The sequence below is a fragment of the Microbacterium sp. BH-3-3-3 genome (assembly GCF_007679045.1).
GTDB lineage: Bacteria > Actinomycetota > Actinomycetes > Actinomycetales > Microbacteriaceae > Microbacterium > Microbacterium algihabitans.
The window spans coordinates 1,402,554-1,460,224 of record NZ_VEFS01000001.1; the positions used below are offsets into that span (position 1 = coordinate 1,402,554).

The following is a 57,671-nucleotide window of genomic DNA, read 5'->3' on the forward strand; positions in this document are numbered from 1 at the left end:
GATCGTCGCCGACGACCGCGCGATCGCGCCGCGCGTGCAGAGCATCGAGCGCCTCGACGACGTCGACCTGCACGAGGTCAACGTGCCCCCGCTGCGCTCGGTGCTCGCCGACGCCGACGCCTAGACCGCGTTCACTCGAACGGATGCCGTGGCCCGAGGGTCGCGGCATCCGTCGTTCCGTCCGGCCGTCCCGCCCGCGTCGGCGTCGGGCTTCTGGCGCGGTCCCCCCGCGTGCGCTGCATTCCAGGCACGGTCCTTGCGTGTGCGTCGGGTTCCAGGCGCGGGCCTCGCGTATGCGTCAAAGCCGCATTCATTTGTCAATGACGCATCCGTTTCGCGTCGATCTCGTGCGGTCTCGTCGAACGAATGCGTCCTGAGCGCACGCACGCTCGCCCGCGCAACCCGATGCAACCTCCTGCGGCGTACCGTCGGCGCATCGCCGCCCGAAGCCGACGCGGCGACTCATGACCGTCGAAGGAGACACGCATGACCATCGTCGAAGAAGGCGTCTCGAGCGTCTACGCCGCTCCCGGAACCCGCGGGGCCGTCGCCGAGTATCGCTCGCGGTACGGGCACTACATCGGCGGCGAATGGGTCGAACCCCACTCTGGTGAGTACTTCGAGAACATCACCCCCGTCACCGGCAAGCCGTTCTGCGAGGTCGCCCGCGGCGACGCGCACGACATCGACCGCGCGGTCGAGGCCGGGTGGAAGGCGTTCGCGTCGTGGAAGAAGACCACTCCCGCTGAGCGCAGCGTCATCCTGAACAAGATCGCCGACCGCATCGAAGTGAACCTGGAGAAGATCGCCGTCGCCGAGACGTGGGAGAACGGCAAGCCGGTGCGCGAGACGCTCGCCGCCGACATTCCGCTCACGGTCGACCACTTCCGCTACTTCGCGGGCGTGCTGCGGGCGCAGGAGGGCTCGCTCAGCCAGCTCGACGAGAACACGGTGGCGTACCACTTCAACGAGCCGCTCGGTGTGGTGGGTCAGATCATCCCGTGGAACTTCCCGATCCTCATGGCCGCGTGGAAGCTGGCGCCGGCGCTCGCCGCGGGCAACTGCGTCGTGATCAAGCCGGCCGAGCAGACGCCGGCATCGCTGCTCTTCCTGTTCGACATCATCGGCGACCTGCTCCCCGCGGGCGTGGTGAACATCGTCAACGGCTTCGGCATCGAGGCGGGTGCGCCGCTCGCGCAGCACAAGCGGATCCGCAAGATCGCCTTCACGGGCGAGACCACGACCGGCCGCCTGATCATGCAGTACGCCTCGCAGAACCTCATCCCCGTGACGCTCGAGCTCGGTGGCAAGAGCCCCAACGTCTTCTTCGAAGACGTCGCTCTGCACACCGACGACGCCTACTACGACAAGACGCTCGAGGGCTTCACGATGTTCGCGCTGAACCAGGGCGAGGTCTGCACGTGCCCCTCGCGCTCGCTGATCCAGCGCTCGATCTACGACCAGTTCCTCGGCGATGGCCTCGAGCGCGTGAAGAAGGTGCGCCAGGGCAATCCGCTCGACCCCGAGACGATGATCGGCGCGCAGGCCTCGAACGACCAGCTCGAGAAGATCCTGTCGTACATCGACATCGGCAAGCAGGGTGGGGCGAAGCTGCTCACGGGCGGTGAGCGCGTCGACCTCGGCGGCGACCTCTCGGGCGGCTACTACGTCGCCCCGACAGTGTTCGAGGGCACGAACGACATGCGCATCTTCCAGGAGGAGATCTTCGGGCCCGTGCTGTCGGTCACGTCGTTCGACGACTTCGACGATGCCATCTCGATCGCGAACGACACGCTCTACGGGCTGGGCGCGGGCGTCTGGGCACGCAGCGGCGACACCGCTTACCGCGCCGGACGCGCGATCGAGGCGGGCCGCGTCTGGACGAACACGTACCACCAGTACCCCGCGCACGCGGCGTTCGGTGGATACAAGCAGTCGGGCATCGGTCGCGAGAACCACCTCAAGATGCTCGACCACTACCAGCAGACGAAGAACCTGCTCGTGTCGTACGCCGACGGGGCGATGGGCTTCTTCTGAGTCGCAGCGGCGCCGGGGCTTTCCCGGCGCCGCGTCGCCATGTCCCACTTTTGGTCGCCTGAGCACCCCTCAGACGACCGAAGGTGGGACATCGTTCGAAAGGAACGGGACATGGCCGAGTTCTCTCGCGTCGATGTGACGGATGCCGCCGCCGCGCTGCTGCGCGAGCTGACGGTCAAGCACGGGCCGCTGATGTTCCACCAGTCCGGCGGCTGCTGCGATGGCAGCTCCCCCATGTGTTACCCCGTGGGCATGTTCATCACCGGGCCCAGCGACGTGCACCTGGGTGACATCGATGCCGGACTGGATGACCCCATTCAGGTCTACATGTCGGAGTCGCAGTTCGAGTACTGGAAGTTCACGCACCTGACGATCGACGTCGTCCCGGGCCGCGGCGCGGGTTTCTCGGTCGAGGGGCCGACGGGCATGCGCTTCCTCATCCGTTCCCGGATGCTGACGGAGGCGGAGGCGGAGGCGTTCGGGGTGGGTGCTGCGTCTGCGTGAGCGACGCGCGCTACTGACGGAGGGGGAGGCGGTGGCCTCCAGTTGAGCGCCTAGACGGCAAACTGAACAGCGATGACGCGATCGCGGCGGGTGGCCAAGTTACTTACCCTCCCGTTGCAAAAGTCAGTCGAGAGACGGTCGGAATCTTCGACCAATCGAGAGTTTTGTTGTAGTCTGCTGAGACTGTTCTTCAAAGCCGCAATCTCGGCTTCCGCAAAGGGGCGCTGCGTGGCGGTTGCAATCACAGAGTTGACTGATCTCGACAATCTTCGAGAGCGATTAAACTACATTGCTGCGGGGGGCGCAGGGAAGATCGTCCCAGTTCTCGGCTCCGGCATGAGCAATGGTTCCGTGCCGGGTACCGCGGCAATGACGGATCTGTTCCTAGCCGAGTTGAACGAAAACATGCGTCAAGGGCTTGCCTCAAGGTGGTCCGGAGGCACCCCACCCTATGAGAGGTATCAAAACTCGGCGGAGGCTGTCGGGCGCCAGCGTGGCGACAAGGCTTTAACGCGCATTATCCGCAGAGCAGTACTTAGTGCGCGAATCGATGATACGGAGGCCGCAGCCGAGCTCTCTTCCTCTGAGCTGCGTCAGATAACGCGAGATGATCGCTGGAAGCTCACGGCAGCTCACCAAGGATTTGCCGAATTCTATTCCCGGATCCCGCCCGATGTCCGTGGACCCATAATTACCACGAACTTTGACCCCCTTATCGAGGTGGCGCTCCGAGCGCATGGTGTCACCGCCGACCCTGTGCCCGTGACTTTCGACGACCCGCCAAATCTGTCGACGATCGCGAATATGAGCACCACGCCCGTCATCCATATGCACGGGTATTTTGCGGAGGACTGGAGCGTCAACTCGCTATCACAGCTCCGAGCCTCTCGTATACAGCTCGAAAGTCTTCTGAGCACCATATTTTCGGGTGCGACCGTCCTCGTCATCGGATACGGCGGCTGGGAGGACGCTTTCATGCGCGTCCTGGAACTCCACGCACGCCAGCAAACCTTGCTCAATGCAGAGATAATTTGGTGCGCGCATTCTCCGAATGTCCGTGAGACGCTATCCAATCCAATTTTGGGGCGCTTGTCGGAAGGCCCTGGATTTCAACTCTACTCCGACATCGATGGCGCTACCTTATTTGACTCCCCCGTTGGTGTGAGGGTCGCCCCGCCGTCGCTCAGCGTCCCTCGCGGGTGGACGCCGCTTCCTGTTCACCTCGACAGGCTTCGTGACCCAGAAGAGTTCAGCGCAGGTGCTTCGCCGTCTTGGTCTGACGCGCTGCCGGGACGATGGCCGCTCCTTAGCGGAGCGAGGGAGCTTCTCGATGAGGTTTCGGAAGCGATGGCGCGGGACACCTCCGAAGCTCTCGGTGTTGCGGCTATCGGACCGCTGGGCGAGGGCAAATCTATGGCCTCGCGCCAGGTTGCTATGCATGTGGCGGAACAAGAGAATGACTGGACTGTCTTATGGAGAGAGTCGAGTGCACCGCCTCTAACAGCGGATTGGCTTCAAGAGGAGCGCGGGCAGCTCGGAAACGTACTGTTCTGCGTTGACGAGGCGGATCTTGCAGGCGCAGATTTGCACCTACTTCGCTCCTACAGTGGCCCAGGTCGTACAGTGCTATTAATGGCCACTCAGGATCGCCTCTGGTGGAGCATGGCCGCGTCTCTTCGCAGTAAAGTTTCGACGGTCATATTCGACGGTCTGGTTGAGCGGGATGCAGAGGATCTGGCTGCGCGCTGGCGAGACCTTGGGACACTGCCGCGCAAGACTACTGCCCTTGGGTCACGGGCCGAGGCCGGCGTTGACGAAGTCGCGAAAGCGTTGCGGGATGTGAGCGCAGACACTAGAGGCAGCTCACGATCAACTTTGTTCGGAGCAATTCTTTCGGTGCGCGAGGCCAGCTCGCTGCGCGAGCGGGTTGGCGACTTGATGGCCAGATTGACGCGAACGCCGGTTCGTTCCGACTCGAGCTTGTCATTGGCTGACGTCTACGGGCTAATCTGCGCAATGCAGTTCTTCGTCGATCCGGAAAACTCCGGGTCGAAAGGTGCTACGCGGAACCTGATATCAGCGCTCGTCAACGGTGAAGAATCGATGGTGAACGTTGCAGTACTGGATGCCTTAGGTCGAGAGGCAAACATTACTTTTGCGGGGCGACACGTCTTTGCGAGGCACCCGCTCATCGCCGAGGCGGTCGTAACCTGGTTGAGTGGACAGGGTCGGCTGGGGGCTGTCTGCGAACTGGGCGCCGAAGCTGGTGCGCGAATGAAGATCGACGGTGCCGATTACCTCGACTATGCGGACGCCTATTTACTCGCACGGAGTATACAAAGCGCGAGGACGTCAATTCCATCTCAGTCCAGTGATATTGCCCTGAAGGCGGCGCTAGGGGCCATCAGGGGCGCCCAAAACTTACTCGAGCCTCGTATAAATTACCTGAGCATCGCTCGAAAGGCTGATCCGGAATTGGCCTACAGGTACGCTCATGCAGTCGTGCTGAAAATGTCTGAGATGAGTGACTTCCGGTCGAACTCCAGAGTCTTTCTCAACGAACTCGCACTAATTGAGTTGGCTCAAAACCAGCCACTACGGGCCCTGGGGGTCGCAGGACTGATACTGCATAACGGCACGGGGTTCGCGCCAGACCGTAAGAAGATGGAGTACGGACTCGCGACCATGGCGCGTTGCTATGGGTTGCTCGTTAAACGGAATCCCACCGTGTACTCCGAAGGAGCAGAGCTCGTCGCGAGCCTCTCACAGCAGCTCATGGAAACGAAAGACTTCTTGGCCTTCGTGAGCCCGGTGCTTTCGAAGGCGACGGTAGCTGCGTCGGAGATTCGCAAACTGCCCGTAGGCGTTGAGCTGGATAAGCTCGCTCGAATCGTAACGGAGATTAGTTTCTCAAGCGTGAAAGAGCTGCGTTTACCCTTTCAAACAGACGGTCGATCCGTCGTCGGCAGGTTTCCTCTGTTCGGGAGGTTGGATTACAGCGATTTGAAGGTCTTCTCTTCTCGAACTTGAGATATGTGGCACACGATGGGGTAGTGGCGAGTCCCACCCTGCTAGAGCCACCCACGCTCCACAGCCACCCGCACGGCATCCGCCCGATTCCGGCCGCCGGTCTTGCCGATCGCGCTCGAGAGATGATTCTTGACCGTGCCCTCCGACAGGTGCACGGTTCGGGCTATGTCGGCGATCGAGCCGCCGTCGCGCGCAGCGGCCAGCACGTCGGTCTCTCGCTCCGTCAGCGGCGAGTCCCCCTGCGCCAGTGACTCCGCGGCGAGGGCAGGGTCGACCACGCGGAACCCGGCGGAGACCCGCCGCACGGCATCAGCCAGCTCCGCCGCCGGCGTGTCCTTGACGACGAAGCCCGAGGCGCCGGCCTGCATCGCCCGCGCCAGGTAACCGGGGCGTCCGAAGGTGGTAACGATGAGGGCACGGCATCCGGGAACTTCCGCACGCAACTTCGCGGCCGCGGCGATCCCGTCGATGCCGGGCATCTCGATGTCGAGCAGGGCGACGGTGGCCTCCGACGTGCGCGCTGCCTCGACCACCTCGTCTCCGCGCCCGACCTGGGCGACGACCTCGATGTCGGGCTCGAGTCCGAGCAGGGCGGCGAGGGCGCCGCGCACGAGGGCCTGATCGTCGGCGATGAGCAGTCGGATCACCACGCCACCTTCACTTTGAAGCCGCCCAGGTCGCTGCGACCGATGGTCAATCGCGCTCCCGAGGTCTCGACGCGTTCGCGGAGTCCCGTGAGTCCTGAGCCGGTGGATGCCGTGGACGCCGGGCCGCACCCGTCGTCGGCGACCTCGATCGAGCGGTTGTCGAGTCGCACGCGGCAGGCGCTCGCGCCGGAGTGGCGCACCACGTTGGTGACGGCCTCCCGCACGACCCACCCGGCGAGTTCTCGGCGATCGGCGGGCACCTGGTCGGTGGAGCCGGGGAGGTCGGCGGAGACGCCGGCGCTCTCGAGCGCCGCGCGGGCCGCGGCCAGCTCGCCGCTGATGCTCACGCCGCGATACCCGTGCACGGTCGCGCGCACGTCGGCCAGCGCCCCGCGGGAGAGGCCTTCGATCTGGGCGATCTCGTCGCGGGCGGCCGGGGAGCCGGCATCCATCAGTCGTCCTGCCAATTCGGCCTTGACGGTGATCACCGTGAGCGAGTGTCCGAGGATGTCGTGCACATCGCGGGCGACGCGGCCGCGCTCTCGTTCGGCGGCGAGTTCGGCGATCTGCTCCTGAGCCGCGCGCAGGCGCTCGAGGGTCGAGATGTTCTCGACGAAGCTGAACATCATGATCGAGATCGACAGGATGATCGCCGAATTCACGACGTTCGAGAACGCGTCGGCCCCCATCGCGTCGCCGACGATGAACGACACGGCGCTAAGGGCCGGGACGAAGAGCCAGGTGGTCCTCCGGCCCATCGCCGAGACGGCGAACGCGACGCCGACAAAGGTCCACATCCAGCGGATGTCGGTGCCGAGCCAGGGCAGCAGCGTGAGGCTCAGCGCGAAGAGCACCACCGTCGGCAGCAGCCTGCGGATGCGCGACGGGGTGACGCGGGCGTAGGGAACGGTCGCCATGAACACGGCGGCGAACACGATGATGATCGCGGTGCCGACCAGGTGACCCGTCACGCTCGGGCCCTGCCACAGCTCGACCAGCACCGGATAGGTCCAGATCAACGAGATCGACGCGCCGATGAACCAGCCACGGCGGAACGGACGGCGGCCCGGAACGCGGGTGCGCTCCGGGCCGGTCGTCGTGCTCACGTCGTTCACCCTAGGCGTGTCAGCCGCGACGCGTGTCGCGACGGAAGAAGAAGACGGTGCCGGCGATGAACACCGCGAGCCAGACCACCGCGTTGACGAGGGCGCCGAGGTCGAAACCGTCGCCGGTGAGGGGCGAGCGGGCGAGTTCGCCGATGCCGTAGACCGGCGTCAGCTTGCCGATCACCTGGAGGAAGTCGGGCATCGACGACAGGGGGAAGAACAGCCCGCCCAGGAACGACAGCAGCACCACCGCGAGGCTCGTGATCTGCGCCGCGTTCTCGCCCGGCACCATGTAGCCGACCATCAGGCCGAGGGTGGTGAAGACGGCGCCCGCGAGCACCCAGGCCGCCAGGCCCGTGACGATCCACTGCACCGGGGCGAGCTGTACGCCGGCTCCGGCGGCGACGGCGTAGGTCGCGATGACCGCGATCAGGCCGAACATCATGCCCGCGAGCATCTTGACCACGACGTTCGAGATCGGGTTGAGGGGGGTGAGCCGCAGCTGTCGCGACCAGCCCTGTGCGCGCTCGACCGCGACCGAGGCCCCGGTCTGGGTCGCCGACATCATGGTTCCGTACATCGCCATCGAGACCATGATGTACGCGGCCACCGACACTCCCCCGGATGCCAGGGGCGTATCCGTCAGCGGCACATCGAGCGTCTGGAACCCGACGATGAAGAACATCAGCACGGGGAACGCGACGGTGAACAGGATGCTGCGCGGATTGCGTAGCTTGCGCACCAGTTCGATGCGCAGGTAGGTCAGTGTGAACCCGCCCATGGCGGGCAGCGGGCGGTCGAGGGCGATGGCGGTCATCGGAGTGCTCCCGTCGGGACGAGGTCGGATGCCGAGGGCTCGGCGGTGAGCGTCAGGAACACGCTCTCGAGGTTCTGGGCGGTGATCTCGAGATCCCGCGCCGTTGTGGAGGTGAGAAGGTGACGCGCGAGGGCGTCGGAATCTCGCGTGTGCACGGTGATGCGCTCGCCGGCGGCCTCGACCGAGTCGACGCCCGGGACAGCCGCGAGGGCCGTGAGGTCGGCATCCGGGAGCGTCACCTGAACGACCCGCCCCGAGACGAGGTTCTTGATCTCGGTGGTGCTGCCGTCGGCCACGATCTGCCCGCCGCGCATCAGCACGATGCGGTCGGCGTACTCGTCGGCCTCGTCGAGGTAGTGGGTGGCGAACATCACGGTGCGTCCGCGCGCGGCATCCGCTCGAATGGCGCTCCAGAACGAGCGGCGTGCCTCGACGTCCATACCGGTGGTCGGTTCGTCGAGGATCAGCAGCGCCGGGTCGCTCACGAGCGCCATCGCGAAGCGCAGTCGCTGCTGCTCGCCGCCCGAGCACAGACCCACCTTGCGGCGGGCGAGGTTCAGGATGCCGGCACGCTCGAGGGCCTCGTCGACGGGGCGTTTCTCGGCGAAGAGGCTCGCCGTCAGCTCGACCGTTTCGCGCACGGTCAGGTCTTTGAGCAGCCCGCCCGACTGGAGAACGGCCGAGACGAGGCCGCGGGCGACGGCTCCGCGAGCGGTGTGGCCGAACACCTCGATGCTGCCGGCGTCGGGGTTCGTCAGGCCCAGGATCATGTCGATCGTGGTGGTCTTGCCCGCGCCGTTCGGGCCGAGGAAGGCCACGATCTCGCCCGGTCGGACGGTGAGGTCGACGCCGCGGACGGCGTGGACGGAGCCGAAGCTCTTGACGACGCCCCGCGCGTCGATCGCGGCGGGGGTGGGGGTGGAGGAGGTCATGTGTTCATGCTGGCCGTGGGGCCGGGAGGGCACATCAGCCGGCCGTCACCATTCAGGGGTGACGTTCGTCATGGGTCTCTCGGGTGAACTTGGCCAATCGACGGGTGAATATGCCCTGGACCGGGCTTTTCCCTGTGGATAACTCGCTCGGGGTCGCCGCGATTCTCAGTACCTTCCCCGCATGCGTGCATTCACCGTGATCCCCGACGAGCTCCGCCGCACCGCCCTGATCTTCGACAACGTCATCCGGCCCGCCGAATCTCAGTTCCGGATGCCGTGGACCCGCACCCTCGGTCACGAGGCGCTCTGCGAGGCCGTCGACGACTTCGCAGGAGCCTTGGCCGGCGGCTGGACCGAGGCGGTCGCGAGCGTCGACGACGTGGCATCCGGTCTGCGAGAAGTGGCGGCGATGTACGAACGCGTGGACGATGACGCTGACGTCACGCTCAAGGCGTTGCAGGCGCTGCTGTGACCGCTCTGGGGCACTCGTCACACGCGACCGGGCTTGTTCCGGGATCGGTGGAGGCCGCGTACGAGGTCGCGCATCTCGCCGCCGAGCGAGAACGCGTCGCGTCCGATCTGGTGGACCGACTGCTGCGCATGCGCGAGATCGACGGATGGACCGGGCAGGCGGCCGAGGCGTACGCGAATCGCGTGGCATCGGTTGCGCGACGCTGGTCCGAGATCGGCGACGGACTCTCCGCGGTCATCGGCCCGCTGCAGACGTACGCCCGGGCGTTGAGTTCGGCGCAGGGGCTGGCCGCGCAGGCGATCGAGGCGTGGGCTTTCGCGTCGACGCTGCCTGAGACGCCGGGGACGCCCGCCGGGTTCTCGTCGTTCTCGCGGGGGTGGCCCGTGCTGGTGTCGGATCCCCGCCACCGCGGGCCGGCTCCGACGACCGCCGGCGAGGCGCGAGCGCGGGCCGAGGCGATGGTGGCTGACGCGTGCGCCGACGTGAAAGCGGCGGGCGATGTCGCGACAGCCGCCGTGCGGCGTGCGATCAAGGCCGTGCGCGCCCGCGGGGAGGCATGGGCGAGGGTCGGTGAGGGTCTCGGAGTCGCAGCGCTTCCTCCCGGACGCGTGCTCGCGATGATGCGCACCCTCGACCCGGAGATGCTCGCCGCGCTGCTCGGTGCGCGACCCGACCTGTTGGAACGCCTGGCGCAGAGCAACCCGGCTGATGTCGCACCGTGGTGGCGCGGCCTGAGCTCGGCGCAGCAGGATGCACTGATCGCCTGCGCCCCCGGGATCATCGGCAACCTCGGCGGCGTCGCCTACGCCGCGCGCGACCGCGCGAACCGCATCGTGCTCGCCCAGGCGCTCGAAGAGGCGCGGAACAGCCCGTGGGACCAGTCGGAGCAGGTGGCGGCGCTGGAGGCGCTGGATCGCGCCGCGACCGGGAACACGCTCGCCTCGCTGGTGTTGGACCGGCCGCCGTTGGCGCAGGTGGCGGTGGGGGATCTGGACCGGGCGAGTCACGTGAGTGTGATCGTGCCGGGGATGGGGACGACGGTTGGGAATGACATCGAAAGCTACGTGAGGTTCGCTGGCGCGTTCGCGGCTGATCAAGCGCAACTTGCCCACGCAGATCCAGCCAGCATCGGGGTTGTGGCATGGATCGGGTATCACCCCCCGATGCCGGATAGCAACGCGTTAGAGGTGGCAGGCGACGCCAGGGCTGAGGTCGGTGCGGCGGCACTCGCGTATGACCTGCAGGCGCTGCGTGCTGGTGCGGCGACAAATCTCTCCGTTCTTGCACACTCCTATGGCACGGACGTCGCGACGCTCGCACTGAAATCCGCGGATGCCGACCACCTCGTATTGCTTGGTTCCGCTGGCATTGCGAGCCAGGTGGGTAATGCTTCGGACTTGAATGTGCCAGAGGGCCAAGTATTTGCTTCGCAAGCACGGCTAGACGGGTGGGCCCCACTGGGACAGAGCCTCTCGCAGCGCGTCGACCCGACGTCGCCAGAGTTTGGCGCCCGGGTTTTCTCTTCCGAGGCTGCCGAAGTTGATGGGCGGGAGCTTCTCGCAGTCGGGAAACACGGTCCAATTGGTACCGAGTCATTCCACGACGCTAGTTATCTCACGAGCAATACCACGGCAATGTATAACGCCGCGCTGGCGACTATGGGGGACGATGCACGTCTCGTTATGGGTGGCACTCCGGAAGACAGAATCGTCAAGAACGGCGAGAAGTGGGAGGGTGGTTCATTTTGATCACGAACAGATGGGTGGCACTCGCCGCCATCGCGTGCGCTGCCTGCGTGACACTCTGCGGGTGCGTATTTGACGAGCATGCGGACGAGGATCCCCTGACGCCCGACGCAGTATCGGGCATGGGGGGACGCCTGTACTCGGCCGTGCAGGAAGTGGTGGGCTCAGAGGGCTGGTCGTCTAACAAGCAATGGTTCTCTTGCGGTCTGAACGACGGAGTAGCCGAGGTGCAGCTTCGGTTGGAATCTCAGCTTGACGCGGCTCTTGATGATTCGCCGGAGGATCTTGCGACACATGTCCAGGAAAAGTGGTCGACCCTTGGCGTTGAAGGGACTCTGACCGTCAACGCAGATCTGGAGCCAACACGTTTCATCGTCTCCGACCCGCCCTTTCTTACCGGAACGCATGAGGATGGCGCGATCACTGACCTCTGGATCGGCGAAGGCATAGCGGATTTCGGTTACGTCAGTCCATGCGTTCCCGGCGATATCTTCAAGCTGCAGCCGTCATCGACCGCACCGAGCGTCACGCCACCTTCGTCGCCCTGATCGTGTAGCTCAGCGGCATCACCGACGGCTGCTCGGTCAGCGCGAACTCACCGTTCGGGCGCTCCGTCATGCGGCCGGGCAGAGCCTCCCACGGCACGCTGTCGTGCTCGACGAGCGCGTCGAGACGCAGGCCGCGCTCCAGCAGGGCCGTGACGATCTCACCGAGGCCGTGGTTCCACTCGTACGTCTTCGTCGACGTCAGCGGAGCCGACACCGCGACGTAGGTGCTGTCGTCATCCCACTCCAGGGGTGCCGTCTGCTCGAAGTACGGGAACGCGAGGGTCAGCCCGGGCAGGTCCTCGTTCATCGCCCACAGCACGGGATGCCCCTCGCGGATGTGAAGCGTCCCGCCGGGCGCGAGCAGCTCGGTGACCACCCCGGCCCATTCCGTGATCGACGGGAGCCAGCACAGCGCGCCGATTCCTGTGTAGACGAGGTCGAACTCGCCGCGCGGGAGCACCTCCGCCGCGCGCCGAACATCCGATCTGACGAAATCGACCTGCACCCCGGCTTCGTCGGCGAGGCGTCGCGCCTCTGCGACGGCGTTCTCCGAGAAGTCGAGTCCCGTCACCCGCGCGCCCAGCCGGGCGAGCGAAAGGGTGTCGGTGCCGATGTGGCACTGCAGGTGCACCGCCCGCTTGCCCGCAATGTCGCCCAGCAGCGGCAGATCGAACCGCACGACGTCCGACAACGCCGCGGAATCCTCCACATAGCGCTGTACGCCGTACCCCGAACCGTCTCGCGCGGCGTGCAGAGTCGCGCGCTCGTCCCAGTTGGCGCGGTTGGCATCGATGTAGTCCGAGGTCATGGCATCCCTTTCCGGCATCCGAGCCTAGGGGGCGGATGCCGGCGGCCCCGGTGTCGTCAGGTGACGCGCGGTGGGACCGATGTCGGAGGTGCGGGTTAGCCTGGCGGCATGTCGGGCAAGGTCTATGTCATCCACGAGAACCCCCAATGGATCCCGCCGTTCGCGGCGGCGTTCGAAGCCGAGGGCGTGCCGTTCCAGGAGTGGATGCTGACCGACGGCTCGATCGACCTGGCCGTCGAGCCGCCCGAGGGCATCTTCTGGTCGCGGCTGAGCGCCTCAGCCCACACCCGCGACCACGCCTACAGCAAAGAATTTGGCCGCGCCGTGCTGCGCTGGCTCGCGTCGTGGGGTCGCACGGTGATCAACGGGGCCGACGTGCTCGAACTCGAGGTCAGCAAGGTCGCGCAGCACGCGGCTCTGCGGCACGCGGGCATTGAGGTTCCGCGCACGGTCGCCGTGTTCGGCGTCGACGACCTCGCGGCGAAGGCCGAGGAGTTCGGCGCCCCCTTCATCAGCAAGCACAACCAAGGCGGCAAGGGCCTCGGGGTACGGCGCTGGGACACCGTCGACGAGTTCGCCGCCTGGGTGAAGAGTCCCGACTTCGAGCCCTCCCCCGATGGCATCACGCTGTTGCAGGAGTTGCTCGTCGCCAAGACGCCCTTCATCACGCGGTCCGAGTTCGTCGCCGGCGACTTCGTGTACGCCGTGCGGGTCGACACCAGTGCCGGCAGCTTCGAGCTCTGCCCCGCCGAAGCCTGCGCCGTTCCGGGGGCGGACGGGGTCGAGCCCGAACCCCTGTTCCGCCTGCGTGACGACGTCGATTCGGCGCTCATCGACCGGTACCTCGCGTTCCTCGCGGCCGAGGGGGTCGGCATCGCGGGTATCGAGTTCATCGAGACCCGCGACGGGCGCACCGTCACGTACGACGTCAACACGAACACCAACTACAACCCCGACGTCGAAGCCACCGCACCGCGCTCCGGACCCCGCGAGATCGCCCGCTGGCTCGGCACGCTGCTCCCCCAAGAAGCGGTGGGTCTGCGTGGCTGAGCCCGCTCCCCCGCACTTCGACTGGCAGGGCTTCGGCTTCGCCACGCGCCAGGTCCATGCGGGCGAGATCGAAGACCTCACCCACGGCTCGCGCATCACCCCGGTGCACCTGTCTGCCGCGTACCGATTCGATTCGTTCCAAGAGGCGACCGATCGGTTCGCCGGCGCAGATCTGGGTCACCTGTACTCCCGCAACGCGAACCCCACCAATCAGGTTGCCGAGGCTCGGTTGGCCTCCCTCGAGGGTGGATCGGGAGCGATCGTCGTCGGATCGGGTCAGGCGGCGATCACGATCGCGCTTCTCGGACTCGCCGCCAGCGGTGAGCACATCGTCTCGACCGCCAGCATCTACAGCGGCACGCGGGTGCTGTTCGACCGCACCTTCGCCCGCATGGGCGTCACCGTCGAGTACGTCTGGGATCCGGCGGACGAGGCGGAGTGGGACGCCCTCATCCGCCCCGAGACGAAGGCGATCTTCACCGAGACGCTCCCGAACCCCAAGAACGACGTCGTCGACATCGACGTCGTCGCTCGCGTGGCGCGACGGCACGGCATCCCGCTCGTCGTCGACAACACCATCGCGACGCCGTTCTTGATCCGACCGATCGAGCACGGAGCCGACATCGTCGTGCACTCGGCGACGAAGTTCCTCTCGGGACACGGCGCGAACCTCGCGGGTGCGGTGGTCGACGGCGGGACGTTCGACTGGATGGCATCCGATCGCTCCTATCCCGCGATCACCGACACGCCGATCTCGGGACACTCCTCGTTCGTCGAGGCGTTCGGCCCGCGCGCGTTCGAGCTGTCGCTGCGGTTCGGCATCGCGAACGACACCGGCCCCGCCCTGTCACCGCTCAACGGATTCCTGCTGCTGCAAGGCATGGAGACGCTGTCGGTGCGCATGCGCCAGCACCTCGCTACGGCGCGCACGATCGCCGAGTGGCTCGAGCAGCACGCCGCGGTCGAGAGCGTCGACTACGCGGGTCTGCCGTCGCACCCGCAGCACGCGCTCGCCGTCCGCGACTACGACGGGCTGTCGGGCTCCGTCTTCTCGTTCACCGTGCGCGGAGGTCGCCCCGCCGCGGAGCGTTTCTTCGACGCTCTGCGTCTGTTCAGCCGCATGACCAACATCGGCGACACGCGGTCGATGGCCCTGCACCCCGCGACGACGACCCACCTCGGCTTCACGCAAGACACACGCGACCGCCTCGGCATCGGCGACGGCCTCATCCGGCTGTCGATCGGCCTCGAAGACGCCGAAGACCTCATCGCCGACCTCGATCAGGCCCTCCGCGCCGCGTCCTAGCGCTCCCGTCCCGGCGGTTTCCCGGCGCTTTGGTCCCACGCTCCGGCGCCCACGGGACCCGCCGTCGGTGCAGGCCCGGGTTCCTGGCATCCGGAGCCTTCGAACCCACCTCGGTGTCCAAAACAGCCGGACGGTTTTCGCTTCCGTCCGGGTGTTTTGGACACTCAGCACCGGAGAGCGGCGCCCCGAGCCCCAGCCCGGACGCGCCCCCACTCAACGGGGGGTACGCCCCGCGGCGCGAAGCGCGGTCAGGCGTCGCGCTGGGCCTCCAGGCGGCGCACGCGCGGGATCACCTCGGCGGCGAACCGCTGCAACTCGGGCAGGTGCGGCGAGAACTGCAGCAGCAGGGTCGAGACGCCGACGTTCGCGAAGGCGACGATGCGTTCTGCCACCTGGTCGGGGGTTCCGACGAGGTCGGGGCGGAGGCCGCGGTTCGACACCGAGTACTCCTTGAGGTCGATCTGGGTGTCGAGCTTCGACTTGCTCACGAAGTCCTGGTACGAACCGTAGGCCGCTCCCCCGCGCACGTCGGTGATGCGGTCGATCTCGGCCTGAGCCTCTTCTTCGGTGTCGCGGACGACGGCGTAGGCGGCCATGCCGAACGCTTCGAACGGCGTCGCCCCGGCTTCGGCGCGGCGCCGGCGCATGTCGGCGACCTTCGTCCCGAGCTCCTCGAGTGTGCCGCCGTGCGTCAGGTACGCGTCGGCGAAGCGCGTGATCGCGTTGCGCCCGGCCTCGCTCTCGCCACCGGCGTACAGGCGCGGCAGCACCTGGGGCTTGGGCTCCAGATAGGTGCCCTCGGTGCGGTAGTACTCCCCCTCGTACGCGAACGGCGTCTCGGACCACAGGCCGCGCAGCACCTCGACCCACTCGATCGTGCGCGCGTACCGGTCGTCGTGGGCGCTGAAGAGGCCGTCGTACTGCTTGGCCTCCTCGGCCCACCACGCCGAGACGACGTTGAGGGTGAAGCGCCCTCCGCTGATCTCGTCGATGGTCGCCGCCTGCTTGGCGGTGTGGAACGGGTTGTGGAAGCCCGGGCGCACGGCCGCGAGCAGCTCGAGCTTCGAGGTGACGGCGGCGAGCCCCGCCGTCACCGCCCACGCGTCGAGCGACGGCGCCTCGACGCCCTTGATGTCGTTCAGGTTCAGCTCGGGGATGAGCGTGAGGTCGAAGCCGCCTTCTTCCGCAGCGCGAGCGATCGCGGCGATATGGGCGAACGACACGGGCGTCTGCTCGTCGTCGACGTTGCGCAGCCATCCGCCGAAGATGGGGGTCCAGTAGCCGAAACGCACGCGCTGGGGGGAGGTCATGGCTCCATCCTCACCCGCCTCATGTCGGCCGGCGTCACGGGACGAAACGGTCCGTCACATGTCGTTGACCGATGCTCGACGCGGTGGGAGGTTGGCCGGATTCCGATCCGCGAGGAGGATTCCATGACCGATTCCACCCCCACCCACGAGCCGCTGAAGTTCGCCTACTGGGTGCCGAACGTCAGCGGTGGGCTCGTGATCAGTTCGATCGAGCAGCGCACCGACTGGGACTACGACTACAACGTGAAGCTCGCCCGCACGGCCGAGCGCGTCGGGTTCGAATACGCCTTGAGCCAGGTGCGGTACGCCTCCAGCTACGGCGCCGCGCAGCAGCACGAGTCCACCTCGATCAGCCTCGCGCTGCTGCTGGCCACCGAGAAGCTGAAGGTCATCGCCGCCATCCATCCCGGCATCTGGCATCCGGCCGTCCTGGCGAAGTTCATCAACACGGCGGACCAGTTCTCGCACGGGCGCGCGGCGGTCAACGTCGTCAGCGGCTGGTTCAAAGACGAGTACACCGACCTGGGTCTCGAATGGCTCGAGCACGACGATCGCTACGAGCGTGCGGCGGAGTTCATCCAGGTGCTGCGGGGCCTGTGGACGCAGGAGAAGTTCTCTTTCCACGGGAAGTACTACGACATCACCGACTTCACGCTGCGCCCCTTCCCGTACGAGGTGCCGGGGCGAGCCCACCCCGACATCTTCCAGGGCGGCAACTCCACGGCCGCGCGCTTCAACGGCGGCGCGTTCTCGGACTGGTGCTTCTCGAACGGCAAGGACTTCGACGGCTTCACCGAGCAGTACGACGACGTGACGCGCATCGCGGCCGAGCACGGTCGGCGCACGCGATTCGGCCTCAACGGGTTCGTCATCCAGCGCGACAGCCGCGCTGAGGCGGAGGCCCAGTTGCGCGAGATCATCGCCCACGCCGACTCGGGCGCCGTCGAGGGGTTCCGCAAGAGCGTGCAGGAGGCGGGCAACGCGACGTCCGACAAGAAGGGGATGTGGGCCGACTCGTCGCTCGAGGATCTCGTGCAGTACAACGACGGGTTCCGCACGCAGCTCTTCGGCGACGCGCAGCAAATCGCCGAGCGCATCATCGAGTACAAGAAGCGCGGCGTCGACCTGTTCCTGCTCGGCTTCCTGCACTTCCAGGAGGAGCTGGAGCACTTCGGTGAGACGGTGATCCCGATCGTGCGCGAGCTCGAGGCGGATCTCGCGCGCACGGGTGATCCGATCGGGGTGGCGGCCGGCTGAGCATCCCGTCACAGGTTCCCGAGAGAGGCCTCCAGCTCGACGACACGGGCCTAGCCTGGTGTGCGCGGGTGTATTCCACTCCGCGCATACAGCGATATCGGGCCGCGTGGCCCCGAAGGGACTCGGTTCGATGAGCGGCGCACGCCTCGGATTCTTCACACGGGTGCTGGATGCCGGTACCGACGGTGACCGATACGGCAAGGCGCTCGCACAGGTCCGTGCCGCCGACGAGCACGGTTTCGCATCCCTCTGGGTCGCTCAGCATCACTTCGACCGTGACGAGGGAGGCCTGCCGTCGCCGTTCCCGTTCCTGGCCGCGGCGGCCGTGCAGACTGAACGGATCGCGCTGGGAACGGGCATCGTGACCCTTCCGATCGGCGACCCCGTGCGCGTGGCGGAGGACGCCGCCTTCGTCGACGCCCTGAGCGGCGGTCGCGTACAGCTCGGCATCGGCACGGGCGGCACGCCCTCGTCGTTCGCGGCCTTCGAGCGGTCCTCCGACGATCGCCGGGCGATCCACGCCGCGCACCTCGACGTCCTGCGTGACGCCTTCGCTGGGCGCGGCATTCGGAACACCGATCTGCGCCTGAACCCCGCGGCGCCGCACCTCGGCGGTCGGCTGTGGCAGGCGACATTCTCCATCGACGGCGGTCGACGAGCCGGATCCGCCGGTGACGGACTGCTCCTCTCGCGCACGCAGCCTCGCGACGACGGTCAAGATCTGCATGAGGTGCAGGTGCCGATCGTCGAGGCGTACCTCGCCGCGCTCCCCCGCGGTGTCGCTCCGCGCATCCTCGCGTCGCGCACCGCGGTGGTCGTCGACGCCGACCGCCTCGATGAGGTGTGGGCGAGGGCGGATGCCGGAATCCGACGTCTCGCGCGTACATTCCTTCAGCGGAATGCGGACGGCGACCTGCGGGAACTCGCGGCTCTGACCAACACTCACCTCGGGACGGTCGATGAGGTGGTCGCGTCGCTCCGAACGGATCGCACCCTCGAGCTCGCGACCGACGTCGCCTTCCAGGTGCACTCGATCGACCCGGCCCACGAGGTGACTCTGCGGTCGATCGACCTCTTGGCGAGCGAGGTCGCCCCTCAGCTCGGCTTGCGTACGGGCGCCGCGGCTGCCGAGGAACTCCGCTCGCTCGGCGCCGAGGTCTGACGCCGCGTCACCACACCCCGTCGAGCATCGCCTTTGACCGCCGCGTTTGCTCGCGCAGCGCGTCGGCAAGGGCGGCGACGGCGGGGATGCGCATCGAGTCGGCGCGCACGATCATCCAGTACGGCAACCGCTCGGTCATCGTCTCGGGCAGGAGGCGCTCGAGATCGTCGTGACGGTCGGCGACGAAGCACGGGAGCATGCCGATACCGGCCCCGGCGCGCGTCGCCTCGACCTGCACGAGGACGTTCGTCGAGGTGACGCCGTCGCGCATGCGCGGCACGACGCGTCGGGGAAGGTCGAGGGCTTCGACCTGCAGCATCGCGTCGACGAAGTAGACGAGCCCGTGCGTCTGCAGCTCATCGAGGTCGCGCGGGTGGCCGTGCCGGTCGAGGTACGAGCGCGAGGCGTACATGCCGAGGGCGTACGACCCGAGCTCGACGGTCGTGCCGCGCGAGGTCTGCGGCTGGCCGACGACCACTTCGAGATCGAGACCGGGGCGGTGCAGGGCTGCGCGCCGTTGGGCCGCGACCACCTCGACGACGAGATCCGGATGCCGCTCGCGCAGGCCCGCGATGGCGGGGGCGGCGATGTAGGCGCTGAACCCGTCGGTGGCCGACATGCGCACGACACCCGATACCGGATCGGGCTCCGCTCCCCCGGCGGCGAGCTGCGACATCGCCGCCTCGATGCGCCCGGCGGTCTCGGCGGCGTGTGCTCCGAGCGTCGTGAGCTCCCACCCGCGGCCCGACTGGGCCACGAGCCTGCCGCCCAGGGCCTCCTCGAGGGCGGCGATGCGCCGAGCGACGGTCGTGTGGTCGACCCCGCGCAGCTGGGCGGCGGCGGTGTACCGGCCTGTGCGGGCCACGGCCAGCAGCATCAGCAAGTCGTCGGCGCGTACGTTCCCGGCATCCATGTGTGCAATTCTGCACAGCGGGAGAGCGGTACTGGGCATTGTCGCGCGCAGCAGACCACCTCAGACTGAGGCGCGGTCGTCATCGTCGACACCGAAGGAGCATCATGCAACCCCCCACCACCGCGCCGCGCAGCAGCGACGCCCCCACCTCGAGCCGCATCCGCCATGTCGTCGCCGCCTCCATGGCCGGCACCGTCGTCGAGTGGTACGAGTTCTTCCTCTACGCCACCGCCGCGAGCCTCGTCTTCGGCACGTTCTTCTTCCCGTCGTCGGGCTCACCGCTCGACGGAATCATCGCCGCCTTCGTCACCTACGCGGTCGGGTTCATCGCGCGCCCGCTCGGCGGCATCGTGTTCGGCCAGATCGGCGACCGCTTCGGTCGCAAGCCCACGCTGCAGGCGACGATCATCATCGTCGGCGTCGCGACCTTCCTGATGGGCTGCCTGCCCGGCTTCGCGAGCGTCGGCTACTGGGCTCCCGCGATGCTCGTCGCCCTGCGCTTCATCCAGGGCTTCGCGGTGGGCGGGGAGTGGGGCGGCGCCGTGCTGCTCGTGGCCGAGCAGAGCCCCGACCGCCGTCGCGCCTTCTGGTCGAGCTGGCCGCAGGCCGCCGTCCCGGTGGGCAACCTGCTGGCCACGCTCGTGCTGCTGATCACCTCGTTCGTGCTGAGCCCCGCCGCGTTCCTCGACTGGGGCTGGCGCATCGCCTTCTGGCTGTCGGCCGTGATCGTGCTGGTCGGCTTCTGGATCCGCCGCCACGTCGAAGAGGCCCCGATCTTCCTCGAGGCCAAGGCGCAGGTCGAGAAGGAGAAGGCCACCTCGTTCGGTGTCGTCGAGGTGCTGCGTCGCTACCCGAAGGGCGTCGTGCAGGCGATGGGCGTGCGCTTCGCCGAGAACATCGTCTACTACATCGTCGTCAGCTTCTCGATCGTCTACCTGAAGATCGTGCACTCGTACGACACCAGCCAGTTGCTGCTCGCTCTGCTGATCGCCCACATCGTGCACTTCGCCGTGATCCCGCCGCTCGGACGCCTGTCCGACCGCATCGGACGCCGCCCGGTGTACCTCGCGGGCGCGATCCTCAGCGCGACGTGGGCGTTCTTCGCCTTCCCGATGTTCGACACGCTCAACCCTGTGATGATCGTGCTCGCGGTGACGATCGGCCTGGTCTTCCACGCCGGCATGTACGCCCCGCAGCCCGCCGTCATGGCCGAGCTGTTCCCGACCCGCATGCGCTACTCGGGCGTCTCGCTCGGCGCGCAGGTCACGGCGATCCTGGCTGGCTCGCTCGCCCCGATCCTCGCCACCCAGTGGTTGCGCGACTTCGGCTCGTGGCTGCCGATCGCGCTCTACATCGTCGTGGCGTGCATCGTCACCTCGATCGCTGTGCTGTCGTTGAAGGAGACGCGCGGCATCTCGCTGCGCGACATCGACGCCGCCGACGCCGCGCGCACGGCGGCAGGCCCCGCGACGACGGGGGCGAAGGGAGTCCGATGAGCACGGATCTGACCGGCCGCCGCGCCCTCGTCACCGGGGGAGCAAGCGGGATCGGCGAAGCCATCGTCCGCGCCTTCGCCGGCGCAGGGGCCCACGTCACCGTCGCCGATGTCAACGGCGAGCAGGCGGCGCGCGTGGCGGCCGAGGTCGGGGGAGAGGCCTGGGCCGTCGACCTCTCGGATACGGCGGCCCTGCGCGAGCTGCGCCTCGACGTCGACATCCTTGTCAACAACGCCGGCATCCAGCACGTCAGCCCCATCGAGGAGTTCGATCCCGAGCGCTTCTCGTTCATGCTGCGGCTCATGCTCGAGGCGCCGTTCCTGCTGATCCGCGCGGCCCTGCCGGGCATGTACGAGCGCGGGTTCGGGCGGGTGCTGAACATGTCGAGCGTGCACGGCATCCGCGCCTCGGAGTACAAGTCGGCGTACGTCACGGCCAAGCACGGCCTCGAGGGGCTGTCGAAGACCACGGCCCTCGAGGGCGGCCCACGCGGAGTGACGAGCGTGTGCATCGACCCCGGCTACGTGCGCTCGCCGCTGGTCGAGAAGCAGATCGTCGACCAGGCCCGCACCCACGGCATCGCCGAGGAGCAGGTGCTCGAGACGATCCTGCTGAAGGATGCCGCGATCAAGCGGCTCGTAGAGCCCGCGGAGGTCGCCTCGCTCGCGCTCTGGCTCGCCGGTCCCGACGCCGCGATGGTCACCGGCTCGAGCTACCTCATGGACGGCGGCTGGTCGGCGCACTGACGGGGGCGGGCCTCGCGGGGGCCGCTCTCGTCGTCATCGCCCACGGCAGGACGATTTACGACACACAGCGGGTGAATGCCGGAAGGGATCCGGTGAGATGAGGGTCCCAGCGGGGTCTCCGGCGGGTTTCGGTCTCGTAAATATGCGCGGGAGTGCTTTACGGTGGACACCTCCCCGGTCAAGGATGTCCGAGGGACTACGGCGCTTGTCGCAGTCGACTCTTCACAGCAGAGGTAATTCATGACACTGCACACCAGTGGGCGCGGCCGTTTCGGCCTCGTCATCGGCGCCGCCCTCGGCGCCTCGGCCCTTCTTCTCGCGGGTTGCTCCGGCGGCGGCGACAACGCCTCGTCGGGTGACGGTGGCGGATCGACCGACCCCCTGATCGTCGGCACGACCGACAAGATCACCTCGATCGACCCCGCGGGTTCGTACGACAACGGCTCGTTCGCCGTCATGACGCAGGTCTACCCGTTCCTCATGAGCAGCCAGTACGGCACGTCGGAGGTCACCCCCGACATCGCCGAGTCGGCCGACTTCACCTCGCCGACCGAGTACACGGTCAAGCTCAAGTCGGGCCTGAAGTTCGCGAACGGCCACGACCTCACGTCGTCCGACGTGAAGTTCTCGTTCGACCGCCAGGTCGCGATCAACGACCCGAACGGCCCCGCGTCGCTGCTGGGCAACCTCGACAGCGTCGCCGCTCCCGACGACACCACCGTCGTCTTCACGCTCAAGAACGGCAACGACCAGGTCTGGCCGCAGATCCTGTCGAGCCCGGCCGCTCCGATCGTCGACGAAGAGGTCTTCTCGGCGGATGCCGTGACCCCCGACGACACGATCGTCGAAGGCAAGGCGTTCGCCGGCCAGTACATGATCGACTCGTACAAGGTCAACGAGCTCATCTCGTACAAGGTCAACGACACCTACCAGGGCTCGCTGCCCAAGGCCGCCAACGGCGGAATCTCGGCGAAGTACTACGCCGACTCCTCGAACCTCAAGCTCGACGTGCAGTCGGGTGCGATCGACGTGGCCTACCGCAGCCTGAGCGCGACCGACGTCGCCGACCTGCAGAAGGACGACGCCGTCAAGGTCATCGACGGCCCCGGCGGCGAGATCCGCTACATCGTCTTCAACTTCGACACCATGCCGTACGGCGCGAAGACCCCCGACGCCGACCCGGCCAAGTCGCTCGCGATCCGTCAGGCCGCGGCCGACCTCGTCGACCGTCAGGCCATCGCCACCGACGTGTACAAAGACACCTACTCGCCCCTGTACTCGTACGTCCCGCAGGGTCTCGCGGGCGCCAACGAGGCGCTCAAGGACATGTACGGCGACGGCAGCGGCATGCCCGACGCGGCCAAGGCCAAGGCGACCCTCGAGGCCGCCGGTCTCTCGACTCCCGTCACGCTGAACCTGCAGTACAACGGCGACCACTACGGCCCCTCGTCGGGTGACGAGTACGCCGCGGTCAAGGCGCAGCTCGAGAAGGACGGCCTGTTCACGGTCAACCTCGCTCAGACCGAGTGGGTGCAGTACACGAAGGACCGCAAGGCCGACGCGTACCCCGCGTACCAGCTCGGCTGGTTCCCCGACTACTCGGATGCCGACAACTACCTCACCCCGTTCTTCTCGAAGGACAACTTCCTGCTGAACCACTACGACAACGCCGACGTGCAGAAGCTGCTCGTCGACCAGGCGACGCAGACCGACAAGACCACGCGGGAGCAGGAGATCGGCGAGATCCAGGACAAGGTGGCCGCCGACCTGTCGACCCTGCCGCTGCTCCAGGGCAAGCAGGTGGCGATCGTGGGCTCGAGCGTGGACGGTGCCGTTCTCGACGGCTCGTTCAAGTTCCGCTACGCGCCGCTGCACAAGTAAGACCGACACGGCGTCTCGTCGCGTTCCGTTCGTCCGACGACCGGGGGTCACGTACCCTCGGTCGTCGGGCGAGAGCGGAGCGACGAGGCGCCGTTTCCCCATCGAGTGAGGTCTCTTTCCGTATGGTCACCGCCGTCGACGCCGCCGACATCGCCAAACCCGTCGCCCCCAAGGGGGGAGGACTCTGGCGCTACATCCTTGTCCGCCTCCTGCTGATCATCCCGACGGTCTTCATCCTCGTCACCGTGGTGTTCGTGCTCATGCGCATCACCGGTGACCCGATCACCGCCGCCCTCGGCGGACGCCTCCCACCCGATCAGCTCGAGGCGCGCATCGCCGCCGCCGGCTACGACCGCCCGCTGATCGTGCAGTACTTCGAGTACATCGGCGGCATCCTGCGCGGTGACTTCGGCACCACGCTCACCGACAACCGTCCGGTGATCGAGATCCTGCTGCAGTACGGCTCCGCCACCCTCGAGCTCGCGATCTACGCGCTCATCGTGGCGCTGCTCATCGGCATCCCGTTCGGTCTGATCGCCGCCTACAAGCGCGACCGCTGGCAGGACGCGGTGCTGCGCATCGGCGCGATCCTCGGCTACGCGACCCCGATCTTCTTCGTCGGCCTTCTTCTGAAGCTCGTCTTCTCGGTGTGGCTGGGCGTTCTGCCGGTCGCGGGCCGGGCGGGCACGCGCACCGAGCTGAAGCTGCAGACGCTCGACAACCCCAGCGGCATCTACCTGATCGACGCCATCCGCCTCGGCGACGGCAACGCGATCAGCGACGTGCTGATCCACGCGATCCTGCCCGGGGTGGCCCTCGGCATCCTGACCGCGGGCATCTTCCTGCGCCTCGTGCGCACCAACGTCATCGGCACGCTCGGCGCGCAGTACGTCACCTCGGCGCGCTCGCGCGGCGTGGGGGAGTACCGCCTCGTCACCAAGCACGCGTACCGCCCGGCGCTCATCCCGATCATCACGGTCATCGGTCTGCAGATCGCCCTGCTGCTGTCGGGTGCGGTGCTGACCGAGACCACCTTCGAGTGGAAGGGCCTCGGCTTCATGCTCAGCGAGTACCTCAAGGCCCGCGACTTCGTGGCCGTGCAGGGCATCGTCGTGATCATCGCCGTGCTGGTGGCCTTCACCAACTTCCTCGTCGACGTCATCGCGGCGATCATCGACCCGCGAGTGAGGTACTGACATGTCGGATGCCACGACCCCCACGACCCCCGATGCCGTGACGGTGCGCAAGGTTCCCCTGCGCGACCGCCTGCCGGTCATCTCGCACCTGCGCCGCAGCGTCGGTCTGCAGCGCACCATGCTGGTGCTCGGTCTTGTGATCACCTCGGTGTTCCTGCTGACGGCGGTGTTCGCTCCGCTGCTCGCGCCCTACGGCTTCGCGCAGCAGGAGGCCGACGGCGTGAAGTTCGGCACCCAGCAGGCGCCGAGCGCGATGAACCTGCTCGGCACGACCGTCGGCGGCTACGACGTGCTCTCGCGCGTGATCTGGGGCGGCCAGACGGCGCTGCTCGTGATCGTGTGCGCGATCGCGTTCTCGATCTTCCTCGGCATCTTCCTCGGCTTGGTCGGCGGCTACTTCGGTGGCTGGCTCGACCGCGTGCTCGTGGTGCTGTGCGACGCGATCTACGCTTTCCCGTCGTTGCTGCTTGCCATCGTGATGTCGATCGCGATCACCCGCGGCCAGTCGACGCTGTGGGGCGGAATCCTCGCCACCGCGATCTCGATCACCGTGGTGTTCGTGCCGCAGTACTTCCGCGTGATCCGCGCCGAGGTGGTGCGGGTGAAGGCCGAGCCGTTCGTCGAGTCGGCCCGCGTGATCGGCGTTCCCACCGGCCGCATCCTGCTGCGTCACGTGCTGCGCAACTCGACGCGCTCGCTGCCGGTGGTCGTCACCCTCAACGCCTCCGAGGCGCTGCTGACCCTGGCCGGCCTCGGCTTCCTCGGCTTCGGCATCGAGGCCACCGCCGCCGCCGAGTGGGGCTACGACCTCAACCGCTCGGTGAGCGATGTCACCAGTGGCATCTGGTGGACGGCGATCCCGCCGGGCGTCGCGATCGTGCTGGCGGTGCTCGGCATCACCCTCGTGGGCGAGAGCCTCAACGACTTGAGCGACCCGCGTCTGCGTACGCGCCGCCGCGCGGGCCGGGCACCCGCGCCCGTCACCGCCATCGACCCGTCGACGGCTCCCGCCGAGGCCTCGGCCACCGCGTCCCCCGCCGGGCCCCCGGCATCCGCCCCCTCCGACGGGAGCCCCTCATGACCGGCACCACCGAAGCCGTCGCCCGCATCGACGACCTGCGCGTCGCCTTCGCCACCGACGGCGAGCCGGTCGCCGCGATCAACGGGATCTCGCTCGAGGCGCACGCCGGCGAGGTGCTCGCGATCGTCGGCGAGTCGGGCTCGGGCAAGACCGTGACCGCCAACACCCTGCTCGGGCTGCTGCCCGAGACCGCCACGCTCTCGGGTGCGGTCATCGTGCGCGGGCGCGACGGCGAACAGACCGACATCGTGCACGCGACCTCGGCGCAGCTGCGCGAGATGCGCGGGCGCGACGCGGCGATGGTGTTCCAGGAGCCCTCAACCGCCCTCAACCCCGTGTACACCGTGGGGTGGCAGATCGCGGAGGGTCTGCGGGCGCACGAGAAGATGTCGAACGCGGATGCCAAGTCCAAGGCGATCGACATCCTCCGGCGCGTCGGCATCCCCGACCCCGAGAAGCGCGTCGACGACTACCCGCACCAGTTCTCGGGCGGTCAGAAGCAGCGCGTCGTCATCGCGATGGCGCTTGTGCTGAACGCCGGGCTGATCATCGCCGACGAGCCGACCACGGCGCTCGATGTCACGGTGCAGGCCGAGATCCTCGACCTGCTGCGCACGTGCCGCGACGAGTTCGGCGCCACGATCGTGCTCATCACGCACAACATGGGCGTCGTCGCTGACCTCGCCGATCGCGTGATCGTGATGTACCGCGGCGACATCGTCGAGCAGGCGCCCGTGCGCGAGCTGTTCGCCGCCCCGCGCGAAGAGTACACGCGCGAACTGCTCGCCGCGGTGCCGCACGTGGGTCGCGGCAAGAGCTCGCAGCAGTCGCTCGCGGATGCCGCGCCCACCTCGCCGCCGGCGGGGAGCCTCGTCGTGGCCGAGAAGGTCGAGATCGGGTATCCCGGACGCTTCGGCTCGCCGGGCGTCGTCGCGGTGAAGGGCGTGGACTTCTGGATCGGACCCGGCGAAGTGCTGGGTCTGGTGGGGGAGTCGGGCTCGGGCAAGACCACGATCGGCCGCGCGATGGTCGGACTCACCTCGGTCGTCGGCGGATCGCTCAAGGTGCTCGGCACCGAGATGAACGGCGCCAAGCCGCGCACCCTCGCCAGGACGCGGCCCGACATCGGGTTCGTTTTCCAGGACCCGGCGACGAGCTTCAACCCGCTCCTTACGATCGCGGAGTGCATCGCCGAGCCGCTGATCGTGTACAAGCGCGCCTCGGGAGCCCGGGCCGCGCGCCAGCGTGTGAACGAGCTGCTCGATGCGGTGCAGCTGCCGACCGCGTTCGGCGACCGGTACCCGCACGAGCTGTCAGGCGGCCAGCGTCAGCGCGCCTCGCTCGCGCGCGCCCTCGCACTCGACCCGAAGCTGCTCATCGCCGACGAGCCGACCTCTGCGCTCGACGTGTCGGTGCAGGCGCGGGTGCTGCAGTTGTTCGCACAGCTGCAGGCGGAGTTCGGCTTCGCGTGCCTGTTCATCAGCCACGACCTCGCCGTCGTCGACGAGGTGGCCGACCGCGTGGTCGTGCTGCAGCAGGGCGTGATCCGCGAGCAGGGGACGACCGTGCAGGTGCTCACCGAGCCGCGCGACGACTACACGAAGCGCCTGCTGGTGTCGCTGCCCGTGCCCGACCCCGTCGAGCAGGAGGCGCGCCGCGAGCTGTGGCGCACCACCCGCGGAGTCTGACGGCTGACGACCTCGGGGCCCTCACGCGCGCAGCGTGGGGGCCCCGCGTCGTGTGGGCGCGCGTTGCGCAGGGTCGGTGATTCGCGCATTCTCAGCGCGATGCGGCGAATCGTGGCTGAGGTTGTGCGGATCGCGGAGTGTGCGCGGAGCGGCGATCGCGCGGCGCGTTGCGCAGGGTCAGTGATTCGCGCATTCTCAGCGCGATGCGGCGGATCCTGGCTGAGGTTGTGCGGATCGCGGAGTGTGCGCGGCGCGGCGAGCGCGCGGCGCGTTGCGCAGGGTCAGTGATTCGCGCATTCTCAGTGCGATGCGGCGGATCCTGGCTGAGGTTGTGCAGATCGCGGAGTGTGCGCGGAGCGGCGATCGCGCGGCGCGTTGCGCAGGGTCAGTGATTCGCACATTCTCGGTGCGATGCGGCGGATCCTGGCTGAGGTTGTGCCGATCGCGGAGTTTGCGCGGCACCCGCCGACAGAGCCCCGCCGCGTCAGCGCCCGAACACCGTCGTGAGGATCCACCAGCCGACGACGGCGACGCCCACCACGACCGTCCACACCGGGAACCCGCGCTTGAGTCGCCGACCCTGCGCGGCCACGCCCGCCGGGGGCGGGGTGAGCAACGGCACGCTCGGGGCGGGGGCTCCGGATGCCGCGGTGCCGGCGTTCCTGCTCGCGGCGACCTCTGCGGCGAGACGGTCGTCGCGCCACCGCGCCCACTGCGCGAACTTCTCGTCGATCGCGTCGATCGTCGTGAACAGCCACTGCCAGGTGGCCGGATCGAGCGTCGACAGGTCGCGCTTGGCGTAGAGGAACAGCCAGTCGTCGATGATCTCGACATCCAGCGCTGCGGCGTTGTCGACGAAGCGCGCCATCACGTCGGGAGTGAAGAGGTACAGCGCGTCGCGCTCGTAGCCCTCGGGGCAGTACAGCGCGAAGTGCTGGTCGAAATCGCCCTCGAGGCTGAGCCGCTGGTCGCGCCCGAAGGTGACCGGCAGGTTCGAGCCGAACAGGCCGTTGTTGCCCACGGCATCCAGCACGATGTGGGGGAGCGGCGTCTCGAGCTTGAGCGCGACGTAGCCCCAGCGGTGCGTCTGCCTGCTCTTGCCCGACCCCGTCTCGTACGTGTAGTTCGCGACCTCGATGAAGCGCGGAGACGTGCTCCGCAGCAGGTCGGAGTTCTTGCGATCGCCGCCGAGGCTGAAGATCATGCCCGGCAGCTGCGGCTTCGCGAACCCCGGCTCCCACGTCATGCCGTTGGCCCGCGCGAAGCGGTCGAGGCGGAATCGGCGCACACCCGCGCCGCCGACGCCGCGGATCAGCCCCAGGACGATCACCACGATGACCGCGGCGAACACGAGCAGGGGAGCGGCGGCCACCAGGCTCAGTGAGTTCCTGCCGACGACGGAAGAGATGACGCCCACGAACACCGGGCCGATGATGAAGAAAAAGACCACGCCGACCACCGCGAAAACGATGATGCCGGCCACGTTGCTGCTGAGCTTGCCCTGCTGCCGCAGCTCTTTCGTGAACGCGCGTACCTGGGCGCGGTCGACGGGCTCGGTCAGCGGCGCGGTGTCGAGCCGGGTCTGTGCGTTCATGTCGTGCCCCCTCGTTCGACCGTAGCGGTGGTGTCCGACATCGTCGGGGCGGCGCCCGGGGTCATCGCGCGACCATCAGCAGCAGCAGCGGAGCCACGGCGAGCACCAGTCCGCCGAGCCCGAACACCCCCAGCACGATCGCCACGACGATCCAGGGGTTCGCGCGCCGCAGCCGTCGACCGGGCACGGCGACCCCCGCGGGCGGGCGGGCGAGCAGGGCGGCCTGCGCGGCGGCGACCGTCGGCGCACCCGCGGCCGGCGGGGCTCCACCGGGGCCGGCAGCGGCCGGAACCGACGCGGGAGGCAGGGCCACCGGCATCCGGTCGTCTCTCCATCGACCCCACTGGTCGAGCTTGTCGAGCAGCACCGAGATCACCGAGAACACCCAGGCCCAGCGCGCCGGGTCGATCGTCGACAGCTCGTCGCGGGAGTAGAGGAACAGCCAGTCGTCGACGATCTCGGCGTCGAGCACCGACGCACTGTCGATGAAGCGCGCCATGACGTCGGGGGTGAAGAGGTAGAGGGCGTCGCGTTCGTAGCCGCGCGGGCAGTACAACGTGAAGTGCTTGTCGAAGTCGCCCTCGAGGCTCAGGCGCTGGCCACGACCCCACGAGGCGGGCAGGTTCGAGCCGAACATGCCGTTGTTCGCCGTGGCATCGAGCACGATGTGGGGGAGCGGCACGTCGAGTTTGATCGCGATGTAGCTCCAGCGCACGGTCGTCGTGTTCTTGCCGTCGCTCACCGTGTAGGCGTGGTTTCCGACCTCGACGAAGCGCGGGCGGCGCCCGCGGACGATGTCGGATGCCGTGCGGGAGCTGCCGATGCCGAAGATCACGCCCGGGAGCGGAGGGTTCTGCACGGCCGGCACGTACTCCATGCCCACGTCGCGCGCGAACCCCGCGAGGCGCCACCGGCGGTCCTCGACGATGCGCTGCCCGCGCAGGCCCACCAGCAGGGCGGCGATCAGTCCGCCGACGCCGATCAGAAGCGGCAGGGCGAAGAGCAGGCCCACCACGAGGGTCCCCTCGCGCAGCCACGTCGACAGCACGATGAGCAGCACCACCAGCGCGATGCCGATCCCGCCGAGGAAGACGAACGCGAACACCCAGCCGACGATCGTCGCGGTGGTGTTGCCGGGCAGACGGCCCTCGTCGCGCAGCCGTTTCGTGAACGCCTTCGCCGCCGCGCGGTCGGGCGCGACCTGCAGTGCTCGCGCGTCGAACGGTCGGATCCCTGCCATGCGGCCCCCCTCGCCGTCGGTGGAACGTCCACGCTACCGATGACCGATTCCCCGCTGCCAGCGGCATCCGTTAGACTACGAAGGTTGTCCGGCGACGCCCATGCGCGTGTGAGCCCGTGATGACGTGCAACACACCCTCCTGCTGCCGGGAAATGCCCGTCAGCCGTTCTAGTCCGAAGGAGGTGGGTTAGTGACGCACCAGTACGAACTCATGGTCATCTTCGATCCCGAGGTCGACGAGCGCCAGGTCGCTCCGAAGCTCGACGGATTCCTCAAGGTCATCACGGCCGATGGAGGAACCATCGACAAGATCGACATCTGGGGCCGCCGTCGTCTCGCCTACGAGATCCGCAAGAAGAACGAGGGCATCTACGCCGTCGTCAACTTCGTCGCGACCAGCGAGGCCACGAACGAGCTCGACCGTCAGCTGAAGCTGAACGAGCAGATCATGCGCACCAAGGTCCTGCGCGCCGAAGAAGCGATCGCTCAGGTCGCCGCCGAGGCCAAGCGCTCCGAGGAGAAGGCCGCCCGCAAGGCCGCCGCTCCCCGCAAGGTCGAGTCCGCCGAGAAGGCTGCGAAGTAACGACGATGGCCGGCGAAACCGTCATCACCGTCGTGGGTAACCTCACGGCCGACCCCGAGCTGCGGTACACGCAGAACGGGCTCCCGGTCGCGAACTTCACCATCGCGTCGACCCCCCGCACGTTCGACCGTCAGGCGAACGAGTGGAAGGACGGCGAGGCGCTCTTCCTGCGTGCCTCGGTGTGGCGCGAATTCGCCGAGCACGTCGCCGGTTCGCTGACGAAGGGCAGCCGTGTCATCGCGACCGGTCGCCTCAAGCAGCGTTCGTACCAGGACCGCGAGGGAAACAACCGCACCTCCATCGAACTCGAAGTCGATGAGATCGGTCCCTCGCTCCGCTACGCGACCGCCCAGGTCACCCGTGCCGCCGGTGGCGGCGGCGGTGGCGGTCAGCGCCCGCAGGTGCAGCAGTCGAACGACGAGCCGTGGTCGACGCCCGGTTCGAACAACGGCGGCGGCAACAACAGCGGCGCAGACGCGTGGAGCACTCCTGGTTCCTACGGAGACGACACCCCGTTCTGAACTTCGCCCCGCTCTCGAGCGAGACGACCCCTGAAATTCCGGATGCCATGGCCCGGTCCGCGTGACCGGCTCGGCATCCGAACCACACGAAAGAAGGAAGCATGGCTGGAAAGGCCACTGGCGACCGCCGCAAGCCGCGGAAGGGCGCCAAGAACGCAGCCCCCGCGAAGGCGATCCGCGTCGGCGTCATCGACTACAAGGACGTCCCCACCCTCCGCAAGTTCATCTCGGAGCGCGGCAAGATCCGCGCCCGTCGTATCACCGGTGTCTCCGTGCAGGAGCAGCGTCTGATCGCCCGCGCCATCAAGAACGCGCGCGAGATGGCTCTTCTGCCCTACGCCGGCGCCGGCCGCTAAGGAGCACCCGATGGCAAAGCTGATTCTCACGAATGAGGTCACCGGGCTCGGTAGCGCCGGTGATGTTGTCGAGGTCAAGAACGGGTACGCCCGTAACTACCTCATCCCGCAGGGCTTCGCCGTGTCGTGGAGCCGTGGTGGCGAGAAGCAGGTCGCGTCGATCCGCGCCGCTCGCGAAACCCGCGCGATCCACGACCACGAAGAGGCCGTGTCGCTGAAGAACACGCTCGAGTCGAACACCGTCAAGCTGGCCGTCAAGGCCGGCAACGAGGGTCGCCTCTTCGGTTCGGTCAAGCCCGCCGATGTCGCCGACGCCGTCAAGGCCGCCGGTCTGGGCGAGCTCGACAAGCGCAAGATCCAGATCACCTCTTCGATCAAGTCGGTCGGCGAGCACGAGGCGACCGTTCGCCTGCGTGACGACGTCACCGCCGTGATCACCCTCCAGGTGGTCGCCGCGAAGTAATTCGCTGCACTCTCGAGAACGGCCCCGTTCCTGCTTCGGCAGGGCGGGGCCGTTCCGCGTTCGCGGGGCGGGGGGTCCCTGAGCTTGTCGAAGGGCGGTCCCTGAGCTTGTCGAAGGGTCCGGGGTGGCTTCGACAGGCTCAGCCACCTTGTGTGGGCCCAACCGTCGCGAGGCGCGAGGTCCCTGAGCTTGTCGAAGGGCGGTCCCTGAGCTTGTCGAAGGGTCCGGGGCCCCGCGGGTCGGACCTGCCCGGTTTGGGGCGGGTTTTTGCGTTTGGGGCGTGAATTGTCCGCCCCGAACTACGGAATGCGCCCCAAACCGGGTCGGGGGTGGCTTCGACGGGCTCAGCCACCGGGCGTGGGCTCAGCCACCGGGCGCGCGGCGCACGACACATGACCGACACACCGCCTGCCTAGGCTGGCGCCGTGCAAGAACGATCCGGGCGTGTGGTGGTGTTCTCGGCATCCGTCGTGCTGCCCATCACCGCCCCGCCGATCCGCGACGGCGCGATCGCGGTGGCCGCGGGGCGCATCCGTCACGTGGGCGACCGCGCCTGGGTGCTGCGCGAGCTGCACACCCGCGGACTCGCCTTCGACGAGGTGCACTGGCCGGGCGTGCTCACCCCCGGCCTCGTCAACGCGCACTCGCACCTGCAGTACACCGGCATGGCCGAGGTGGGGCAGGGGCGGTACGCGGGCTTCGAGGAGTGGGCGCACGCGTTCCAGCCGGTGTACGAGCGGGGTCTGGATTGGGGGGCGGATGCCGCGGCGGGAGCCCGCGCCATGATCGTTGCCGGAACGACCGCCGTCGCCGACATCGTCACCGACGTCGAGGCTGCGTCGGCGCTGCACGACGCGAGGCTGCACGGCATCACCTACTGGGAGGTGATGAGCTGGACGAACGAGGCGTGGGCCGAGCGCGGACGCGCGGAGGTCGAGGCGCGACTCGATGCGCTGCCCGCTCCTCCCGGGACCGGCCTGTCGCCGCACGCGCCGTACTCGCTCGACGTCGAGCCACTGCTCGAGATCCCCGACATCGTGCGCGAGCGGGGGAGTCGCCTTCACCTGCACCTGGGTGAAGCCGCCTTCGAGCGCGAGCACGGCGAGGCGGTGCCGTGGCAAGCGAAGCGTCCGGCGAGCTTCATGGCGCTGCGCGACGAGGGCATCGGCACGGGCGCGACGGAGTTCGTCGACGAGCTCGGCGTGCTGGGTCCCGACTGCCACATCGCCCACGGCGTCTACATGACCGCGCGGGATCGGGCGACGCTGCGCTCGCGCGGCACGACGGTGGCACTCTGCCCGCGGTCGAACGCCGTGATCGGGTTGGACGAACCGCCGATCGCCGCCTACCTCGTCGAGGGCAACGCGATCGCGGTGGGGACCGACTCCTTGGCATCCAGCCCCTCGCTCGACCTGCTCGCCGACGTCGCCGAACTGCACCGCCTCGCGCGGGCGCAGGGGTACGCCAACCGCGACCTGTCGGCGTTGCTGCTGCGGGCGGCGACCCTCGGGGGAGCGCACGCGATGGGCCTCGACACGGGCCCCGCTCGCACCGGGTACCTCGCCGTGGGCGCCGTGGCCGACCTCGCCTTCTTCGACATCGCGGGCCCTTCGAGCGCTCCGGGGGCGATGTCGGAGGTCGATGACACCATCGAGCACCTGGTCGTCGGCGGAGCCGGACGCGCCGCGGCGACCTTCATCGACGGCGAGATGCGTTGGGCATCCGCCGCTTTCACCGACCAGACCGGAGTGTGCGCATGACCGACGACCGCCCCGCCACCGCTCGCCTGCTCGATCTCGAGGCGCATCCCGAGGGCGGGTGGTTCCGCCGCATGTGGACGGGAACCTATGCCGTCGACACGCCCGCGGGGGCGCGGCCGGCGGCGACGTGCATCCACTACCTGCTGGCTCCCGACGAGCGCAGCGCGTGGCACGTCGTCACCAGCGATGAGGTGTGGCTGTGGCATGGTCCGGGCTCCCTCGAGCTGTCGCTGGGCGGAGACGGTGAGACGCCGGGTGAGGCGCAGACCGTGACCCTGGGGCCCGATCTCGCCGCAGGCAACGTGCTGCAGCACACGGTCCCCGCCGGTGTGTGGCAGGCCGCGCGGCCGGCCGGTGACGCCGAGGTCGTGGTCAGCTGCCTGGTGTCGCCCGGCTTCAGTTTCGACGACTGGCGTCTCGCCGAGTAAGCCCGCCCGGGCACGCCGCGACACCGGATGCCACCCCCAATGGTTGGCATCCGGTGCCCGTCGAACGTGACTCAGACGGTTGCGCGGCGGCGGCGCAGCACGAGCAGCGCGCCCCCGAGCATCAGGGCCACGAGACCCGCGAGGCCGAGGCCCGCGGCCGAGGAGCCGTCGGATCCGGTCATGGCGAGCGACGAGCCCGCCTGAGCCGTGCCCATGGCGGCGAGGGGAGCCGACGCCGAGGAGGCGACGGAGCCGATCACCGTGGGAGTGCCGGGCGTTCCGGAGGTGCCGGGGGTTCCGGGCTGGCCGGGGGTGCTGGGCTGGCCAGGGGTGCTGGGCTGGCCGGGGGTGCCGGGCTGGCCGGGCGTTCCGGGCTGACCGGGCGTTCCGGGCTCGCCGGGGGTACCCGGGGTTCCAGGCGTTCCGGGCTCACCAGGTGTTCCGGGCTCACCGGGCGTTCCCGGGATGCCGGGGGTTCCGGGCTCACCGGGCGTTCCGGGCGTTCCGGGCTCACCAGGTGTTCCGGGCTCACCGGGCGTTCCCGGGGTACCAGGCGTTCCGGGCTCACCCGGCGTTCCGGTGTTCGAGCCGTCCGTGTCGCTGTCGCCGATCACCGAGACGGCGTTTCCGCCGATGGTGACGGGCAGGTTGATCGGAATGAGCACCTGGTTGCCCCCGCCGATGCTGCCGGAACCGTCGGTGATCACGTCACCGATGCCGCCGGTGGAGCCGCCGGTGGTGGTGGCGTCTTCGGAGTGGCTGTCGCCGATGCCCGAGACGGCGTTTCCGCCGACGGTGATGGGCAGTGCGATCGGGGCGAGAACCTGGTTGCCTCCGCCGATCGAGTCGGTGCCGTCGGTGACGATGTCGCCTGCGCCGGTGCCGGTGGTCGATCCGCCGGTGGTGTCGGCGTTCTCCGTGGTGCTGTCGCCCACACCCGAAACGGCGTTTCCGCCGACGGTGATCGGCAGGCCGATGGGAGCGAGAACCTGGTTGCCGCCGGCGGCGCTGTCGCTGCCGTCAGTTACGACGTCACCCGAGCCGGAGCCCGAGCCGGTCGATCCGCCGGTGGTACCGGCGCCCTCGGTCGTGCTGTCGCCGACACCCGAGACGGCGTTTCCACCGACGACGACGGGCAGTTCGACGGGAGTGAGAACCTGGTTGCCGCCGCCGATCGAGTCGGTGCCGTCGGTGACGACGTCACCCGAGCCGGAGCCCGAGCCGGTCGATCCGCCGGTCACATCGGCATCCGAGGTGGTGCTGTCTCCGACACCCGAGACGGCGTTTCCGCCGATCGTGACGGGCAGCTCGATCGGGGCGAGAACCTGGTTGCCCCCGCCGATCGAGTCGGTGCCGTCGGTCGTCGTGTCACCGGTGCTCGCGCCGTCTGTCGCGCCGCCGCCGGTGGTGTTGGCGTCTTCGGAGTGGCTGTCGCCGACCACCGACACGGCGTTGCCGCCGATGGTGACGGGTGCCTCGACGGGCAGGCCGACCTGGTTGCCGCCGAGCACGCTGTCGGTGCCGTCCGTGGTGGTGTCCTCGGCGCTCGAGCCAGAGTCCGAGCCGCCCGACGTGGTGGCGTCTTCGCTGTGGCTGTCGCCCACGACCGAGACGGCGTTTCCGCCGACCGTCACGGGCACCTCGACCGGCACGATGGCCTGGTTGCCGCCGCCGACGCTGTCACTGCCGTCGGTGGTGGTGTCGGCCACGGGGGCCGGGGCAGGCGCCGCCGGAGCCGGAGCCGGGGCGGCCGGAGCCGGCGCGGGGGCCGGTTCTGCGGGGGCCGAGGTGTCGGCATCCGAGGTGTCGCTGTCTCCGACGACCGACACGGCGTTGCCGCCGACGGTCACGGGGACGTTCACCGACACCAGGCCCTGGTTGCCGCCGAGCAGGCTGTCACCGCCGTCGGTGGTCGCCTCGGGGGCGGGGGCTGACTTCGGTGCCGAGGTGTCGGCGTTCTCGCTGTGGCTGTCGCCGATCACCGAGACGGCGTTGCCGCCGACCGTGACCGGTGCGTCCACCGAGATCGCCGCCTGGTCGCCCGAGAGCAGTCCGTCTGCTCCCGAGGTGTCCGCGGCATTGGCGATGCCGCATCCGGCGACGGCCAAGCCGCCTCCGACGAGCGCGCCCATGAGGACGCGCGAGTAGATCTTGCGCATGAGAGTTTCTCCTGTAGATGAGTGAGGGTGCGCGTGTGCGCGGGGTCGTCAGCCGTGTCGGACACGGCGAGACCGGCCTCAGTCAGGAGAGACGTCGGTGTCGTAGACGGGGACGGAAGGCAGATCGTCGTCGACGTCGCCTCCGCGTGCGAGGAGCACGATCGAGGGCTGGTTCGCGGCGTCGCCGGCGGTCGCGGGGGTGGTGCCACTCGCTCCGGAGCCGGGGGAGGCCGTCGACGCCGAACCGGCGCTGGCGCCCGGCAGCATCAGCGAGTGGGGCTGTGCCGGGGCGTCTTCGTCGGACGAGGGAAGGGCGACGGATGCCGTGGCCAGATGGCCCGCGACCTCGTCGAACGCGACGGCGAGGTCGGCCGTCTGGGCCTCGAGCGACCGGATGCCGGAGGTCGGGGCGGGCGGTACTGGCTGGGCGACCGCGGGCAGGGTCGTCGGAGCCTCGGGCAGGGGCGTGGGAGCCTCGGGCAGGGCCACAGGGGCCTCGGCGGGCTCGGGAGCCGTGGCGGTGGGCTCGACGGCGGGAAGCGATGGCAGCGAGCCCACGGGGCTTGGCACGACGACTTCTCCACCGGGCTCCACGTCGACCACGGGAGTCGAGGGGAGTGCGGGGACGGTCGGGAGCACCGGGTCGATCGTGGGCAGCTCGCCGACGACCTCGGGCACGGTCTCATCGACCGCGCCACCCACGGTGTCGACGACCTCGTCGACCACGGGAGCGACGATTCCGCCGACGACGGGCAGCGGTTCGACGACCTCGACGATCGGGTCGACCACAGGCTCGACGACCGTTCCGACGACATCCGCGTCGGCGACGGTGTCGACGACCTCGTTCACGGTGGAGCCGGCGTCGTTGACGGTGTCGGTAACGGCGTCGTTCACATCGGCCACGGCATCCGGAACCGCCGACACCACCTGCTGCACGGGCTCTGCGACGGGGGCGGGAACGACGTCGACGATGGCGGCCGGAGCCTCTTCGACGACCTCGGCAACCGGGGCGGGAGCGGCCTTCTCGACCTTCTCAGTGACCTTCTCGGTGGTGTCGGAGGCCTTCTTCGCGGTGTCGTCGACGACTTTTCCGGCGGTGTCGGTGACGTCGTCGACGGTCGATCCGATGGATCCGAGCAGGCCCGAGCCGTCGTCGGCCGAGGCGGACGAGGCCGAGATGAAGAGCGAGACGAGCGCGAGCGCGAGGGCCGCGAGCACGCCGAAGAGGGCGATGCGCAGTGTGCGCGGCACCCCACTCTTCAACGTGTCATCCACGATTCGCCCCCCATAGGTGAATCCAAGGTGATTCCTGGGCGGCGACGATACGCCCGGTTTCACCCCAGCAAAAGGGGTCTGGTGAATTTCCGGTAGTCGAACGGGGATCAGCGGGTGACCAGCGACACGCCGGACGGGAAAAAAGATTTGACAGCGAGGCCCCGGGATGGATAGGCGTCCGGCGAGTTATCCCCCGGGTTGTACACATGTGGAGGCCCTAGCAGACAACCTTCAACCGCCACTTCACACGGGTTTTGTCCAGCAAACCTGTGGACAGATAAACACCCGTTCAGAAGGTATATCAGGTGCCAAATTCACATCCATCCACCGAGTTCTCCACAGCACTTGTGCACAGACATGGCGGCGTTTCCCGCAAACTGTCCACAGAGTTATCCACAGGCCTGTTTGCGTGTTGAGAGTCGCGTATCTACCGTGGGTGCAGCCCCCTCGGAAAGGGCCTCACCACCCGTGCACGCGTCGATGTCGGACGTTCGTGTTTACGTGCTGCCGAGGCCGTTCCACCTCTCTCCGCCGAAGCCGTTCGCGCGCGCGAGGAGTGCGACGGGCGGCCCGAGAGCAGAAGGAGAGTCCGTGTCGATCGCCGACATCGCCGAAGAACGTCTCGGTAAAGCACCTCGTCCCGAGCGCACCCCGCCGCACGACATCCTCGCCGAGCAGAGCGCGCTGGGCGGCATGCTGCTGTCGAAGGACGCGGTCGCCGATGTCATCGAGACGCTCCGCGGTGGCGACTTCTACGTGCCGAAGCACGAGCTGATCTTCGAGGCGATCCTCACGCTCTACTCGCACGGTGAGCCGACCGACGTCGTCGCCGTGACCGACGAGCTCATCAAGACCGGCGAGCTGCAGCGCGCCGGGGGAGCGGACTACCTCCACACGCTCACCTCGATCGTGCCGACCGCCGCCAACGCCGGCTACTACGCCTCGATCGTCGCCGAGCGCGCGCTGCTGCGCCGCCTGGTCGAAGCCGGCACGCGCATCGTGCAGATGGGCTACGCCGGCGAGGGCGACCCGACCGAGCTCGTCAACAGCGCTCAGGCCGAGATCTACAACGTGTCGGGCGACGACAGCGCCGAGGACTACATCCCTCTCACGACGGCGGTGGATGCCGCGGTCGAAGAGATCGAGGCCGCTCGCGGTCGCGACGGGTCGATGACGGGCATTCCCACCGGCTTCGCCGGGCTCGACCAGCTGACCAACGGTCTGCACCCGGGCCAGATGATCGTGCTCGCCGCCCGCCCCGCCATGGGTAAGTCGACGCTCGCGCTCGACTTCGCCCGCGCGGCCGCGATCCGCGCGAACGCGCCCTGCATCTTCTTCTCGCTCGAAATGGGTCGCAGCGAGATCGCCATGCGTCTGCTCAGCGCCGAGGGAGCCATCCCGCTGCAGAGCATGCGCAAGGGAACCCTCGACTCGCGCGACTGGACCACCGTCGCCGCGACCCGCGGTCGCATCAACGACGCGCCCCTCTACATCGACGACAGCCCCAACATGACGCTGGTCGAGATCCGCGCCAAGTGCCGTCGCCTGAAGCAGCGCGAGGGTCTGAAGATGGTCGTCATCGACTACCTGCAGCTGCTCACCAGCGGTAAGCGGGTCGAGTCGCGTCAGCAGGAGGTCAGTGAGTTCTCGCGTGCGCTGAAGCTGATGGCGAAGGAGCTGCAGGTTCCGGTCATCGCGCTGTCGCAGCTGAACCGTGGCGCCGAGCAGCGTGCTGACAAGAAGCCGGCGCTGAGCGACCTGCGTGAGTCGGGCTCGATCGAGCAGGATGCCGACATGGTGGTGCTGCTGCACCGCGAGGCCGCCTACGAGAAGGATTCTCCCCGTGCGGGTGAGGCCGACCTGATCGTCGCGAAGCACCGTAACGGTCCGACCGACACGATCACCGTGGCGTTCCAGGGCCACTACTCGCGGTTCGCCGACATGGCGCCGGGGATGTAGCGAGGAGGCTTACGGCTTCCAGAACCCGAGTGTGCAGAGCAGCCGGGTTGTAGGTTTCTTTTCAAGTTGTCCATTTCGCAGATGGAATGTCCACCACGTGTCCATATGGACATTTCGGTTAACGAAGTCCCGCGGCGACACCGTCTACGAGTCAGTTGTCGTTTTCGACTGCTGGCAGTAGCGCCGCAAGTTCCGGTGTCCCATAGGTAAGAAAGACCAGCGAGGCGTCGTCGCTCTCGTCCCAGGTGGCACGGTCGAACGTGACCGGCAGAGTCTCGGCTGAAAACGGGTTGAAGTACTCCTCGATGTCACGCACACCATCGAGTTCGTTAAATGAGAGCCTGGACAGGCGTTCGGCAGGGGGCTTGAGCCGGTAAACCTTTGGGCGCTGGTCGTCCACTTCGAACGCAGCGCGGCTGAGTCCATTCGTCGTGAGCAGACGCTCCAGGTCATGTGTTGTTGTGGCGCCGATGAGCTGCGGCGGCTCCTTGATACGGCTCTCACCAGTGGGTTCGCCCAGATCGTCGTTGCCCACCGGCTCGTTCTTGATGTCCTCAACCTGCTGGCGGATATCGCCGACCTCAGACTCGATGTCGGTGGGCGTTGTGTGCCCAGTCAGGGCGAGGCGCTCGATGGCCTTTTCAATGTTTGCGAGCACGGGTGCGGCGTCGCCAACGATGTCGGTAAAGTCTCCGTAATCCTCCGCGATGCCCTTGTACACCTGCTCCTCGACCGTGTCGGCGTAGAAGTAGTTGCTGATGCGGATGTCCTTGTAGGAGGCGCCAATGCGATCAACGCGGCCGATTCGCTGCTCGACGCGCATGAGGTTCCATGGCATGTCGTAGTTGATGAGCCGCCCGGACGTTTGCAGGTTCAGGCCTTCGCTCATGGAGTCGGTGCCGATGAGGACTTCCAGCTCGCCACTGCGGAACATGGTCTTGATCTCCGACTTTGTGACCTCGGCCCAGGTCCCGGAATCGGCGTCGTAGACCTCACCACCCCGGCCGGAGTAGCAGCCGAGCCGCCGGTATCCTGCCGTGATGAGTCGTTCGCGGACGTAGTCCATGGTGTCGGCGTACTGGGTGAAGACAACCACTGACGAGTAGGTGTTCAGGGCCTCGGTCACGTCTGAAACGAGCTTGGTGGCCTTGCTGTCTTCGCCGGTGATGCTGTCGAGGTCTTGGAGGAACGACTTGAGTTCGGCGATCTCGTCGCGGAGTCGGCCGGCCCTGGTGTCGAACGCCTCCGGCTCGAACAACGATCCTTCAACATCGACGTTGTCATCGTCAGTGAGTAGCTCAGCGAGGTTCTTGCCGTCTTCCAGGACGCTCAGCCGACGACGAAGCGATCGCTTGATTGCCTCGAACGATGAGGTCAGGCGACGGCGATAGACGGTCATGATGAAGCCGAGCGCCTGATTTCCTGCCTCTGCCATGTAGGCGTTGTAGTGGCGGCGGATGTACTCCTCGATGCGCTCGTACAGTCGGCGCTCGTTCGGCTCCAGCGGGATGAACTCATCTTTGACGTGGCGGTACGGGATGACCACGTCGTCGGGGATGATCCCTGCCGCTTGGTACTCGCGCATCGTTTTTCGGGTGTTGCGGAAGACCCGATCCCGCATTGGCGTGTGCCGGCGGAGCCACTTGTCCATCCACTCGGAAGTCTCGTTCGGGAACTTGGCCTTCAGGTCGGCACTCGGCGGGTTCCCGGCCAGAGCCGTGACCACGTACGCACCCGTCCAGCCAAGGGCGTCGTCGATTTGTCCTTCGAGGTCAGCGTCCCGCTCGGCCTGTGGGTCAGAGAAGTAGTCCTCCAGCATCGCGCACAGCAGGTCCCAGTGGCGATGCATGGGGTCGATGGCCAGAAGTTTGAAGTATCGGATGAAGTCGTCGGCGCTGACGCCCCAGCGACCCTTGAGTCCAAGTAGTGAGATCAGGTCCCAGGCTTCGTGCGGATTCATCTGCATCGGCGTTGCGGTGGCCAGGTACAGTGCGCGCCACGTCTCCTTGTCGCGCATCTCTTGGAGTAGTGCCAACAGCGAGTTCGGAGTATCGGTCGGCTTGGAGCCCCGTCGCCGGGCATGGTGTGCTTCGTCAACCAGGACGACATCCCACGGCCCGGCATCGAGAATCTGACGTCGGCGGTCTCGGCGGCGAGCGAGGTGCGACGACGCAAGCACGATGGGGAACGCCGACCATGGATTAGCATTCGGATCAACAGGGATCGGCTGGTCGTGGCGATCCACGAAGGTGCCCTTGTCGAAGCGGGCAACATCGAGGTTCATCTTCTCGTGGAGCTCCTCCTGCCACTGCTTCATCACTGATGCGGGCACGAGCAGTAGCGCCTTCTTCGCCCGACCTAATGTGAAGAGTTCACGCAGGACCATGCCTGCCTCGACGGTCTTGCCGAGCCCTACTTCGTCGGCGAAGAGGTAGCCGCGCGGGTAGGTGCTCACGACACGGTTGATGAGCTCTGCCTGGTGCGGGAGAGGTTGTGCCCATGCCGATCCGACACCGGTCCAGGACGATTCGGTTGGTGCGTCGCGCAATGCGACGAGCTCATGCCAGGCCGCCTCGACATCAAACTCATCGGTGTCGTCGTCCTCCGAGGGTGGTAGGACGACGCCGGGCGGTAGGGGCGGGGTGTCGGACGCGTGCTCGATGAGGTGCATCCGCACTGCCGTCGGCAGGTCGATGACGGCCCATCCTGCATCGGCGTTATCTGTCCAATGCTTCTCGAAGTCGAGCACCTTGTGGACACCCAGGTAGTCCCAGATGGGGATATTCCAGGATGGATAGGCGTCGAAGGTCTCGTGGTTCTTGGCCCAGGCCGTGACTGAGGAGTTGTTCGAGCCGTTGAAGGCGACTCGGTTGCCGTAGCCATCCGCGAAGATGCCGTACTTGGTGTGGAAGTAGCGACCCGACTGCTCGTGCGTCAGTAGCTCACCGTTCTCTCCTCGTGGGACACCGACACGAATCTCAAGTCGGTCCGTGGCAACCATCCACGCGAGCACGCTGAGATGCTCGCTCTGAACGATCCGTGCGCCCGCAAGTTCCGGGTCGGCGAGGAGCCTCTCCGCCACTACGTCGTCGAGGGGCTTGCCTTCAATTACAGCGTCCACGTCTCGTTGGGCGAGTTGCGCTCCGACGATCAGTCGCATCTTCCCGCCGTTCGCGAGGAAGTGGGCCGTGCCTTGGGCTGCGTACTGAAGCTCGGCTGCCGACCAGTAGCCCACGGCTCTGTCGTAGGTGACTGCCCGTGACAGCAGCGGTAGGTAGAACGTCTCGAACGGACGATCATCCGGCGAGTAGGTTGCTCCAAGATCAACCGTCTGGAACGAGTCAGGCGACGAGATCGGGTCGTAGGGAAAAAGATCGGAGAGCACCGGCGGGGCCGGTGCGGCCGGCGGTCCAGGCCTTAGAGCGTCGCTGTCGTCCGTGGTCATGTCACTCCACGTCGAACAGCGTGTTCTCGTTGGGGTCGGCCAGTGCGGCCATCTCCTCCGCCTCCGGTAATACGACATCTTCGAAGTACAGGGTGCAAAGTGTGTCGATGAGCCCGGCCTCCGGCACCACCCAAGCACCTTTGACCTTGGTCCGCGGAATCGCGTTCGCCAGACCCTGAAGGGTGGAAACAAACCCGGTGTCGCTGGTGTATCCGTGACGGTCGAGGAAGCGCTTGGCAGCCTGCTGCCCATCCACCTCGGCAATGTAGAGCGCAGTGTCAACGGCGTCGATAACGTACTCGAACGACGATGCTTCCGGCGTCACGCCAGGCAAATCAGAATCAGCGCCACGTCGCAGCCGCTCCTTGGGCGTCAACAACGTTACCTTGCCCGCCGATTTAGAGACGACCTTCGCCCGCTCCAAGTCATCTACATCCAGACCACCCACGGCCAACGCGAGGAGACGAGCTGTATCGAACGGGAACTCACGTGCGCCGAAAGTATCCCAGGCCAAGAGAACGAAGTCAGTGAAGCCATCGACCTTTGCCGCTTTCCCGACCAAGCGGGATCGGCGGAGGTCCACAATTTCCTCACGCGCCAAGGCTAGGGCGTCTTCAGGGCGGAGGAGCTGGTCGCGCCCCTCCGAGTCAGGAGTAGACGAATAAACTGGCCAGTTCTGCGAGATGACCGAAAGCGTCGGGCCATATGTTGAGAGCAGTAGGTCTACGCCGTCGATTCCATCATGCTGGAACCTAGTTGCTGCATAGCGCGCAGCGATACGAATATCTTGCTCAATATCATCCAGATAGGTGCGGCGTGCCGTCTCGCCATCCTCACGTTTGCGGCACACGAGCATGATCGTGGACGCCGCAGAATTCATGTTCGCTTGATGGAGCGAGGTTTCAGCCTCCGTGTTCACTGGCCACGAGGTTTCGATGGTGAACCCGGCCTGGAGCAGGCCCATACCCAGGGTGTCCCATGCCTCCGCTCGCTTGTGAGTAAACATCACCGACAGGACGCCATCGTCTTTAAGTACACGTCGAGACTCGGCGAAGATAGCGGTCATCTTCGCTTCGTAGTCGAGGTCGGCGAGTTCGTTCTTGCGTCGTCCCATTGCTGCGAAGCGAGCCGGGTTCGCCACCGCCTCGTTATCCTTGTCGGTGAGCTCATCCACAAAATAGTCCGGAATAAGACGCCCCAGTGTGCGCTTCTCCCAGACGTAGAAGAAGTCCGCGAGCTCTGCGTACATCACGTTGTTGTAGTAGGGCGGGTCCATGCAGACGTGTGTAACGGAGCGGTCCTCTAGCGTGAGGCTTGCTGCGCTGCCTTGAGTGACCGCGACCTGTCGCTCAAGACGGTCGTTCGTGCCGAGCTCTGCTGATCCCGTCTCATCGAGCAGACGGGCAATCCCGCCGTAGGCATCCGTTAGCTGGTCGAGGCACCACGAATAGAGGGCAGTTGCACCTTCGAACTCGGCGAACGTCCACTTGAAAGCAAAGTCATGCCTCTCGAAGACGCTTCGCATCACTTGCTTTGAGACGTGCCACGAGCCGAGTCTCGAATTGTAGTTGAGGGCCTTGCCTTGCATCAGCGCCAACTCGAACAGAACCTCTACGGCCGTTTCGCCGAGAACCTCGCGCACCTCAGGCACGAGCCTCGCGAACTCCTCGCCAAACGTTCCGTGTACGAGCGCTTGACGAGGGGTGAAGAAATCTACCCAACGATCGAGGCCGTAGTGTTTGGGACGCAAATCGTTTCCTTCAGGGAACTCCTCGGTAGGCAGGATTCCAGAAGCAAACCACTCGTCCTTCACTGCATCGAATCTACGATTTGCAGCTCGAAGGGCTTCGAGGTCTACCTCATTAGGCGCCCGAAAGGTTCGCTCGCCCGATGGTTTGCGGACAGCGACGGCGTATAGCAGTTGGCTCATATCACCGCCTTGCGCGGCCTCCTTGATGTACTCTCCATCGATTACCAGATTGTCGTAGGGAGAGACCGCCTTGCCTCGCGCCATTGTCCCCATACTGGCGTCGGTCTTGTCCACCTCACGTCCCAAGACGACCTCGAAATGTGGCTCTCTGAGTTCGATTCCTTCGATGGAGGTAACCATCCTGACAGCGGCCTCCTTGCCTGCTGTCTTGCGCAGCCACTTGTCTGTGAGCAACGGCACGAGGCGACCTGTCCGCGGGCAAGGAACAGCGTTGGCCCAGACGTAGGCGATCACGCTTTCCTCTTCGTTGAGCGGGAAGTACTCCTTGAGTCGCTTCTCCACTCGCTTGACGAGGATGTCGCCCCACTTCCTGATGTCAGGAAGCAGGTCGAGACCGCGAGTTGCAGGTATTTCGACGCCTGCCTTCAGCACGCTTGCTGCGACTCCGTTGAGGTCGTTAGCAACGACAGGGAGCCCGAGGCGACTCGCAGCCCAAGGAATCGAACCTCCGCCGGCAGTGGGGTCGGCAATGGTCGGAAGTTCACCCCAGGTGCGACGGAGAACAGCGTGCAGCAGATCGATGTCTGAGCGCGAGACTGGGTTTCGGAACGCTTGGCGGTAGCCGTACCCGTTACCTTGTAGCTTCACGCCCGCAGCATTGGCGGCATCGATCATGCGCCGCCCCTTGACAGGGTCCCCCAGGATTCCGACGAGGCGAAGCAGCCATCCCCGGTAGGCCGATTCGGTGCGCAGTTCCGACGCGTCCGGGAACGCTGCTGCCAGCTCTTCGGTCCAAGTCGGCATGACCCCGGCGAGTGCGACGGCGGCGGACGCCACAAGTGGTCGGCGAGCCCACCAGATGTGGAGAAACGAAAGCGGCGGTAGGGCTGAGGCGGCTCCACGCTCTCGCCGTGACTCGATGCCGAGCTCTGCGACGGGTAGCCAGTCCTCGATGAGAACTCGTGGTCTTGAAGTGGTCACGTCGTGTCCTTAGTCGGCGAGGAGGGTTCGGAGTGCTTTGCGGGCGCGATTACCGTCGAGTCCCATGCACTTGGAGTACCAGTAGTAGGTCTCTTCGATACTCATGGCGTTGATTCCGGCGACGAGCGCCCGGACTCGCTCATGCTTGGCAATGGGTTGGCTCGCAAGCAGGACGAGCGCCAGACGGACTCCCTCAGCCTCGCCAAGGCGGATGGGTGCTTTGCGCTTAAACGCAAGGACGCTCGGTTGATGCCCGGCCTTGCGGATCGCAACGAAGAGCGCATCGACCACGCGTCCCGCCTGAACGGGTGTGGCAGTGGTCACCGGCGCGGTGATCGTGCCACCGTTCTCGCCGTAGGTTTCTTCAAGCGTCACTCCGAAGGTCTCGCCTCGGCCTGGCGTGACAACAAGGCGGAACCCTCGCGCTCCTTCGACTAGCGCGAGGTGGGACGCGGGGCGGATGCGCTTGACGGCACTCACTTGGTTACCTCTGCTGTCATCGTGGTGCTCTTCATACCAAGGTTCTTGATGACCGTGTGAATCTGGCCGAACTGGGCATCCGTAATATCCAGAGCCGGGGTGAAGCGGAAAACGAGGGTTACCTCGCCCGCTACCTTGACCGCACCGGTGATGGCCTTCTTCACAAGGTTGTACGCAGACTGGAAGTCTTGCCGATCGGCGGTGCCCTGGAACTGGACTCCGCCGTTGACTCCCTTGAACTCGGCGCGGATCGTTGCACGAACGGTGATGTGCTGCTTTTGCAGCATGCCGAGTGATGCTACGGCGAGGTCGATGTCGCTGGTGCCAGACGCCTCGTCCGCTGTGACCTTCAAGGTCATTGTGCTGACCGTCGGCACGGTGAAGTCGGAAATCTGATCCAGCAGGCTCTGCATTGCCGCACCGCCTGGGCCCGACGCGTTGAAGGTCTTCGAGTTCGGGGTGCGGGTTGGCACCTCGATCTCCTGCGCATCCGCCGCTTCCCGGCTGAGGATGCGCAGGCCATCGAGACCTTTGTCCTTGATCGCGGATGGCGACAATGCCCGGATGCCGGAGGCAGGCTCTGCGTCGAGAACAACGAACCACTTGTAGTCGCTGGCTTGTACTGCTGTGGCGAGCAGTTCGATGACATCGGTCTTGGTCGGCTCGCCGCCACATTGGGCTTCGAGGCGGGAGCGAATCTCGGCACCCGTGAGGTCATCGTTGGTGACGACGGCGCGCAAGTCGGTCTGGGTTGGCTTGCGCACGAGCAAGCCTCGTGACTGGGCTTCGGAAGCGGTCATCACTTCGGCGTCGGGTTTCATCTCCGGGGCGAGCCCAGCCATGGTGCTCGACGTGTATGTCTTTCCCGTGCCGGCGTCGTAGTAGACCCAGTTCTCGTTCTTCACGCCGTTGACGATCGCTTCGCGGATCAGGTTCGGGTTTCGAACGATCTGGATCGTGTGATCGGTCCAGAAGTAGTCGGCGATGGAGCGGGTCGTCGCCGAACTCGCGGCGTGCCAGGTCTTCGAGCGGAGGTAGGAGGCTGTGAAGGGACTGCTTCGAATCTTGTCCTCGTCTTCGAGCAGACTCAACACCGCCGAGGTCGCGTTCTTCGTGTCGCCCTGTGCCTGAGCGGGAAGCTCACGGTGGCGCAGGTACCCCGTGGCTTTGTCGCCGGAGGGGAAGTAGATGTGCTTGTAGCAACGCGTCACGGCGATGCGAGCGTTGAGGGTGGCCTCCTTGTTGTATACCTCCACCTTCTTGCGCACCTCGTCGCTGAACTGGGTCAGGCGCGCGGTGTCGCTGGCAAGGTTGTTCGAGGCGATCAGGGCGCGTGCACGGTCTTTCAAGACCTCGACCTGCTCCTCGTCTGGGACCGCGAACACCACAGCGTTGCGGTAGGTTCTCGGGCTGCCGACGGAGCCCACTTTGTCAAGCATCTCGACGATCGCTGCGGGCGGCTGTTCTGCGCCCTTCTGCGTGACGGCCACGACGTTGTAGTCAAGCACGACCACTCTCAGTCCCGCCTCGTCGTGGACCTCGGCAGGGCCGGACGGGAAGTGGACGGCTTTCGCGCCGCCGTCGTTGGCGAAGGCGTTGCGGATGAGGGTGTCCACCATTGCTGCTACTGCCGTGTTGGCGACGTTGCGCTTCTCGGTCTCGATGATGGCGTTGACGTTGGGCTCGATGTTGAAACGCCATCGACCACCGTCGAACGACAGGTGCCAGAAGACTTTCTCGGATTCGGTGAGCGCTTTCTCGAAGATGGCGGTGTCTTCGCCGGGGCGAAGGGTGCCGACGATCCAGTCGTTGCGTCCAGCTCCTGCTGTCGCGACCATTTCCAGGGAGTGCGTGAACACGGTGCGCGCTACGCGGATGGCGTATGCAGGTTTGCCTGGGAAGACATCGGCATCCACCGCCGCTGCGTGCGACTGCTTGCCTGCGAAGTCGCCCTCTGCCACGGACGCGTATTCGGCCCGTCCGAGTCCATCGGTGAGGTGGTTGAGGACGGGGTCGTTGTCGAAGTCGATGTCACCAACGTTGATGATCGCCGTGTCATCGTTCGTGTCGTAGATGTGCGCGACGACCTCTGCGAGCAGCTTTAGCGCACCGCGCGCCCGCTGGAACTGGGTGATGTTGCCCAGCCGCTTGTCGAGTACACGGACCAGCTCGGGATGGAACGGATAGGTCGTCGTGACGAGTTCGCCGTAGGTCGCGGGGTGTTCCGCGCCGCCCGCCAGCTGCTCAGTTTTGCCCAGAGACTCGTAGAGGCCGCGGTATGCAGCTCCTGCTGCCTTCGCCGCGCTTTCGTCGACCGACTCGAAGATGCGCTTCTTGAGAATTTCGCCGATCTCGTTGTCGTCTGCCGGACGGATCACGGCGGATGGCTGGACGGCGCGAGTGAGCACGTCGCCGGTCTCTTCCGCAGCCTTGACCGAGGCGGCGTTCGCCGTGTCGGCGCGTTGCTTCTCATCGCCGGTCAGGTCGCTGATCTCTGTTGTTTCGGCACCGAAGGCGTTGGTCGTCGAGGCCAAGGTGATGATGACGGACACTTTGTTGGTCGGGTCGGAGGCGACCTCAAACAGATTCCCCAGGAACACCGGGATCGCTCGTGCCATGCGACGCACGTCTTCGCTGCCGGAGGACGACACTGCACGCAGGTACTTGGCGATCTCGTCCACGATGACGATGGTTGGGTTGCCTCCGAAAGCAGCTTTGATCGTGCCGGTGCCCGGAGCGGTGCGCTGGGCATCGTTCGCGGCCATCGCATCGTACGCAGCGTCACCGATCTGCGCGGCCATCTCGCCCCACAGTGTGTAGGTGCGGTGCCCTTCCGTCTCGACGCCGGCCGTGGGGTCAAGCGCGTCACCGACGAGCGCGGCCACCTGAATCGGCCCATCAGGCAAGAGCGCGGGGTCGATGAAGTCCGCGATATTCGTCGGGCGTGCCCCACCGGCGAGGTGGTAGACGGCGGTGAGGCCGTGAGTCTTACCGCCACCGAACGAGGTCGTCGGACGGAGAACCCCGTTCTCCCCGGCGACGCCCTTCGCTCCCGTGACGCGACCAAAGGTCTTCGTGAGGAGAGTTTTCAAACCAGAGGTCGGATAGGTCTGCGCGAAGAACGCTTCCGCGTCGCCGTAGACCGGGTAGTGCTCGGCGTCTCGCACGACCTTGTCGAGCTGGGCCGCGAAGTGGTTGTCGGCCAGGCCGCCCTGCAACACGTCATCACGCGGCACGCACGCCGTGCGCAGTGGGACCAGGCTCGAGTCACTCATTCGTCTTCCTTTCCAGACCAGCAGCGTCGCGGTCAGAGGTTTGATTTGTCACGCGTCATTACCCGATGCGGCATCCCCTCGCCGCACCCAGCCGTCAACCTCGCTCGCCTGGAACTTCCAAAGGCGGCCCACCTTGTGCGCGGGCATGCCCTTATCGGTGATCCACGCGTAGATCGTGTCCTTCGTCACACCCAAGTGCGCAGCGATGTCGTCGGCAGAGAGCCAGGGGTCGGACATTCGCGCTCCTGTGTGAATTGAGCGGGATCTTCCCGGATATGACCGAGCTTAGTTGGGGGAGGTGCTGCGGGCCTACAGCGTGTCAAGGTCGATCCCGAGCCGCTCCGCCACCTCGGACAGCGGCGTGCTTGGTCCTGCTGCGGAGCGTTCGCGAACGATGGCTGCTATCTCCTCTTCCTCACGTCGGAGGTCCTCGAGCCAGGCATCGATCAGCGTGATCGGGATCGGGGCGAGACCGAACGCGTCGACGCCGACGTGGAACTGGTGCCCGTCTGGTACGGCGGTGCGGTCATGCGTGTGACCATGGAGGAGGGGAAACCCGCGATCCACCGGGCGGTGCGTCGAGTGCCGATCTACATCCTGAGTGTCGCCGGAGTACGGGTAGTGCGACGCGAGGATGTGCTGACCCGCGCGGGCGCCGGCGATGACTTCGGGCAGGATCTCCCACCCTGTGAGCGGCGACCATCCTCAGATGCGTTCGACATTTTGAAAGGACTCGGTCGGCTGACTGGTTCGTACCGGTCGCTGCGACTCGCGGACTACTGAGCGGAGCCCGTCGGCAGACGCGCTCGAGGGCATTACCTTGGGCGTGGGTCCTACTCATTTGGTCTCGGCGGCGCGGGATAGTCGGAGATCGAAAGTAGGAAAGCCCCCGAGACGAAACGCGGGTTGTCTAGGTTGCCGATGATCTCGATGAGCACCGCGTCGTCGTCGCATTCGAGTACGGAGAAGGTGTCACCCACCCGGAACTCGAGGCCCTGCTCGTCGGTGCCAGCGGTGTGAACTGTGAAGTTCTGGCCGAAATTCGGGTAGGGATCATGGCGGGCGTGACGATTCTTGACTGCCTTCGCAATGGCCTTCGTGCTCTGCTGACAGCCCACTGTAAGCAGGGACCCGACCGCAAGCGTGCCGCCGATGATGAGAGTCAGAGCCGGCTTAGGTCCACCGAGGGTTTTAATCATTTTCGTGATGTCCTGGTACATGCCGAGATTCCCCATGACAGCGACTCTAGTGTCGCCTGCCCAAGGGTCTCGTGTAACGATGACTGCCGCTACGGTCGAGGCATGTCGCTGACTAGCCACCTCAAGGACACTGACTCTTCTGTGCGAGAGTTCGTCTATTCCAGTGCTCCCACGCTGGCAACGGCGGGTACGCGCGGCGATATCGGAAAAGTGAACGCGACGCGCTTCGATTTCGACACGCTGACCGCACTAGCGACGTTGATCCCGATCCCGGCGGAGGTGAAGCCGCCCCAGCGCAAAGGCCATGCGATCGTGGCGGGCATGGCGCTCGACTACCGGCTTCGTATGAATCTGCCGGGCTTCGACGTCGCTGCGACTACGGCCTGGAGAGGGCTGAAACGCCTGCAAGCGAACCCCGACGTTATCCACCGCGGCAAGCACATCGCTGGGCTCCTCCAGGACGCGCTCGACTTTGCATATCTCACCCTCAAAGAGAAGGACCCGCATCCGCTAAGTCTGGCTCGGCTCTCCATTCCGCTCGCCTGGTGCGAGGCCATTTACCGCGCCGGTCCGGTGACCGCGTTGGCGAACAACCTGGGCCGTCGGATCAAACGAGCCAAAGACGGCGTCGAGCTAATCATGGGAATCGACGAAAACCTTCTCTTTGACGTGGCCAGAATGCACAAGCCGCTTGTGCCCCTTCTGGACGAATGGAAGGGTTCAGCTATCCCAGTCGTGTCCAACCCCACGTTTATGGGCAGTCTTGCTGTGGGCGGAGCTGATGCTGATTTTATCGTCGGAGATCTACTAGTCGAAATTAAGACGCGCGAGCAGATTACGAGCCCTTGGATCAGAGACACGCTGTTCCAGCTTCTCGGTTACACGCTGCTCGACGTCGATGACGCTCACGGCATCCGCCGCGTGGGGCTCTTGCTTCCTCGCCAGCTCCACCTTCAGATTTGGAGCCTCGACGAGTTGCTCGGTAGCGATGCCGAAGAGGCGCTTCCTGAGATACGGAACAAATTCGCCGGCCTCCTCACACAGATACTGGCCGGACGGCTCGGCGTTGATCTTGACGATATCGATGATGACCGGGACCCCGAGCGGGAGTAGCACCTGAGAGAACTCGGAATAGGAAGGTCCCTCCCTACCGCGTGAAGTAGATGACGGGTGTCGACCAGGAAGCAATAGAGGCGCTTCCTGAGATACGGAACAAATTCGCCGGCCTCCTCACACAGATACTGGCCGGACGGCCCGGCGTTGATCTTGACGATATCGATGATGACCGGGACCCCGAGCGGGAGTAGCACCTGAGAGAACTCGGAATAGGAAGGTCCCTCCCTACCGCGTGAAGTAGATGACGGGTGTCGACCAGGAAGCAATTCTGCGGAGGCCGGGTTTCGGGCGGGGAGGGCGTCGTGGGGCACGGGTGACCACTCGTCCGTAGCGAGCGACTGACTCCTGGCGACCGTGCTGACGAGTGCCTTGGGAGGATGCCCTGCGCGAGCAGGCGTGGGTCGTCTTGTGGCCTCTTCCGAAGGTCAAGCTGGCTTACGCACTCGTGGACCGGCGGCGCGATCTGCCAAGTCAAATGGAGCTCTTTCGCAGGCGGGAGCCGGCGAGGAAGCTAGGTCCATGCCACAGCCCCTCCGTTACGCAATCAACACCACCCTCGACGGCTGCTGCCACGACGAGGCCGGCCTGCCGCCTGACGCGGAGTCCATGGCGTTCTGGACCGACGAACTCCGCCGCCCCGCGGCCGCGTGACCTACGAGCTGATGAAGGGCGCGCGGCGCCGGCCCGAGTCGCGGGTGTGGCCCGACTGGATGGACGACGGCGAGGTCGCGTTCTCGGAGGTGATGGATCCAATGCGGAAGGTCGTGGCGTCTGGAACCCTGGACGCAGTCGACTGGAACGCCGAATTCGTCCGGGGCGACGTCGTCGACGCCGTCCGACGGCTGAAAGAGCAGCCGGGCCGAGGCATCGCGCTGGGCGGGGTCAAGCTCCCAGCAACGCTCGCGGCGCATGGGCTCATCGATGAGTACACGTTTGTCGTGCATCCGGTCGTCGCAGGGCGCGGACCACGGCTGCTCGATGGCATCCGGGATCAGATTCCCCTCGAGTTGATCGAGCGGCGCGCGTTCGACTCGGGCGCGATCGCGCAGCGCTACCGGCCCGTCGCTTGCTAAGGGCCCCGCACGTGTCACGACTGTCGAGGCAGCGGTGACACCTACCGATAGCGTATTCATAGAATCCGTCAATTCGGAGCCCGGGGGGCCAGTCGTGAATAGTGACCTGTTTTGGATGATCGGTGTGGCTCTGGCCGTAGGGGCGGTGCTGCTGATCCTGCTGATCGGATTCTTCATCTTCCGTGCTTGGTATCAGGTGCCGCAGGCGGACGAGGCGATCGTCATCGTCGGCAAGAAGCAGCGCGGTGAAGACGGCCTGACGTCGAATATGACGGTCATCACCGGCGGCGGCGCATTCGTGAACAAGCTGACTCAGCGCTCGGATCGCATTTCGTTGCGTTCTCGGCAGATCAAGATGGAGCCCGTCGCACAGACCAAGAACGGCGTGACCATTCACCTGGCCGGCGTCGCGCTCGTGAAGATCGGATCGCTGCCCGACCAGGTCCGCGCTGCCGCCGAGCGCTTCGCCTCGCAGGACCAGGCGATCGACGTCTTCACCACCGAGCAGCTCGAGGGTGCCCTGCGCGGTGTCGTCGCGAAGCTGAACGTCGAAGAGGTCATGCAAGATCGTCAGAAGCTCGGTGACGAGATCGCGGAGGGAATCAAGGGCGATCTGCTCGCCCAGGGTCTCGTTCTCGACTCCTTCGCTATCCAGGGCGTGACCGACCGCAACGGCTACATCGAGGCCCTCGGCGCGCAGGAAGTCGAGCGCGTGAAGCGCGAGGCCGAGGTTGCGCGGATCGAGGCGGCCCGCGAGGTCAAGGCACGTCAGCTCGCAACCGAAGAAGCGAACCTCATCGAGCAGACCGCGTTCGACAAGAACACAGCGGCGTCGAAGTCCGAGGTCGGTCGCGCGAACGCCGAGGCGGAGCAGGCCGAGAACCTCGCCCGCGCGGAGCGTGAACAGGCCGTGCTCGTGCAGCGTGCCGAAAACCGTCAGGCCGAGCTCGACGCCGACGTCAAGCGCGTCGCGGATGCCGAGAAGTACCGCAAGCAGACCGAAGCCGACGCCGAGTCGTACGCGCGCCAGAAGAAGGCCGAGACCGATCGCCAGGTGGCGCAGCAGGAATCGGACGCCGAGGCCTACGCGGTGCAGCGACAGGCAGAGGCCCGTCAGGCGTCGGCCGCCGCCGAAGCGGCTGCCGTGCGCGCGCGTGCCGAGGCGGAGGCCGAGGCGCTGCGTGCCAAGTCCAGCGCCGAGGCCGAGGCTCTACGGGCTCAGGCCAACGCCGAGGCGGAGGCCATCCGGGCGAAGGGTGAGGCGAGCGCCGCGGCGATTCAGGCCGAGGCGGAGGCGCTACGTGAGAACCAGGAGGCCATCCTGGGGCGCGAGCTCATCGGGCAGCTTCCCGCGCTCATGGCGGAGTTCGCGAAAGGGTATCAGAACGTCGGCAACGTCACCCTCGTCGGCGGAGACACTGCGGGAACGCACATCGCCCGCGAGCAGGCTGCGGGTCTGGCTGCGACGTTCGACAGCGTGAAGTCGGCGACGGGTGTCGACCTAGGAGCGATTCTGCAGGGGCAGGCATTCGGGCGTGGCGTGGCGTCGTCGCGGTCGTTCATTGACGCTGAGCCCGTGGCCGCCGAGGGCAGTGACATCCAGGGCACAGCGCGAAAGCGCGCGTAGCCAGTCGGCGGGGGCCATGCGTGGGTAGCGGGGCCCCTGACTTCGGAGGCGCCGCTGCGCTACTCGACGAACGCGGACCGGCCGATGAATTCGGTTCGGAGATTCAGCACGCTAGCAATCGCGTCCAAGAAAGTCTCATTCGTGAGAAACCACTCTTGACCAACCTCATTCGCTCGCCTGCTGCTCGCGCGTCGGGGATTGTTGTGACCTGCCGTCGACAGAAGTCGATGAAATTGCTTTTCAACCACGGCCGGGTCCGAATCGCCGGCCGTGTACACACGGACGACCACCAAGGGCTCGGGCATGTGCGCTCGCGCACCACCGCGATGCTGCCGGATGCGACTGCCAACATCTGAGGTCTGGCCGACCTTGATCAGAGTGTTGCCAGACCTCTCGTCCACGGGCTTCTCTAGGTACCACCCATAGGAGAAGGCATAGATACCTGGCTTGCCATCAAGGTGTCCTGCGTCGACGTCTGCATCGTCTCCCCGCGGGGGCTCTTCCACTGAAGTCTCAGACGACGTGAGCTCGGCGAGAGCCTGCTCTGCGAGCGCAAGGTGGCTAACGAGTAGCTGCGCCGCTGCCGCGCTCACTTGAGCGCGGCTCCGCTTCACGAAGGAACGGACAGCTGCAGTGACTTGAGTCTGAAGAGTCGCCCCTGTCGTCACCTTGCCGTCGAGGATTGCGTCAATTCTCGACTTATATCCATAAACGAAGCCAACCGTCGCGACGTTGAGCCGATCGGCCACTTCTTGCGGGGCCAAAGCCTCAAGAACGTGCAGGCGGTAGACGTCTCCCAATCGAGACTCATCGTCTTCCAGGAGCGCTTCAATCTCTTGCCGTGCGGTTAGCTCCACAACGTCGGCGGCAGGCAGAGAGTCCTCTATTGACTCCGTGTCTTCGTCCATTGCCACGTCTTCGTAGTCATTGGCAGCTGGTTCGCCGAACTCTGCATCATTCATTGCCACCGAACATGTCTACAGGAGTGCGAGAAAATTCCCGCCTCTTCGCCGCAATGCTTGTCGCGTTCTGGGTCGCTGCACCCATCTCGGGCCGACGCCTGCGGGCCACCGGTGCTCGTTCACTACCGCCATCGGACATAGCCAAGGGCCTCGCGTGAACGGGCACGCGAGACCGCGCATCAGGAGATGAGTTCCGGAGGAACAGGAAGTCGGTCTATCCGTTCTCGCCGCCGCCGTAGACGGATGCCTGGTCGACCTCGTTCTCGTCGGCGCCCTTCTGCTAGCGGGGGATCTAATCGGGGTCGACGATTGAGGCGCCACCGAAGGCGTGGCGCGCGTCCAGGATCAGGTCGCTCGCGGGGGCGGCCTACAGCTCGTCCAGGTACAGGGCCGATGGGAGCGAGGCGCCAGCGAAGAGCCGACGCGGGAGCGACCCGCCGGAGCTCAGGGTCAGGGCTGGGTTTTGTCGTCGGGTGACGGCTCGAGGTCGTTCTCTCTCAAGTAGGTCAAGGCGCGCTCCACTGTCTCAATCTTGCGTCGAAGGTCCTTCAGGGAGGGGGCGTCGGAGTCCGAAAGTTCATCCAAGCGCTCGTGGTCTCGACGGACCTGTCGCTCGATCTCGGTCAGCACTGCCCAGACATCAGGGTCTGGCTTCAGACCCTGCTTCTTGCGAAGGATCTCTGCTGCGAGCCGCCGTTCGATGATGGCTTCGAGAGCGGCCGCAGTCGTGCTTGCGCCGGCAAGTCCGAAGGCGACACCGCCACCGCCTGCGGTGAGTAGTGCGCCCGCGGTCAAGAGTCCGCCCATCATTCCCCCGGGGCCGAACGCTGCGAGGGCGCTCGTAAGCGCGGCCGCTCCCGCTAGACCCGCTCCAGCCGCCAGGGCGAGGCCACCTGTAGCGATGACTATTGCTGTAGCGCCAACTCCCAACGCGCCAAGCTTGACTAAGTTGACCTTGAAGCCGCCACCTAGGGCGCGGCGTGCCTCCGACTGCGCATCGAAAACCTGTGCGCCGAATTGGCTCGTCAGGCCCATCTCGGCGGTCAGATCCTCCATAGCTTCTCGCCGCTTGTCCGTGCCGATCTCGATCTCGAATGGTCGGATCACGTTCTCCGAGGCCAGAACAGTCAGAAGGACGATGGAGTCTTCCCGAGACAGATGATGGGCGGGCTGCGGTTCAGGCAGGGGCGAGAGAGGGTCGGAGAAGTCAAACGCGAGGTTCGTCATAGCCGTCGGGAGCGCTCTGTTCTCGCCCGACGCTCTCGCGATGAAATCTTCAACGACCGCCGCCTGAACATGACGAAGGGCTCCATCAAATCTGGCACGTTGCTCTCCCTTCAATCGCGACTTCAGGAGGTTGGCGTACCTCAGAGCTAGGAGCGCCATCTGCTCAGCAGGATCGAGGATCGCGTCCACATCCTTATTAGCCGGAGCGATCTCCTTTGACAGTGAACCGAAGAGCGCGTAGCCAATTGCGGCAGCGACGGTTTCGTTCGCCAGATAGGTCGCACAT

47 protein-coding genes and 1 pseudogene (2 of these 48 cut by a window edge) are annotated in these 57,671 nt (G+C 66.4%); 28 read left to right on the forward strand and 20 right to left on the reverse strand.

Features of this window, described 5'->3' with window-relative positions; translation table 11 throughout:
- The 4 genes from FS769_RS06580 to FS769_RS06595 all read left to right on the forward strand — a co-directional run.
- A protein-coding gene (locus FS769_RS06580; protein ID WP_144831020.1) for a hypothetical protein crosses the window boundary here: on the forward strand, positions 1 to 124 show its 3' end. It extends 401 nt beyond the left edge of the window; 124 of the gene's 525 nt are visible here — the last part of the coding sequence; the start codon falls outside the window, past its left edge; its stop codon occupies positions 122 to 124.
- A gap of 362 nt (positions 125 to 486) precedes the next feature.
- Positions 487 to 2,037, forward strand: coding sequence for an aldehyde dehydrogenase family protein (locus FS769_RS06585; protein ID WP_144831023.1), 1,551 nt, complete (start codon positions 487 to 489; stop codon positions 2,035 to 2,037).
- A gap of 111 nt (positions 2,038 to 2,148) precedes the next feature.
- Entirely contained in the window at positions 2,149 to 2,541 is a 393-nt protein-coding gene (locus FS769_RS06590) for a DUF779 domain-containing protein (RefSeq protein ID WP_144831026.1), read from the forward strand.
- 228 nt (positions 2,542 to 2,769) lie between these two features.
- Positions 2,770 to 5,571 (forward strand): SIR2 family protein, encoded by a 2,802-nt coding sequence (locus tag FS769_RS06595; protein WP_186325440.1) that lies wholly within the window; start codon positions 2,770 to 2,772, stop codon positions 5,569 to 5,571.
- Between the two features lie 41 nt (positions 5,572 to 5,612).
- On the opposite strand, the gene FS769_RS06600 is transcribed toward FS769_RS06595, so the two are convergent.
- From FS769_RS06600 to FS769_RS06615, 4 genes are read right to left on the reverse strand one after another with little or no spacing between them, the layout of a single operon-like run.
- Entirely contained in the window at positions 5,613 to 6,218 is a 606-nt protein-coding gene (locus FS769_RS06600; RefSeq protein WP_144831031.1) for a response regulator transcription factor, read from the reverse strand.
- Positions 6,215 to 7,324, reverse strand: a complete 1,110-nt coding sequence (locus FS769_RS06605; RefSeq protein WP_144831034.1) for a sensor histidine kinase — start codon at positions 7,322 to 7,324, stop codon at positions 6,215 to 6,217. The genes FS769_RS06600 and FS769_RS06605 overlap by 4 nt, the downstream gene beginning before the upstream one ends.
- Before the next feature lie 19 nt (positions 7,325 to 7,343).
- Positions 7,344 to 8,141, reverse strand: a complete 798-nt coding sequence (locus tag FS769_RS06610) for an ABC transporter permease (RefSeq protein ID WP_144831037.1) — start codon at positions 8,139 to 8,141, stop codon at positions 7,344 to 7,346.
- The gene (locus FS769_RS06615; RefSeq protein WP_144831040.1) at positions 8,138 to 9,073 is read right to left on the reverse strand and encodes an ABC transporter ATP-binding protein; all 936 of its coding nucleotides are present in this window, start codon (positions 9,071 to 9,073) and stop codon (positions 8,138 to 8,140) included. The genes FS769_RS06610 and FS769_RS06615 overlap by 4 nt, the downstream gene beginning before the upstream one ends.
- Positions 9,074 to 9,254: 181 nt before the next feature.
- Here FS769_RS06615 and FS769_RS06620 point away from each other — a divergent pair, with 181 nt between their 5' ends.
- Genes FS769_RS06620 through FS769_RS06630 form a run of 3 tightly spaced genes read left to right on the forward strand, consistent with a single transcriptional unit; the run spans position 9,255 to position 11,838 of the window.
- Positions 9,255 to 9,545 (forward strand): hypothetical protein, encoded by a 291-nt coding sequence (locus FS769_RS06620; RefSeq protein ID WP_144831043.1) that lies wholly within the window; start codon positions 9,255 to 9,257, stop codon positions 9,543 to 9,545.
- A gap of 47 nt (positions 9,546 to 9,592) precedes the next feature.
- Entirely contained in the window at positions 9,593 to 11,293 is a 1,701-nt protein-coding gene (locus tag FS769_RS06625; RefSeq protein ID WP_144831046.1) for an alpha/beta hydrolase, read from the forward strand.
- A 14-nt stretch (positions 11,294 to 11,307) separates the two neighbouring features.
- Entirely contained in the window at positions 11,308 to 11,838 is a 531-nt protein-coding gene (locus FS769_RS06630; RefSeq protein WP_144831049.1) for a hypothetical protein, read from the forward strand.
- Here FS769_RS06630 and FS769_RS06635 read toward each other — a convergent pair.
- The gene (locus tag FS769_RS06635; protein ID WP_144831052.1) at positions 11,816 to 12,646 is read right to left on the reverse strand and encodes a bifunctional 2-polyprenyl-6-hydroxyphenol methylase/3-demethylubiquinol 3-O-methyltransferase UbiG; all 831 of its coding nucleotides are present in this window, start codon (positions 12,644 to 12,646) and stop codon (positions 11,816 to 11,818) included. The genes FS769_RS06630 and FS769_RS06635 overlap by 23 nt on opposite strands.
- Positions 12,647 to 12,754: 108 nt before the next feature.
- Between FS769_RS06635 and FS769_RS06640 the strand changes: the two genes are divergently transcribed.
- Together FS769_RS06640 and FS769_RS06645 are read left to right on the forward strand one after the other, a co-directional pair.
- Positions 12,755 to 13,696 carry a RimK family alpha-L-glutamate ligase gene (locus tag FS769_RS06640; RefSeq protein ID WP_144831054.1) on the forward strand — a complete coding sequence of 314 codons (942 nt, stop codon included), beginning with the start codon at positions 12,755 to 12,757 and terminating at the stop codon, positions 13,694 to 13,696.
- Complete coding sequence (locus FS769_RS06645) at positions 13,689 to 15,002, forward strand: O-acetylhomoserine aminocarboxypropyltransferase/cysteine synthase family protein (RefSeq protein ID WP_144831057.1); 1,314 nt, start codon at positions 13,689 to 13,691, stop codon at positions 15,000 to 15,002. Before FS769_RS06640 ends, FS769_RS06645 begins: the two co-directional genes overlap by 8 nt.
- A gap of 248 nt (positions 15,003 to 15,250) precedes the next feature.
- Here the strand turns inward: FS769_RS06645 and FS769_RS06650 are convergent, their stop codons facing one another.
- Positions 15,251 to 16,312 carry an LLM class flavin-dependent oxidoreductase gene (locus tag FS769_RS06650; protein ID WP_222123901.1) on the reverse strand — a complete coding sequence of 354 codons (1,062 nt, stop codon included), beginning with the start codon at positions 16,310 to 16,312 and terminating at the stop codon, positions 15,251 to 15,253.
- A 123-nt stretch (positions 16,313 to 16,435) separates the two neighbouring features.
- Between FS769_RS06650 and sfnG the strand changes: the two genes are divergently transcribed.
- Both sfnG and FS769_RS06660 read left to right on the forward strand, forming a co-directional pair.
- Complete coding sequence (gene sfnG / locus FS769_RS06655) at positions 16,436 to 17,569, forward strand: dimethylsulfone monooxygenase SfnG (protein ID WP_144831060.1); 1,134 nt, start codon at positions 16,436 to 16,438, stop codon at positions 17,567 to 17,569.
- 130 nt (positions 17,570 to 17,699) lie between these two features.
- Positions 17,700 to 18,731, forward strand: a complete 1,032-nt coding sequence (locus FS769_RS06660; protein ID WP_144831063.1) for a putative FMN-dependent luciferase-like monooxygenase — start codon at positions 17,700 to 17,702, stop codon at positions 18,729 to 18,731.
- Positions 18,732 to 18,738: 7 nt separating this feature from the next.
- Here the strand turns inward: FS769_RS06660 and FS769_RS06665 are convergent, their stop codons facing one another.
- The gene (locus FS769_RS06665; RefSeq protein WP_260979708.1) at positions 18,739 to 19,644 is read right to left on the reverse strand and encodes a LysR family transcriptional regulator; all 906 of its coding nucleotides are present in this window, start codon (positions 19,642 to 19,644) and stop codon (positions 18,739 to 18,741) included.
- Positions 19,645 to 19,748: 104 nt separating this feature from the next.
- On the opposite strand from FS769_RS06665, the gene FS769_RS06670 reads away from it, so the two are divergent.
- The 6 genes from FS769_RS06670 (at position 19,749) to FS769_RS06695 (ending at position 27,732) form a co-directional block, all read left to right on the forward strand.
- Positions 19,749 to 21,140 carry an MFS transporter gene (locus FS769_RS06670; protein ID WP_186325442.1) on the forward strand — a complete coding sequence of 464 codons (1,392 nt, stop codon included), beginning with the start codon at positions 19,749 to 19,751 and terminating at the stop codon, positions 21,138 to 21,140.
- On the forward strand, positions 21,137 to 21,886 hold the full coding sequence (locus FS769_RS06675) for a 3-hydroxybutyrate dehydrogenase (protein WP_144831069.1): 750 nt from the start codon (positions 21,137 to 21,139) through the stop codon (positions 21,884 to 21,886). The genes FS769_RS06670 and FS769_RS06675 overlap by 4 nt, the downstream gene beginning before the upstream one ends.
- Positions 21,887 to 22,126: 240 nt before the next feature.
- Positions 22,127 to 23,767, forward strand: coding sequence for an ABC transporter substrate-binding protein (locus tag FS769_RS06680; protein ID WP_144831072.1), 1,641 nt, complete (start codon positions 22,127 to 22,129; stop codon positions 23,765 to 23,767).
- A gap of 122 nt (positions 23,768 to 23,889) precedes the next feature.
- The gene (locus FS769_RS06685) at positions 23,890 to 24,963 is read left to right on the forward strand and encodes an ABC transporter permease (protein WP_144831075.1); all 1,074 of its coding nucleotides are present in this window, start codon (positions 23,890 to 23,892) and stop codon (positions 24,961 to 24,963) included.
- A gap of 1 nt (position 24,964) precedes the next feature.
- A complete protein-coding gene (locus FS769_RS06690) occupies positions 24,965 to 26,044 on the forward strand; it encodes an ABC transporter permease (RefSeq protein WP_144831079.1) in 1,080 nt (359 codons plus the stop codon).
- Complete coding sequence (locus FS769_RS06695; protein WP_144831082.1) at positions 26,041 to 27,732, forward strand: ABC transporter ATP-binding protein; 1,692 nt, start codon at positions 26,041 to 26,043, stop codon at positions 27,730 to 27,732. Before FS769_RS06690 ends, FS769_RS06695 begins: the two co-directional genes overlap by 4 nt.
- A 484-nt stretch (positions 27,733 to 28,216) precedes the next feature.
- On the opposite strand, the gene FS769_RS06700 is transcribed toward FS769_RS06695, so the two are convergent.
- Positions 28,217 to 29,326, reverse strand: a complete 1,110-nt coding sequence (locus FS769_RS06700; RefSeq protein WP_144831084.1) for a hypothetical protein — start codon at positions 29,324 to 29,326, stop codon at positions 28,217 to 28,219.
- 61 nt (positions 29,327 to 29,387) lie between these two features.
- The gene (locus tag FS769_RS06705) at positions 29,388 to 30,566 is read right to left on the reverse strand and encodes a hypothetical protein (RefSeq protein WP_144831087.1); all 1,179 of its coding nucleotides are present in this window, start codon (positions 30,564 to 30,566) and stop codon (positions 29,388 to 29,390) included.
- Positions 30,567 to 30,756: 190 nt separating this feature from the next.
- Here FS769_RS06705 and rpsF point away from each other — a divergent pair, with 190 nt between their 5' ends.
- From rpsF to FS769_RS06735, 6 genes are all read left to right on the forward strand, one after another.
- Positions 30,757 to 31,149, forward strand: a complete 393-nt coding sequence (rpsF, locus tag FS769_RS06710; RefSeq protein ID WP_058622540.1) for a 30S ribosomal protein S6 — start codon at positions 30,757 to 30,759, stop codon at positions 31,147 to 31,149.
- Positions 31,150 to 31,154: 5 nt separating this feature from the next.
- Complete coding sequence (locus FS769_RS06715) at positions 31,155 to 31,670, forward strand: single-stranded DNA-binding protein (protein WP_144831090.1); 516 nt, start codon at positions 31,155 to 31,157, stop codon at positions 31,668 to 31,670.
- Positions 31,671 to 31,771: 101 nt separating this feature from the next.
- Positions 31,772 to 32,026 (forward strand): 30S ribosomal protein S18, encoded by a 255-nt coding sequence (rpsR, locus tag FS769_RS06720; protein WP_055832386.1) that lies wholly within the window; start codon positions 31,772 to 31,774, stop codon positions 32,024 to 32,026.
- 10 nt (positions 32,027 to 32,036) lie between these two features.
- On the forward strand, positions 32,037 to 32,489 hold the full coding sequence (rplI, locus tag FS769_RS06725; RefSeq protein WP_056224965.1) for a 50S ribosomal protein L9: 453 nt from the start codon (positions 32,037 to 32,039) through the stop codon (positions 32,487 to 32,489).
- Between the two features lie 425 nt (positions 32,490 to 32,914).
- Entirely contained in the window at positions 32,915 to 34,249 is a 1,335-nt protein-coding gene (locus tag FS769_RS06730; RefSeq protein ID WP_260979709.1) for an amidohydrolase family protein, read from the forward strand.
- The gene (locus FS769_RS06735; protein WP_144831093.1) at positions 34,246 to 34,677 is read left to right on the forward strand and encodes a cupin domain-containing protein; all 432 of its coding nucleotides are present in this window, start codon (positions 34,246 to 34,248) and stop codon (positions 34,675 to 34,677) included. The genes FS769_RS06730 and FS769_RS06735 overlap by 4 nt, the downstream gene beginning before the upstream one ends.
- 71 nt (positions 34,678 to 34,748) lie before the next feature.
- Here the strand turns inward: FS769_RS06735 and FS769_RS06740 are convergent, their stop codons facing one another.
- The gene (locus FS769_RS06740) at positions 34,749 to 36,836 is read right to left on the reverse strand and encodes a collagen-like protein (RefSeq protein WP_144831096.1); all 2,088 of its coding nucleotides are present in this window, start codon (positions 36,834 to 36,836) and stop codon (positions 34,749 to 34,751) included.
- A gap of 78 nt (positions 36,837 to 36,914) precedes the next feature.
- Positions 36,915 to 38,087 carry a hypothetical protein gene (locus FS769_RS06745; protein ID WP_144831099.1) on the reverse strand — a complete coding sequence of 391 codons (1,173 nt, stop codon included), beginning with the start codon at positions 38,085 to 38,087 and terminating at the stop codon, positions 36,915 to 36,917.
- A 615-nt stretch (positions 38,088 to 38,702) separates the two neighbouring features.
- Here FS769_RS06745 and dnaB point away from each other — a divergent pair.
- Positions 38,703 to 40,070 (forward strand): replicative DNA helicase, encoded by a 1,368-nt coding sequence (dnaB, locus tag FS769_RS06750; RefSeq protein WP_144831102.1) that lies wholly within the window; start codon positions 38,703 to 38,705, stop codon positions 40,068 to 40,070.
- Positions 40,071 to 40,221: 151 nt separating this feature from the next.
- Here the strand turns inward: dnaB and FS769_RS06755 are convergent, their stop codons facing one another.
- The 7 genes and pseudogenes from FS769_RS06755 to FS769_RS06780 all read right to left on the reverse strand — a co-directional run bounded on the left by FS769_RS06755 (position 40,222) and on the right by FS769_RS06780 (position 51,416).
- Entirely contained in the window at positions 40,222 to 43,515 is a 3,294-nt protein-coding gene (locus FS769_RS06755) for a DEAD/DEAH box helicase (RefSeq protein WP_144831105.1), read from the reverse strand.
- A gap of 1 nt (position 43,516) precedes the next feature.
- Positions 43,517 to 46,120 carry a DUF1156 domain-containing protein gene (locus FS769_RS06760; protein ID WP_260979710.1) on the reverse strand — a complete coding sequence of 868 codons (2,604 nt, stop codon included), beginning with the start codon at positions 46,118 to 46,120 and terminating at the stop codon, positions 43,517 to 43,519.
- Positions 46,121 to 46,237: 117 nt separating this feature from the next.
- A pseudogene (locus FS769_RS17220) lies at positions 46,238 to 46,426 on the reverse strand (DUF1156 domain-containing protein); the annotation flags it as partial.
- A gap of 9 nt (positions 46,427 to 46,435) precedes the next feature.
- Positions 46,436 to 46,801, reverse strand: a complete 366-nt coding sequence (locus tag FS769_RS06765) for a hypothetical protein (RefSeq protein ID WP_144831110.1) — start codon at positions 46,799 to 46,801, stop codon at positions 46,436 to 46,438.
- A gap of 101 nt (positions 46,802 to 46,902) precedes the next feature.
- On the reverse strand, positions 46,903 to 50,181 hold the full coding sequence (locus FS769_RS06770) for an ATP-binding protein (RefSeq protein WP_144831113.1): 3,279 nt from the start codon (positions 50,179 to 50,181) through the stop codon (positions 46,903 to 46,905).
- A gap of 48 nt (positions 50,182 to 50,229) precedes the next feature.
- Positions 50,230 to 50,418 carry a helix-turn-helix domain-containing protein gene (locus tag FS769_RS06775; RefSeq protein WP_144831116.1) on the reverse strand — a complete coding sequence of 63 codons (189 nt, stop codon included), beginning with the start codon at positions 50,416 to 50,418 and terminating at the stop codon, positions 50,230 to 50,232.
- 596 nt (positions 50,419 to 51,014) lie between these two features.
- A complete protein-coding gene (locus FS769_RS06780) occupies positions 51,015 to 51,416 on the reverse strand; it encodes a hypothetical protein (RefSeq protein WP_144831119.1) in 402 nt (133 codons plus the stop codon).
- A gap of 66 nt (positions 51,417 to 51,482) precedes the next feature.
- Between FS769_RS06780 and FS769_RS06785 the strand changes: the two genes are divergently transcribed.
- The 4 genes from FS769_RS06785 to FS769_RS06795 all read left to right on the forward strand — a co-directional run bounded on the left by FS769_RS06785 (position 51,483) and on the right by FS769_RS06795 (position 55,196).
- Positions 51,483 to 52,493 carry a hypothetical protein gene (locus FS769_RS06785; protein WP_144831122.1) on the forward strand — a complete coding sequence of 337 codons (1,011 nt, stop codon included), beginning with the start codon at positions 51,483 to 51,485 and terminating at the stop codon, positions 52,491 to 52,493.
- A gap of 522 nt (positions 52,494 to 53,015) precedes the next feature.
- On the forward strand, positions 53,016 to 53,147 hold the full coding sequence (locus FS769_RS17170; protein WP_313959269.1) for a hypothetical protein: 132 nt from the start codon (positions 53,016 to 53,018) through the stop codon (positions 53,145 to 53,147).
- Entirely contained in the window at positions 53,144 to 53,569 is a 426-nt protein-coding gene (locus FS769_RS06790) for a dihydrofolate reductase family protein (RefSeq protein WP_313959270.1), read from the forward strand. The genes FS769_RS17170 and FS769_RS06790 overlap by 4 nt, the downstream gene beginning before the upstream one ends.
- A 115-nt stretch (positions 53,570 to 53,684) precedes the next feature.
- The gene (locus FS769_RS06795) at positions 53,685 to 55,196 is read left to right on the forward strand and encodes an SPFH domain-containing protein (protein WP_144831125.1); all 1,512 of its coding nucleotides are present in this window, start codon (positions 53,685 to 53,687) and stop codon (positions 55,194 to 55,196) included.
- Between the two features lie 59 nt (positions 55,197 to 55,255).
- Here FS769_RS06795 and FS769_RS06800 read toward each other — a convergent pair whose 3' ends face one another.
- Both FS769_RS06800 and FS769_RS06805 read right to left on the reverse strand, forming a co-directional pair.
- A complete protein-coding gene (locus FS769_RS06800; protein WP_260979722.1) occupies positions 55,256 to 56,158 on the reverse strand; it encodes a GIY-YIG nuclease family protein in 903 nt (300 codons plus the stop codon).
- A gap of 450 nt (positions 56,159 to 56,608) precedes the next feature.
- A protein-coding gene (locus FS769_RS06805) for a lipase family protein (RefSeq protein WP_144831131.1) crosses the window boundary here: on the reverse strand, positions 56,609 to 57,671 show its 3' portion. Its footprint extends 734 nt past the window's final position; only the last 1,063 of its 1,797 coding nucleotides appear in the window; its start codon lies beyond the right edge, outside the window; the stop codon is at positions 56,609 to 56,611.

Excerpts from the sequence above, each read along its gene's own strand:
- FS769_RS06585 (WP_144831023.1), top strand. The coding sequence starts at position 487 with ATGACCATCGTCGAAGAAGGCGTCTCGAGCGTCTACGCCGCTCCCGGA.
- FS769_RS06590 (WP_144831026.1), top strand. The coding sequence starts at position 2,149 with ATGGCCGAGTTCTCTCGCGTCGATGTGACGGATGCCGCCGCCGCGCTG.
- FS769_RS06610 (WP_144831037.1), bottom strand. The coding sequence starts at position 8,141 with ATGACCGCCATCGCCCTCGACCGCCCGCTGCCCGCCATGGGCGGGTTC.
- FS769_RS06615 (WP_144831040.1), bottom strand. The coding sequence starts at position 9,073 with ATGACCTCCTCCACCCCCACCCCCGCCGCGATCGACGCGCGGGGCGTC.
- FS769_RS06620 (WP_144831043.1), top strand. The coding sequence starts at position 9,255 with ATGCGTGCATTCACCGTGATCCCCGACGAGCTCCGCCGCACCGCCCTG.
- FS769_RS06635 (WP_144831052.1), bottom strand. The coding sequence starts at position 12,646 with ATGACCTCGGACTACATCGATGCCAACCGCGCCAACTGGGACGAGCGC.
- FS769_RS06640 (WP_144831054.1), top strand. The coding sequence starts at position 12,755 with ATGTCGGGCAAGGTCTATGTCATCCACGAGAACCCCCAATGGATCCCG.
- FS769_RS06650 (WP_222123901.1), bottom strand. The coding sequence starts at position 16,312 with ATGACCTCCCCCCAGCGCGTGCGTTTCGGCTACTGGACCCCCATCTTC.
- sfnG (WP_144831060.1), top strand. The coding sequence starts at position 16,436 with ATGACCGATTCCACCCCCACCCACGAGCCGCTGAAGTTCGCCTACTGG.
- FS769_RS06660 (WP_144831063.1), top strand. The coding sequence starts at position 17,700 with ATGAGCGGCGCACGCCTCGGATTCTTCACACGGGTGCTGGATGCCGGT.
- FS769_RS06665 (WP_260979708.1), bottom strand. The coding sequence starts at position 19,644 with ATGGATGCCGGGAACGTACGCGCCGACGACTTGCTGATGCTGCTGGCC.
- FS769_RS06670 (WP_186325442.1), top strand. The coding sequence starts at position 19,749 with ATGCAACCCCCCACCACCGCGCCGCGCAGCAGCGACGCCCCCACCTCG.
- FS769_RS06675 (WP_144831069.1), top strand. The coding sequence starts at position 21,137 with ATGAGCACGGATCTGACCGGCCGCCGCGCCCTCGTCACCGGGGGAGCA.
- FS769_RS06680 (WP_144831072.1), top strand. The coding sequence starts at position 22,127 with ATGACACTGCACACCAGTGGGCGCGGCCGTTTCGGCCTCGTCATCGGC.
- FS769_RS06685 (WP_144831075.1), top strand. The coding sequence starts at position 23,890 with ATGGTCACCGCCGTCGACGCCGCCGACATCGCCAAACCCGTCGCCCCC.
- FS769_RS06690 (WP_144831079.1), top strand. The coding sequence starts at position 24,965 with ATGTCGGATGCCACGACCCCCACGACCCCCGATGCCGTGACGGTGCGC.
- FS769_RS06695 (WP_144831082.1), top strand. The coding sequence starts at position 26,041 with ATGACCGGCACCACCGAAGCCGTCGCCCGCATCGACGACCTGCGCGTC.
- FS769_RS06700 (WP_144831084.1), bottom strand. The coding sequence starts at position 29,326 with ATGAACGCACAGACCCGGCTCGACACCGCGCCGCTGACCGAGCCCGTC.
- FS769_RS06705 (WP_144831087.1), bottom strand. The coding sequence starts at position 30,566 with ATGGCAGGGATCCGACCGTTCGACGCGCGAGCACTGCAGGTCGCGCCC.
- FS769_RS06715 (WP_144831090.1), top strand. The coding sequence starts at position 31,155 with ATGGCCGGCGAAACCGTCATCACCGTCGTGGGTAACCTCACGGCCGAC.
- rpsR (WP_055832386.1), top strand. The coding sequence starts at position 31,772 with ATGGCTGGAAAGGCCACTGGCGACCGCCGCAAGCCGCGGAAGGGCGCC.
- rplI (WP_056224965.1), top strand. The coding sequence starts at position 32,037 with ATGGCAAAGCTGATTCTCACGAATGAGGTCACCGGGCTCGGTAGCGCC.
- FS769_RS06735 (WP_144831093.1), top strand. The coding sequence starts at position 34,246 with ATGACCGACGACCGCCCCGCCACCGCTCGCCTGCTCGATCTCGAGGCG.
- FS769_RS06740 (WP_144831096.1), bottom strand. The coding sequence starts at position 36,836 with ATGCGCAAGATCTACTCGCGCGTCCTCATGGGCGCGCTCGTCGGAGGC.
- FS769_RS06755 (WP_144831105.1), bottom strand. The coding sequence starts at position 43,515 with ATGACCACGGACGACAGCGACGCTCTAAGGCCTGGACCGCCGGCCGCA.
- FS769_RS06760 (WP_260979710.1), bottom strand. The coding sequence starts at position 46,120 with ATGATCGATGCCGCCAATGCTGCGGGCGTGAAGCTACAAGGTAACGGG.
- FS769_RS06770 (WP_144831113.1), bottom strand. The coding sequence starts at position 50,181 with ATGAGTGACTCGAGCCTGGTCCCACTGCGCACGGCGTGCGTGCCGCGT.
- FS769_RS06775 (WP_144831116.1), bottom strand. The coding sequence starts at position 50,418 with ATGTCCGACCCCTGGCTCTCTGCCGACGACATCGCTGCGCACTTGGGT.
- FS769_RS06780 (WP_144831119.1), bottom strand. The coding sequence starts at position 51,416 with ATGGGGAATCTCGGCATGTACCAGGACATCACGAAAATGATTAAAACC.
- FS769_RS06785 (WP_144831122.1), top strand. The coding sequence starts at position 51,483 with ATGTCGCTGACTAGCCACCTCAAGGACACTGACTCTTCTGTGCGAGAG.
- FS769_RS17170 (WP_313959269.1), top strand. The coding sequence starts at position 53,016 with ATGCCACAGCCCCTCCGTTACGCAATCAACACCACCCTCGACGGCTGC.
- FS769_RS06795 (WP_144831125.1), top strand. The coding sequence starts at position 53,685 with ATGATCGGTGTGGCTCTGGCCGTAGGGGCGGTGCTGCTGATCCTGCTG.
- FS769_RS06800 (WP_260979722.1), bottom strand. The coding sequence starts at position 56,158 with ATGAATGATGCAGAGTTCGGCGAACCAGCTGCCAATGACTACGAAGAC.